At 64.3% G+C, this 57,671-nt stretch carries 38 protein-coding genes (1 of these 38 running past the window's edge); all 38 read left to right on the forward strand.

Annotation, left to right across the window (positions count from 1 at the left end):
* Positions 1 to 2: 2 nt before the first annotated feature.
* On the forward strand, positions 3 to 257 hold the full coding sequence (gene spoIIID, locus GX515_04595; GenBank protein ID HHY32295.1) for a sporulation transcriptional regulator SpoIIID: 255 nt from the start codon (positions 3 to 5) through the stop codon (positions 255 to 257).
* A 142-nt stretch (positions 258 to 399) separates the two neighbouring features.
* Entirely contained in the window at positions 400 to 1,422 is a 1,023-nt protein-coding gene (locus GX515_04600) for a rod shape-determining protein (GenBank protein HHY32296.1), read from the forward strand.
* 616 nt (positions 1,423 to 2,038) lie between these two features.
* Positions 2,039 to 3,766 carry an AMIN domain-containing protein gene (locus GX515_04605; GenBank protein HHY32297.1) on the forward strand — a complete coding sequence of 576 codons (1,728 nt, stop codon included), beginning with the start codon at positions 2,039 to 2,041 and terminating at the stop codon, positions 3,764 to 3,766.
* 171 nt (positions 3,767 to 3,937) lie between these two features.
* On the forward strand, positions 3,938 to 6,061 hold the full coding sequence (locus tag GX515_04610; protein ID HHY32298.1) for a hypothetical protein: 2,124 nt from the start codon (positions 3,938 to 3,940) through the stop codon (positions 6,059 to 6,061).
* 163 nt (positions 6,062 to 6,224) lie between these two features.
* On the forward strand, positions 6,225 to 13,991 hold the full coding sequence (locus tag GX515_04615) for a hypothetical protein (protein HHY32299.1): 7,767 nt from the start codon (positions 6,225 to 6,227) through the stop codon (positions 13,989 to 13,991).
* 129 nt (positions 13,992 to 14,120) lie between these two features.
* Positions 14,121 to 15,899, forward strand: a complete 1,779-nt coding sequence (locus GX515_04620; GenBank protein ID HHY32300.1) for a BamA/TamA family outer membrane protein — start codon at positions 14,121 to 14,123, stop codon at positions 15,897 to 15,899.
* Between the two features lie 209 nt (positions 15,900 to 16,108).
* A complete protein-coding gene (locus tag GX515_04625) occupies positions 16,109 to 16,654 on the forward strand; it encodes an OmpH family outer membrane protein (protein ID HHY32301.1) in 546 nt (181 codons plus the stop codon).
* An 825-nt stretch (positions 16,655 to 17,479) separates the two neighbouring features.
* Positions 17,480 to 18,556 carry a hypothetical protein gene (locus tag GX515_04630; GenBank protein HHY32302.1) on the forward strand — a complete coding sequence of 359 codons (1,077 nt, stop codon included), beginning with the start codon at positions 17,480 to 17,482 and terminating at the stop codon, positions 18,554 to 18,556.
* Between the two features lie 40 nt (positions 18,557 to 18,596).
* A complete protein-coding gene (gene lpxD, locus GX515_04635) occupies positions 18,597 to 19,637 on the forward strand; it encodes a UDP-3-O-(3-hydroxymyristoyl)glucosamine N-acyltransferase (GenBank protein ID HHY32303.1) in 1,041 nt (346 codons plus the stop codon).
* A 146-nt stretch (positions 19,638 to 19,783) separates the two neighbouring features.
* Positions 19,784 to 20,419 (forward strand): YjbH domain-containing protein, encoded by a 636-nt coding sequence (locus tag GX515_04640; protein HHY32304.1) that lies wholly within the window; start codon positions 19,784 to 19,786, stop codon positions 20,417 to 20,419.
* A gap of 165 nt (positions 20,420 to 20,584) precedes the next feature.
* Entirely contained in the window at positions 20,585 to 21,562 is a 978-nt protein-coding gene (locus tag GX515_04645; protein HHY32305.1) for a hypothetical protein, read from the forward strand.
* A gap of 17 nt (positions 21,563 to 21,579) precedes the next feature.
* Positions 21,580 to 22,638: a YjgP/YjgQ family permease gene (locus GX515_04650; protein ID HHY32306.1), complete on the forward strand. Its 1,059-nt coding sequence runs from the start codon at positions 21,580 to 21,582 to the stop codon at positions 22,636 to 22,638.
* A 238-nt stretch (positions 22,639 to 22,876) separates the two neighbouring features.
* Positions 22,877 to 25,060 (forward strand): LPS-assembly protein LptD, encoded by a 2,184-nt coding sequence (locus GX515_04655; protein ID HHY32307.1) that lies wholly within the window; start codon positions 22,877 to 22,879, stop codon positions 25,058 to 25,060.
* A 16-nt stretch (positions 25,061 to 25,076) separates the two neighbouring features.
* On the forward strand, positions 25,077 to 25,820 hold the full coding sequence (locus GX515_04660) for a hypothetical protein (protein HHY32308.1): 744 nt from the start codon (positions 25,077 to 25,079) through the stop codon (positions 25,818 to 25,820).
* A gap of 180 nt (positions 25,821 to 26,000) precedes the next feature.
* Positions 26,001 to 26,678, forward strand: a complete 678-nt coding sequence (locus GX515_04665; GenBank protein ID HHY32309.1) for a hypothetical protein — start codon at positions 26,001 to 26,003, stop codon at positions 26,676 to 26,678.
* A gap of 172 nt (positions 26,679 to 26,850) precedes the next feature.
* Positions 26,851 to 29,511: an ABC transporter permease gene (locus GX515_04670; GenBank protein ID HHY32310.1), complete on the forward strand. Its 2,661-nt coding sequence runs from the start codon at positions 26,851 to 26,853 to the stop codon at positions 29,509 to 29,511.
* A gap of 23 nt (positions 29,512 to 29,534) precedes the next feature.
* Positions 29,535 to 30,266, forward strand: coding sequence for an amino acid ABC transporter ATP-binding protein (locus GX515_04675; GenBank protein HHY32311.1), 732 nt, complete (start codon positions 29,535 to 29,537; stop codon positions 30,264 to 30,266).
* Between the two features lie 69 nt (positions 30,267 to 30,335).
* Positions 30,336 to 31,193 (forward strand): UDP-3-O-[3-hydroxymyristoyl] N-acetylglucosamine deacetylase, encoded by an 858-nt coding sequence (lpxC, locus tag GX515_04680; GenBank protein ID HHY32312.1) that lies wholly within the window; start codon positions 30,336 to 30,338, stop codon positions 31,191 to 31,193.
* Between the two features lie 23 nt (positions 31,194 to 31,216).
* Positions 31,217 to 31,765, forward strand: coding sequence for a 3-hydroxyacyl-ACP dehydratase FabZ (gene fabZ / locus GX515_04685; protein ID HHY32313.1), 549 nt, complete (start codon positions 31,217 to 31,219; stop codon positions 31,763 to 31,765).
* Positions 31,762 to 32,601, forward strand: coding sequence for an acyl-ACP--UDP-N-acetylglucosamine O-acyltransferase (gene lpxA / locus GX515_04690; protein ID HHY32314.1), 840 nt, complete (start codon positions 31,762 to 31,764; stop codon positions 32,599 to 32,601). Before fabZ ends, lpxA begins: the two co-directional genes overlap by 4 nt.
* A gap of 45 nt (positions 32,602 to 32,646) precedes the next feature.
* On the forward strand, positions 32,647 to 33,489 hold the full coding sequence (locus tag GX515_04695; GenBank protein HHY32315.1) for an LpxI family protein: 843 nt from the start codon (positions 32,647 to 32,649) through the stop codon (positions 33,487 to 33,489).
* Positions 33,486 to 34,634 carry a lipid-A-disaccharide synthase gene (gene lpxB / locus GX515_04700; protein HHY32316.1) on the forward strand — a complete coding sequence of 383 codons (1,149 nt, stop codon included), beginning with the start codon at positions 33,486 to 33,488 and terminating at the stop codon, positions 34,632 to 34,634. The genes GX515_04695 and lpxB overlap by 4 nt, the downstream gene beginning before the upstream one ends.
* Entirely contained in the window at positions 34,631 to 36,091 is a 1,461-nt protein-coding gene (locus tag GX515_04705) for a hypothetical protein (protein HHY32317.1), read from the forward strand. Before lpxB ends, GX515_04705 begins: the two co-directional genes overlap by 4 nt.
* Positions 36,088 to 37,851 carry an ABC transporter ATP-binding protein gene (locus GX515_04710; GenBank protein HHY32318.1) on the forward strand — a complete coding sequence of 588 codons (1,764 nt, stop codon included), beginning with the start codon at positions 36,088 to 36,090 and terminating at the stop codon, positions 37,849 to 37,851. Before GX515_04705 ends, GX515_04710 begins: the two co-directional genes overlap by 4 nt.
* Positions 37,852 to 37,906: 55 nt before the next feature.
* Entirely contained in the window at positions 37,907 to 39,043 is a 1,137-nt protein-coding gene (locus tag GX515_04715; GenBank protein ID HHY32319.1) for an NDP-sugar synthase, read from the forward strand.
* On the forward strand, positions 39,037 to 39,741 hold the full coding sequence (locus GX515_04720) for an LPS export ABC transporter periplasmic protein LptC (GenBank protein ID HHY32320.1): 705 nt from the start codon (positions 39,037 to 39,039) through the stop codon (positions 39,739 to 39,741). Before GX515_04715 ends, GX515_04720 begins: the two co-directional genes overlap by 7 nt.
* Positions 39,738 to 40,958 carry a hypothetical protein gene (locus GX515_04725; GenBank protein ID HHY32321.1) on the forward strand — a complete coding sequence of 407 codons (1,221 nt, stop codon included), beginning with the start codon at positions 39,738 to 39,740 and terminating at the stop codon, positions 40,956 to 40,958. Before GX515_04720 ends, GX515_04725 begins: the two co-directional genes overlap by 4 nt.
* Positions 40,945 to 41,742, forward strand: coding sequence for a hypothetical protein (locus GX515_04730; protein ID HHY32322.1), 798 nt, complete (start codon positions 40,945 to 40,947; stop codon positions 41,740 to 41,742). Before GX515_04725 ends, GX515_04730 begins: the two co-directional genes overlap by 14 nt.
* 26 nt (positions 41,743 to 41,768) lie before the next feature.
* The gene (gene lptB / locus GX515_04735) at positions 41,769 to 42,488 is read left to right on the forward strand and encodes an LPS export ABC transporter ATP-binding protein (protein HHY32323.1); all 720 of its coding nucleotides are present in this window, start codon (positions 41,769 to 41,771) and stop codon (positions 42,486 to 42,488) included.
* Complete coding sequence (locus GX515_04740; GenBank protein HHY32324.1) at positions 42,485 to 43,579, forward strand: YjgP/YjgQ family permease; 1,095 nt, start codon at positions 42,485 to 42,487, stop codon at positions 43,577 to 43,579. The genes lptB and GX515_04740 overlap by 4 nt, the downstream gene beginning before the upstream one ends.
* Positions 43,580 to 43,774: 195 nt before the next feature.
* The gene (locus GX515_04745) at positions 43,775 to 45,190 is read left to right on the forward strand and encodes a DUF3084 domain-containing protein (protein ID HHY32325.1); all 1,416 of its coding nucleotides are present in this window, start codon (positions 43,775 to 43,777) and stop codon (positions 45,188 to 45,190) included.
* An 856-nt stretch (positions 45,191 to 46,046) separates the two neighbouring features.
* On the forward strand, positions 46,047 to 48,746 hold the full coding sequence (locus GX515_04750) for a hypothetical protein (GenBank protein ID HHY32326.1): 2,700 nt from the start codon (positions 46,047 to 46,049) through the stop codon (positions 48,744 to 48,746).
* A 651-nt stretch (positions 48,747 to 49,397) separates the two neighbouring features.
* Positions 49,398 to 52,157 (forward strand): hypothetical protein, encoded by a 2,760-nt coding sequence (locus GX515_04755; protein ID HHY32327.1) that lies wholly within the window; start codon positions 49,398 to 49,400, stop codon positions 52,155 to 52,157.
* A gap of 166 nt (positions 52,158 to 52,323) precedes the next feature.
* Positions 52,324 to 52,794, forward strand: coding sequence for a Holliday junction resolvase RuvX (gene ruvX / locus GX515_04760; GenBank protein ID HHY32328.1), 471 nt, complete (start codon positions 52,324 to 52,326; stop codon positions 52,792 to 52,794).
* A 119-nt stretch (positions 52,795 to 52,913) separates the two neighbouring features.
* Positions 52,914 to 54,437 (forward strand): S-layer homology domain-containing protein, encoded by a 1,524-nt coding sequence (locus GX515_04765; GenBank protein HHY32329.1) that lies wholly within the window; start codon positions 52,914 to 52,916, stop codon positions 54,435 to 54,437.
* Positions 54,438 to 54,502: 65 nt separating this feature from the next.
* On the forward strand, positions 54,503 to 55,504 hold the full coding sequence (locus GX515_04770; GenBank protein ID HHY32330.1) for a hypothetical protein: 1,002 nt from the start codon (positions 54,503 to 54,505) through the stop codon (positions 55,502 to 55,504).
* A 335-nt stretch (positions 55,505 to 55,839) separates the two neighbouring features.
* Positions 55,840 to 57,585 carry a DUF3769 domain-containing protein gene (locus GX515_04775; GenBank protein HHY32331.1) on the forward strand — a complete coding sequence of 582 codons (1,746 nt, stop codon included), beginning with the start codon at positions 55,840 to 55,842 and terminating at the stop codon, positions 57,583 to 57,585.
* A 21-nt stretch (positions 57,586 to 57,606) separates the two neighbouring features.
* A protein-coding gene (gene galE / locus GX515_04780; GenBank protein HHY32332.1) for a UDP-glucose 4-epimerase GalE crosses the window boundary here: on the forward strand, positions 57,607 to 57,671 show its beginning. It continues 928 nt past the right edge of the window; only the first 65 of its 993 coding nucleotides appear in the window; the start codon lies at positions 57,607 to 57,609; its stop codon lies beyond the right edge, outside the window.

A 57,671-nucleotide genomic window follows, 5' to 3' on the forward strand; every position in this document is an offset into this window, starting at 1 on the left:
AGATGAGAGAGTACATCCGGCGTCGGGTGCTGGACGTGGCTGGCCACATCATCGAGACCAAGTCCACGGTCAGACAGGCAGCCAAGCTATACAACGTGAGCAAGAGCACGGTCCACAAGGACGTCACAGAGAGGTTGCCGCTCATCAGCAAACAGCTCTCTCGCAAGGTCAAGCGCATTCTCGAACAAAACAAGGCCGAGCGCCACATTCGGGGCGGCGAGGCCACGCGGAAGAAGTATCGTGAAAAGAAAGCGTAGTTTCCAACCCTGGGGAGGAGATCCTTTCGGTCCGTAGAATGTCCCCTCAGGGGTTTTTTCGTGTGAAAGCGATGGATAAGCCCCATGGCGCCGCCGGGGTCGAATTCGTCCCGCGCGGCGCGGGCCGGGGAGGAGTTCAGCCATGTTCGGGCTCTCGGTTGACGTCGGCATAGATCTCGGCACTGCCAACACGAAGGTTTACGTCAAAGGCAAGGGCGTCGTGATACGCGAGCCCTCCGTCGTTGCGCTTGATACCGAGACCCGCAAGGTGCTCGCGGTCGGAGAGGATGCCCGGCGCATGATCGGCAGGACGCCCGGGAACATCACAGCGGTGCGTCCTCTGAAGGACGGCGTGATCGCCGATTACGACATCACCGAGACCATGCTCCGGCATTTCCTAGCGAAAGCGTGCGGAAGGCGCACTTTCATTCGTCCGCGCGTTGTCATATGTGTGCCCTCGGGCGTGACGGGGGTGGAGCGCCGTGCTGTGCTGGAGGCCGCCACCCAGGCCGGAGCCCGTCAGACATACCTTATTGAGGAGCCGATGGCCGCGGCCCTCGGCGCGGGCATCGACATTTCCGAGCCCTCCGGAAACATGGTCGTGGACATCGGCGGCGGCACCACCGACATAGCGGTCATCTCCCTCTCCGGCATCGTCGTGACCGAGTCCCGCCGCGTGGGTGGGGACAAACTCGACGAGGCGATCATCAGGTACATCAAGAAGGTGTACAACCTGATGATCGGCGAGAGGACGGCCGAGGATATCAAGATCCAGATCGGATCTGCGTACCCACAAGGGGACGGTCCATCTTGCGAGATCCGCGGGCGTGACCTGGTCACCGGCCTCCCGAGGACGATCAAGTTCACGTCGGCCGAGACTTTCCAAGCGCTCGCGGAACCGATCGCTGAGATAATCGAGGGCGTCAAAGGAGTGCTCGAACGCACCCCGCCCGAGCTCGCCGCCGACATTGTCGATAAGGGCATCGTGTGCACCGGTGGCGGCTCGCTCCTGTCCGGCCTCACGAACCTTCTCGCCGACGAGACGGGCATCCCCGTGCAGACCGCGGAAGACCCCATGAGCTGCGTGGTTTTGGGGACGGGCAAGATCCTCGATGCCCTTGACCGGTTCCGGGAAAGCGTGGTCGTGGCTACGCGATCTGTTTGAGCCGCGACAACGCCGGTCTCCACGAAAAGGCCCGCGCCACCACGACAAGGCCGGCGCCACAAGAAACCGGCTTTCAGGCTTCAGCCGTGCATCCCGTCTAAGTATGTGGCCAAAAGTTCGCGCTACCTTTCGACGGAGGGGTGCTGCTCAGCGTTGCCGGTGTTGCCCTCCGGGGACGGCGCGCTTGCGGCGCGCCTCGTTCGAATTCGGCGCGGGAGACATCCGAATTCTCCACGCCCCGTCGTGCGAGCACCGGCAACCCTAGCGCCGTCAACAAAGGAGACGAAAACTTATGGCGCCATACTTAGCCGAGCGGCTGCGTGCCCACGCGGGCGAGGCCGGCGACCCTTTGGGCGGGGCACCAGCGCCTGCGGCGGCTGGGCGGCAGCGTTGCCTTCACGTGGCCACCGGCCCCGACGTCCTCCCCTCATCCTCCATTCCTGGAAACCTTCGGCACCGCTTGCCCGGCGCTTTACATGCCCAGCGGGGTCGCCACCACAATTTGGCACGCACGTTTCCTGGTGGCAGGAGAGGATAGAGCCATCCTGTATCGAACACTAATGGAAGGCTTGACCCCGAGACAGAGACACACAGGTGGGGAGGAGGCGAGTTGACTATGATGTGCTTACGTGTGTCGCAGACCGGCGGAAGGGGGCCCGGGCGCGGCGGCACCCCGCGGAGTCGGAGTTCGGCCTGGGAAGTCGCGTACGGCGTGGTCGTGCTTACGTGGGTCTTAGCGGCTATGGCCTTTCTGCCCGGTGCCGCGTTCTCGCAAGCGCTCCCTGCTGCGGGCGGTGCAGGCGCAGCTGGTCAGGGGCTGGCGTCTGGCGAAGACGTCCTGGGCCAAGCGGGACTCCTTGTGGGCGGCGTGCCCTCGCCGCTTCCGATCCCGGCGGTCTTCAAGGGACGATGCGTGTTGCTGCCCGCTACGTTCGTGTCCGAGACGCTCAGGATCCCTATGAGGTACGATCCCGCCTCGCAGCGCCTGACTTTCAGCATACCCTCTGGCAAGCCCGCGGGGGCCGTTGAGATCATCATGCACCAGCGGACGTGGCGCCTGTCCTCCGGCGAGGTCCGGGAGTTTCCGGAGGCGCCGACCGTGACGGCCGGCGTGCCGTTCGTGCCCGCGGACCTTCTTGAGATAACCGGCGAGTACAAGGTAAGCTGGGATCCCCAATCGAAGCTCGTGTACCTACGCGGTCCCGACGACCCGAAGGTGGTCATGACGGGCGTCAGGTTCAGCACTTACCCGGATAAGGTCCGTGTGGTATTCGACTTTACGGGCAAGACGGAATTCCAGGTGACACAGATGAAGAACCCGGCAAGGGTCGTCGTGAGCTTCGAGAGCACATCCGTGTGGGGCGCGATAGACCGCGTCATCGGGGATGTCGCCGTGAACCAGGTAAGATTGGCGCCCCCCGAGCAGGGTAGGGCCAAGGTAGTCCTGGACTTCAACTACGCGCTCCCCGATGTGAACGCTTTCTGGCTTGAGAACCCAGCGAGGTTCGTCGTTGACGTGCCGAAGCTGTACGACACCAGGGCCGCGCTCACCGTCACGCGGGGTGTGCGATATATAGTGGTCAACAAGGGTACCCCGGCGGGGCCGCTCACAGTGGACGTCCTGGAGATCGACATGAAGGACCCGGCGATCTCTGTGCGACCGGTGCTTGCCGGGAAGAACGGAGGCCCTGGCCTCGCGAGGGTTAGCGAGGTCGCAGCAAGGGAGGGGGCCATCGCGGGAGTGAACGGGGTGTTTCACGCGGCGGACGGCACGCCCCTTGGGCTCGTGGTGATCGATGGCCAGCTCAAGGCGCCGCCGCTCATGAATCGCACGGCCCTTGGGATCGCCTCTGATGGTACGCTCCTCATGGACAACGTGTCCATGGACGAGAGGGGCAACCTCGTCCCCGATTGGAGAACGCTCGGGGTCATCCATGCCATCGGCGGAGGCCCGAGGCTCGTGAAGGACGGCAAGGTGCACATCACGTCCGGCGAGGAGAGGTTCAAGCCGGACGTTGCGGTCGGACGTGCGCCCCGGACCGCCGCGGGCATCACCTCTGACGGGAAGCTCCTCCTCGTGGCGGTGACCGGGCGGCAGGCTTACCACAGCATCGGGGTCACGTTGGAGGAGCTCGCGAACTTAATGATCGAGCTCGGGGCGCGAGACGCGATGAATCTGGACGGCGGTGGTTCATCCACCATGGTCGTCCGCGATTACGTCATGAATACACCCTCAGACGGCCAAGAGCGGAGGGTTGCCGACGCCATTCTAGTTTTTTCCAGCCTTCAGCAGATCGAGCCGGTAGGCCCCATGCCGCCGGACGGTAACCCATCCAAAGGATAACCGCAGGCAGGTCATGGGGGTCGCGGGGGTCACGGTCCATCGGGAAGTCAGAGGGTGGGTGCGTGGGGTTAGGGTCCGCGATTCGGGCAGAGCGGCGGGCGAGAGGTCGTGCACATGGTTATACGGTCGGTGCCGGCAGAGAATGCCGGACCGCGAAGGGAGAGCGTTTTGATGGTCCAAAGCGGAACGCACCTGGGCGTGCGCCGGGTGGCGAAGGCACTCACGATCACGGTTGTCCTGTGTTTCGTCATGGTGGCTGTGGGCATGGTCCATGCTCCGGCCAGCGCGTCTCAGAATCAGGAATTCATGCCCCTCTCCGAGCTCAGGCCGGGTATGAAGGGCATCGGAAAGACGGTGCTGGAGGGCACGAGGATAGACACGTTTGACGTGGAGATCCTCGGCATTCTCAAGGGCGAGAGCGCCACCGGCGACCTCGTGCTGGTCCGCGTGGGCGGCAAACCCGTAGAGGCGGCGGGCGGCATAGCTGCAGGCATGAGCGGGAGCCCTGTGTATGTGAACGGCCGCCTCGTGGGGGCCATTGCTTTCGGCTATGAGAGCGCCGACCATTTCGTCGGGCTCGTCACTCCGATCGAGGAAATGCTCAAAGTGTTCGCCTCTGCGAAAAGGCCCGTTCCGAAGGTGGCCTACCTTTCCACACCGGTGCAAGTCGGAGATCGCCTTGCGGAGAAGGTTGTGTTCGCGAGTTCGGTGGACGATGCGGCGCGCGTTCGGCGAGAGGCGTCCGATGGCACGCTCGTTATGGTCCCGGTCGCAACGCCCGTGATGGTTAGCGGCGCGAGCATGCGCGCCTTTGACGAGCTGGCCCGGAAACTGAAGGCGTTCGGCCTTATGCCTGTAAGGTCGGGCGGCGGGGGCTGGGGAGACGGCTTGGGGGCCACTGCAGGCTCAGGTGAGCCGGCCGGGGCCGGGGGCGCGGCGGGCGAGGCGGCCACAGCGGCCACGGCCGCAGGGACGGCGCAAGATGCCCAGGCTGGGGCCGACCTGCAGCCGGGCAGCTGCATCGGCGCCCAGCTCGTGAGGGGCGACGTGTCGGTGACAGCCATCGGCACCGTCACTTATAGACAGGGCAACGAGGTGCTCGCCCTTGGCCATCCGCTCCTCGGCAGAGGAAACGCGAGCTACTTCGCGACCGGCGCTGAGGTCCACCTTGTGGTGATGGGGGACGTAATGCCTTTCAAGGTCGCGAGCCCACTCGGCCTTGCCGGCACCATCGTTCAAGACAGGACCCACGGAATCCTCGTGGACGTGGGCAAGAAGCCGCCGAGCATTCCGGTGACGGTCACCGTGCGGGACCATGATACCGGGGTCACGCAAATGCTCCGCGCGGACATCGTGCGTGACGATGTGCTCTCGACGGACCTCGTAGGGGTATTTGCCCTCTCCTGCCTCGATGCCACGGTGGACAGGATAGGGCCGGGCACGAGCCGGGTGAGCTTCCAGGTGGAGGGCAAGGGCCTTCCCAAGCCGATAGTCAGGGACAACATGTTCTACAGCGGATCGGATGTGTCCGCGGAGTCCATCGGGGAGCTCTGCGAGGCGGTCGCTACGGTCATCGAGAACGAGTTCGCAAACGTTGAGGTCACCGCCGTAAAGGCGGAGTTCGACGTGGAGGAAGCGAGGCGCACCGCAAGGATCCACAGCGCCGAGGCCACAACGAAACTTGTGAAGCCCGGCGAGACGCTCGAGGTTAGGGTGCGGCTCGTGCCCTTCAGGGGGATCGCCGAAACCAAGGTGATCAAGATCGGAATACCCGCTGACACACCTCCCGGAACCCTGTACTTGACGGTACGCGGCGGAGGCGTGCCTCCGGCAGACCAGGAGAGCGGCGACACAGGGCCGGCGCCCAAGCCATCCCAGCCGACCCTCGCCGAGAGCCTTGAGAACCTCGTTAATGAATTCATGTCACGTGAAAAGAACTGCGACATAGTGGTCGAGTTCTATCCCGGCGAGGCGTCCTTCGGTGAGGACGCCGTTCCGGTGGGTGGCCAGGCCGCCACCGGAAAGCCCGCGGGGTACAGCGGGTCCAGCCGGGCGGTCAGCGAGGATCCGCCGCGAGCGGAGGAGAAGACCCAGAGGACGCTGACCGGAGCGGTCGGCGAGAAGGGACCGGGCCTCGTCAAGGCGACGCTTACTACCGGGTACGTGATCGAGGGCGAGACCACGGTTGAGGTGGAAGTGGAAGACACGGAAGCCCAGGGCGAGGGCGACGGTGCGGCGACGCCTCTCGAAGGCTCGGAAGGCTCGGCGGCTCCTGACGGCGGGGGGGCTCCCTGAGTGGAGATGCTCGAGCCGTTTCGGCCCGGCGGGCTTGGCAGGCCCGGAAAATCCCATCCAGGTGAACCATGATTTGCAGGTCCCCGCGCGTTGCGCGGGGACCTACGTTGTAAAGGAATAGCTGGCTTTATGTCGAACTATCTCTTGGCTGGGAGGGCACGCCATGCATCTATCCCCGCGAAATCCTAGGATGTTAGTCGCCGCGAGCGCGCTCGCGCTTGTTGCCGCGGCATTCTTCTTCGTTTATGGTCACCTTCACGCGATCCAGGTCGCGATGCTCACGAAGGCGCATGGCCTGATCGAGTCCGCGCTGCAGGAGGCCCTCGGACGCAGAGTGACCGTAGGCACCATCACCAGTGCTGGCCTGGACTCCGTCGTCCTCGGAGATGTAGCGGTGCCGGCGCAGCCTGGGGAAGGGACCGGCGCCCCGGTGTTCGAAGTGCGCCAGGTCATCGTGGATTACTCCCTCCTGGACGTCGTCTTCCGGCGTGAGCCGCTCGTCAACACCATCACGTCGATAACGCTTGTTGGGCCGGTGCTGCGAGCGGGACTCGCGAGCGACGGGAGCGTCTGGCCAGCCGATCTCCTTGGCTCGTCCAGGCTTTCCGGGGCCGTCGGCGGTGCGCAGGGGTTCTCGGGCTCGGTGTCTATCAGGCAAGGCCGACTGGAGGTCGCGGGGATCCCCGGGATGACTGGGTCTGTCGTGCTGGACAGCGTTGAGGGAGCTCTTTCGTTCGTTCCCAGCGGCCTCGCCTGGCGGGCGAGCGCGCAAGCCGGTCCAAAGGGCGAGCTGCGTCTCAGTGTCACAGGCACTCTTGACGGCGCGCAGGGGGGGCTTGCATGCGACGCCGTGGTGTCCGGCGCGATGCCCCCCGGGCTTCTCGACGCGGCGCGCCGCGTTTTGGACAGTGAGCCGGACATGCTGGCGCGGGTGGGCTTGAGGGTCGATCCGAAGATCCTGGCGTATCTCGATGCCGCGGGGGACGCGGACATCGCCGGCGGAAAGCTAGAGGTGGACGTGCACATACGTCCCGAGGAAGGCGGCGGCCGACTCATCCGCGGAGAGGTGACCCTCGCGGAAGCGCATGTCACGGCGACGCAGCCGGTTCCCGGGGTGACCAACGCCGAAGGACTCGTTAACCTCGCCTCGGAGTTCCAGGCGGATTCCCAGGGGTTCTCGTGCCAGGGGAAGGGCTCCATATCCGTCCAGCGCGCCGAGTGCGACGGAACCACGGTCGGTCTCGGCAGGTTTGACGTGAGCGCGCGGGCCGGGGTGGATTTCTGGCAGAAGGCCGGTGAGGAGCTGTGTTTTGAGGGCAGCGCCGACCTTGATGCCTCTCGTGTCTCGATGGGCGACGCCGTGCGGGCCGCTTTGGCGAAGATCCTTCGTGACGCCGCAGGAGGCCGCGGCAGCTTTGACCCCGGCGCTCACGTTGATGGTCATGCCCAGGATGGCGGTGGTGGTGCTAATGCTGGTGCTGGTGCTGATGCTGATGCTGGTGGTGGTGCTGCCGCCGACGCTGACGCCGGTGCTGACGCCGACGACGCCGTTCTAGACGTAGAAGGCCCGCTAACGGTGTCGCTGGCGTTCGCGGGCAAGGCTTCGAGCGGCGTGGAGGTCAGGGGCAAGGCCGCGATGACCGGAGGCCAGGTAGTCGCGCGCAACGTCGTCCACGAGCTCCAGAGTCTATCGGGCGACGTCGGGTGGGAGATCGAGTTCACCCGCGATGCCAAGGGTGTGCTTCAGTACACGGGCCGGCTCCAGTCGACGAGGGCTTCGGTGAAGACCGGCCCGATCGCCGGGGTGGGCGACTTCACCGGTGACGTGAGCGCAGCCTTGACGTTCTCGGGTGCCGCGCCCTTCGGAGGGGCCACCCCCGCGACGGCCGACGGTTCCGGCAAACAGGGCGGGGTCGACGTTGGAATGATTCCCGCGTACAACGCTGAGGTGACCATCATATCCGGCACCGCAAGGACGGCCTACCCGTCCCTCGGCCTTACGTCGGCGAAAGGCGCAGTTTCGGGCCGCGTAACCCTCAACGGCGCCGGGAACGGACCCGCGGAGTATTCCGGCACGCTGAACTTTACGGGCGCAAGCATCGCGCTCGCCCGTCCACAGGCGGGCCTGAAGTCGTTCGAAACAGGCGCGAGCGGCACCATAGAATTTGGAGGCGTGTATCCGGGGAAGGCCAAGTTCCAGGGCAGCGTGGACCTGGACAAAGGCAACGTCGTAGCGGATACCTCAGGCGCGGGCGTGAAGTCAGCCTCCGGCGAGGCGCGCACCAGGGGCACGATATTCTTTTCAGGGGAGTATCCCGGGAGGATCGAATACCGGGGGACTCTCGACGCCTCACGCGGCCGCGTGGCGGTGCGCGAGGGGCCAGGCGGGCTCGCCCGTTTGGATGCGGCTGCCCAAGGCCACGTTGATTTCGAGGGAGAGTATCCCGGCGAGATGCGGTTTCAGGCCTCGTGTTCGTTTCCGGAGGGAGAGGCTGAGATCGTTAAGGGCCCCGGGGGCATCGAGTCAGCGTCCGGGCGGGCCTTCGGGAATGTTAGCGTGAGCGGGAGCCTGCCGGGGAACGTGAACTACGGCGGGCATGTCGTTTTTAAGGGCGCGTCCGTGCGCCTGGCAAACGCTCCGGGCGGGATAGAGTCGCTTTCCGGCGTGGCGGATGTTGTGGCGGATTTCAGCGGATCATCCGCGGGCGACCTTGCGTACTCAGGGAGCGCCAAGCTTCTCTCTGGTCAACTCGTAGCGGTGAACGTGCCTGGGGGGATCCGGAGTCTCAAAGGGCCGGCGCAGGGAACTCTCACTTTCACGGGGGTGTACCCCGGGCCACCGGAGCTTGAGGGCAGCGTGTCCGTGCAGGACGCTGATTTCGTGGCGGCCGAGGTTCCGGGTGTGGCGAAATCGGTCTCGGGCCGCGTGACAGGGGAAATGGTCTTCCGGGTGAAGGATGGTGACGTACAGGAGTATTCGGGCAAGGCCTCGGCAGGACCTGCGACGTTCGTGTCGGACGGCGTGTACCCCGGGGTCGAGGTTGCCAGGGGCCCGGTCAGGCTGGACGTGGAGTTCTCGGGCGCACGCGGGGGGGCTCTCTGCTACAAGGGCAAGGCCAGCATCTCCGGTGGTGACCTCCGCGCCAAGGGGCTCTTTCCAGGCCTTGCGGAGCTCGAAGGCAAGGTCAACAGCTCCTTCGATTTCGAGAGCACATCAGATGGCGTGAAATACTGGGGCTCCGCGAACATCGCAACTGGCCGGGTGGTCCTGGGGGGCGGCGCCGTGCCGGGGCTCGAACGCATGGATGGGAACGTCGTTGCATCCATGGACTTCCGCGGCGGGGGCGGCGAAGCCACCACTTACAGCGGGAAGGCGCAGATCTCCGGGGGGACTCTCCTGGCAGGCGAGGTGGCGAAGGGAATCGAGCGAATAGAGGGGCCCAGCAGCCTCGCTGTGGCTTTCTCCGGCGGGATCGGGACGAGGCCTACCTACACCGGCACGGTCTCCGTTCGCGACGCGTCCTTCCGTGCGGGTGAGATGATCTCAGGCATGAAGAGCGTCGCGGGAAAGGTATCCGGCAGCATCTCGTTCGGCGTTGCGGCTGACGGAACCATTTCCTACGAAGGTAGCGCTGACCTCAAGCACGTGTCTTTCGCCGCCGGGGCCGTGTACCCTGGCATCAGAGAGCTTGGCGGGAACGGCGAGGCGCATCTCACGTTTTCCAACAAGGGCGGCTCGGGCTTGAAGGGCACCGCGGACATAGTAGTCAACGGCGGTGTGCTGGCCCACGACGCCATCGGCGGACGCGTCGAGGATATCGCCGCCGAGATCAGCGCAAGAGAGGACCTCGTGGAGATCAAGGGCATGACCGGCCGGCTCGGCACATCGTGGGTGGAAGCCTCCGGGTGGCTCAGGCCGGGCAAACGGGCGGAGGTGAGCCTCGCGCTCAAGAGCAAGGATCTGGCCCTCGCCGAGCTCGGCAAGCTGACGTTTGGAGGAACCGGGGACGGCGGCGGGCTTGCCATTCTCGCGGGACACGCAGCGGTTGACGTGATGCTGAGGGGCTACTATCCCGCTCTCCAATGGACCGGGCAAATAGCGCTGAAAGGCGCGAGCATAAGACATCCGGCGGTGGGCGGGCCTGTCGAGGGCATATCCGGCCTCATAGCTTTCTCAGGCAACAAAATGAGCAGCGAATCGTTGAAGATGACCATCGCCGGCATCCCGGTGACCGTGCGCGGGGACGTCACCAACTTGGTCGACCCCCGGTTCGACCTCACGGTGTCCCTTGCCGATGCTGACATCCGGAAGCTGGGGGCTTTCCTTGCGCCTGGCGCCGCAATGCCGGACGTTGCGGGCAGGGGGTCCATCACCGCGAGGCTCACCGGGACCGCGCGGGAGCTTTTTGCCGAAGGCAGCGTGGGCCTCGCGGCTCTGACCGTCTCGGTGGGGGGGAAGACTGTTGCCGCGTCAAATGTTTCAGGGCGGTTCCGGTACGGCGAGGGTGCGCTTGCGCTAAGGGACGTCACAGCCGACGTCGCGGGCGGGAAGATAGCCCTTCAGGGCGCCGTGGTGTTGGCTGGCAGCGCGCTGGGCGCGTCGTCCCAGTCGTCTCAGTCATCGCAGTCGCGCCAGCCAAGCCAACCAGTCCGGCTGAGCCGGCCAGGCCAGCGGGCCGACCCGGGCCAACCGGCGGGCACCGCCACGACCGCCACGGCCAGCGCAAGCGGTGGCTCGAGCCATGAGAATGTCGAGGGTGCCGTGCGCAGCGGGGCCGGGAGCCTCCCCGCGGTTCAGCTGACGGCGGAACTCAAAGGAGTCTCAGCTCGGAACCTTGCGTCGCTTCTCCTGCCCTCGTCCGTCGTCCTCTCTGGCACGGTCGACGGAGACCTCGTGGTCACGGGGGGCGGGCCGGACGGCGTGGAATACGGCGTGGCGGGGTCGTGCCGGGTGGCCGACGGGCGCGTCGCGATGACGACTCGGCAGGATGCGGCGTTCAGCTTTAAGAGCCTTGAAACGAGCTTCCACGCCGCGGGCGGGCAGGTCGGCTTCGACCACCTTGCGGTAAGGGGCTCGGACGGCGACGTCGATGCCAAGGGGACGATATCGCAGGCTGGGGAGGTCAACGTCTCCGCGACGGTGAAAGGTGCCAGCCTCGCGAAGCTGGCGAGGCTCGCGGGTTACAGTGGCGTGAGCGGCACCGCCGGGTTCGCCGGCGTGATCTCGGGTCGCGGGGGGAACGTCACGATCGACGGGCTTGCCGATGTGGAAAGAGGCTCCGCGGCCGGTATAGAGTTCGATTCGCTTACTGGGCGGGTGAGGCTCTCGCGAACCGAGGTCAGCCTCGATGCCGTGAGCGTCCGAAAGGGAAAGGCCTCGTGCCTCATATCGGGGAAGGTGGGCCTGGGCTCCGCCAGCGGAAGCACGCTCGATCTCGCGCTTGACATCGCCGGGGTGCCGTGTGAGGATGTTCTCCCCCTTGTCGGAGTAGCGGGCGGTTTGCCCCTGACGGGCGTGCTCTCGGGCGAGGTGACCGTGAAGGGCACACCTGCGAACCCGAGCGTCCGTGGCTCTTGTGAACTCTCCCGCGCGGTGTTCTCGGGGGTTAAGTTCGACGCTGTCGCCGCGGATTTCTCCTTCGCCGGGGGTGTGCTTCGGTTCGAGAGGCTCGACGGCAAAGTCGGGCCGGCACGCATTGCCGCTGCCGGAACGGTGAACAAAGACGGCGCCGTGGATCTCTCAGTCAATGTCGAAGGGGTGGACGTTGCGAGGCTCCCGTTCGCCGTCCCGGACAACCTCGTGAGCGCCGGCGTGGCCACGTTTCATGGCAACATCACGGGCCCCTTGAAGGCCCCGCGCGTGGAGGGCACGGTGTCTGCAACCAACTTGGTGTTCAAAGGGGTCCTCTTCCCGCACGTCACGGGCGTTGTGAACTGGGACGGGGAAAGCCTCGCGTTTGAGCGGCTCACGCTGGGCGACGCGAGTCGAAACGCAACGGTTAAGGGGACGGTTATGCTGTCGGAGCGTGCGCTCGGGGACATAGCCCGTGCAGGCCTCGACCTCGAGATAGCTGCGAGCGGCCTCAGGCTGAGGACGGTTCTCGACCTCGTTCAGCCGGGTTACGGTGCGGACATTGACGGGAAGGTCACGGGGCGGGTCGTCGTGCGTGGAAGCGTGGCGAGCCCAGCTGTGGAAATGGATCTTGAGGCATCGGAGGTCAATATCGCCGGGATGGCATTCTCCGGTGCCGTGCTGGAAGCCAGCGCGAAAGAGGATGGGATCGAGATCCGGCTCTTGCGATTGCGCCAAGAGGGCGGGGGCTACCTCGAGGTCAGCGGCACGGGCACGCGGGGCGGTCCGATCTCGTTCATGGCGTCCGCGCAAGGCTTCGACGCGAGTGTTCTTCCGTCGCTCCTCGGAGTCAAGTACGCAATGAGCGGCACGCTGGATCTCGCGGCCAGAATCGAGGGAACCTCGTCGGACCCGTCAGCCAACGTTGCGATGCAGCTTGCGAACGGCGCTGTAGAAAAGGTCAAGTTCGACGCGGTTACCGCGAATATGTTGTTCGAAGACGGCGTCATAACGATCGAGGAGGCCGAGATCGTTCAGGGCGGTCACAAGGCGAGCATAACGGGAACGGTGCCCCTTTCAGGCCGCGAGCTGGCAGCTTTAGGGATAACGCCGCCGAAGGCCGAGAGGGGCCTCGACCTTGCTGTCACGATGAAGGAAGCCAGCCTCGTGCTGCTTACGATGGTCTCAGACCAGATTGAGTGGGCAGAAGGCACGGCGGACGTGGACCTTCACGTGACGGGCAGCCTGGACGCCCCGCAGCTGCACGGGTATGTTACGTTGAGCGACGGCACGGTGAAGCTCGCGCCTCTGGAAGACGCGCTCAAGAACGTGGCGGCCAAGGTCACGTTCAACGGTACCGAGGCGTCCGTCGAGGAACTCGCGTGCCGGCTCGGCGACGGCACGGTGAACGCTTCCGGGAGCGTGCACTTCGAGGCGGGCGGCGGTCCCAAGCTCGACTTGAGGATCGCCGGCAAACGCGCGAAGGTGAACACAGGGCTGCTCCGCGCTTTGGTGGACGCGAGTCTCGCTGTGTATGGTCCCGTCAAGCGGCCGCTCATCAGCGGCGATATCAAGTTGGCCAAGGCGGAGGTTGCCCCATCGGGCTTTGCGGGTGCGTCCGTCCCGTTTGACGCGGATTTGGCCGTCACCGTTGCTACCGAGGGGGACCTCAGGATCCGGACGAAGACCATGGACATTCCGGCGTCCGGCACGATCAACGTAGGCGGCACCCTTAAGCAACCTGCGCTGGCAGGGAGGGTGGAAGCCCACCGCGGGTGGTTCGCGTACTTCGGGAATGAGTTCACGATTAGGGAGGCGCTGGCGGAATTCCGGGAAGACGCCGGGATCTTTCCATACCTCGACGTCCAGGCGGAGACTCACGCGGGGTCCACAGACATAACCGTCGTGTTGAGGGGGACGCCTCCCAACGATCTCAGTCTGGACTTCACGTCTAGCCCGCCGAAGAGCCGCGATGAGATCCTTGCGCTGCTGAACTACCCTGGAGCTCTCGCCAGGATCCTCGAAGGCGATGTAGAGGGCGCTATGAAAGAGGAGATCGCCCGCATCTTCGATCAAGAATTGCGGTTGCAGCTGGTGAGCGGCATAGAGAGAGCGTTCGAGGACGCGCTTTCGCTGGACGAATTCCGGCTGCAAAGAGGCACGTCCAACGAGTTAACGCTGAGGATCGGGAAGTACGTGGTTGACGACCTGTATGTGAGCTACGAGAGAGGGTTCGGGCCGCAGTCCTCGGGGGTGTTGAGATTCGACTATATGTATGGACCCGGCATCGTGCTGACGGGGAAGTTCGACGACCGCGGCATCTACACCGTCGGCCTCGAGGCTCGTTTGAGGTTCTAGCCACCGCAGCGTCTCTGGAATACCCTGTCCGCGCGGGCAATAATTGCATGGCTGAATGGGAAGGATTTACGTTGGGCGGGTCGAAATACACAACGTTTTCGCGTGCGGCAACGAAGAGGAGGGACAGACGTGAACTGGTTTTCCAGACCCCGGGCCACAAGACGTAAGGTCGCATTCACAGCACTCACCGCGCTGGCGGTCGTGATGGGCTTGGGCCTTCTGTCCGCCTGCGCGTTCGCGCAAGTTCCAACGGGCGAGAAGGTCGTCGCGGTCGAGATCGATGGTCTGAAGACCATCCCGCAGGAGACCGTGATGGAAGTCGTGAAGGTGAAGGTGGGCGACACGCTGACGGAGGACGCTGTTAGGGCCGACATGCAGGCCATCAGCGATCTCGGACTGTTCTTCAACGTGTCGGCGAGGTTTCATCCCGATCTCGGCGGGATAAGGCTTGTATACGAGGTTGTCGAGAACCCCAAGGTGAAGAGCATCGCCTTTAAAGGCAATGAGGCTGTCAGCACGGACAAGCTCGACCTCCTCATGAGCATAAAGCCAGGCGAGATCCTGAACGTTAAGAAGCTCAACGGCGACCTTGAGCGCATTCTGAAGTATTACTACAATGAGGGTTACTCCGCGAGGATAAGCGACGTCAATGTCTCGGAGCAAGGCGACGTCACGATCGTCCTGGAGGAGCTCCGCATAAGCGACGTGCGGGTCGAAGGGAACACCAAGACCAAGGAGTACGTGATCAGAAGGCAGATCACGGTGAAACCCGGCGAACTCCTCAACGTGAACAAGCTCCGGGACGACCAGCGGAGGCTCGTCAACCTCGGGATCTTCGAGAGCGTCGACATCAAGCTGGACCCGGACGAAGCCAAGACCGGCTACATAGTCACGTATGTCGTGAAGGAGGCCAAGACTGGCAGCGCCGCGTTCGGCGCGGGATGGAGCTCGGCCGAGGGGTTCATCGGGTACATCGAGGTGGCCGAGGACAATTTCCTCGGCCGACAGCAGCGTGTGAACATAAACTGGCAGTTCGGCGGCGGGCAAAACTCATATGAGCTTGGGTTCTACGATCCCTGGCTCGACAACCAGAGGACATCCCTGGGCCTGAGCCTCTATAGCCGCACGTCCAGGGTGGATAGGAACTGGGACAGCGAAAGCTATCAGTTGATAGGCGAAAGTGACACCCCAGACAAGGTCAGGTACAGCGAACAGCGCAAGGGTGGCAGCGTGTCGGTAGGGCGGCCACTGAACGCTAATACGCGGGCATCGCTGTCGCTGAGGATAGACGCGGCCAAGCTCGTCCCGCTTCCAGCGGAAGGGGAAGAACAGCCGGTATGGGCGTGGGCACCGGGCAAGGACCCTAGTGGCGAGACGAGGAGCCTGACCCTTTCGGTGGTCAATGATACCCGTGACTACTACATGAATCCAACGAGCGGTAGCCTCAAGCAAGTCTCTGTGGAGATGGCCGGTGGAATCCTTGGCGGCGACTACACGTTCGGCAAGTATCAGGCTGCGGGCAGCGTGTATCGTGAAGTGTTCCGTAATCAAGTGCTCGCCCTGCACGTCGCCACCGGGTTGTCCACAGGGACGCTCCCGCCGCAGGAGCAGTATCGTATTGGCGGCGCGGAGTCGCTCCGCGGGTACGATTACGGCGAGTTCTACGGGGACAAGATGGTCCTCGCGAACGCGGAGTACAGGTTCCAGATCATCAAGGGCCTGCAGGGCGTGGTCTTCGTGGACACCGGTGGGACATGGCTCAAGGGCGAGTCCATGGACCTCGCCGACCTCTCGACCGGTGCGGGTGCAGGCGTGCGCATCGACACCCCCATCGGGATGCTCCGGATAGACTACGGCGTCGGCAAGAGAGGCGGTCAGGTCTATTTCAGCTTCGGACAGATGTTCTAGGAACGAAGTCAAATCCAGATTCTTTCTAACCACGCCAGCGCGCGAGCGAAACGGCGCACATTCGCGGACGGCAGGCGAGAAGATCACCCTAAGAGGTCCTTGCGGGTGAGAGGACGGCATTGCTATAATGGGCATGTCCCACGCGGGTGGCCTTTCTCCGGCAGGGCCACCGCGCCGGGACGGTACGGCTTCTGAAAGGATGGATGCAGATGCTTAAAAGCTCAACGAAGTTACTGGGTTTATTGGTGATTGCGGTGGCTGCAGTCGCCGTCATTGTGAGCTTGAACGGGTCCTCGGTGTTGCGTGCCGCGGGCGAATCGTCCGTCGTCGGTTTCGTGTACTCCCCGAAGATAATCGCGGCGGTGGAAGGTTCAGCCGACTATGGAAAGGCCAGGAAGACTTACGAAGACTTCGCCCAGCAGCTCCAAAAGGACTACGACGCCCAGTCTGCGAAGATGGATGACGCGACCAAGCAGGCTAAGCTAGCGGAGCTTGAACAGAAGCTCGCCGCGAAGCAGGTGGAGCTCAACAAGCCCTTCCAGGACAAGATACAGAAGGCTATAGAAGAGGTCGCCAAGAGTGAGGGCGTGTCGATCGTCCTCAGCCAGCGGGTGGAGTTCGAGGCTTTCGTGCCGGTTCGCGGGAAGGACGACAAGATAGTAGGCTCCCAGCCTGCTCCTGTGTCCCTGCCGATCGTCGTGACCGGCGGCAAAGACCTGACAGATCTCGTGATAAAGAAGCTTGGTCTCAAGTAACAGCCAGCAGCCGCCAACAGCCAACAGCCGCCGCAGGCCGACTCGGGCCGCGGAGGCAAGATGGTGACGAGACCAGAGACGCTGAGACGTTGTACTCGGAGTTCGGTGGCAGGCCGCACATGGCGGCCTGCCACCGGCGATGGTGGTTTCATGAAGCGGATGACCCTCGGCACAATTGCTCTGATCGGGGCGCTCGCTGTGGTGACCGTCAAGTTGCCGTCAGTGCTCCTTGGGCTGGCGGGAGCTCAAACGGGGGCGGGCGGTCACGGCGGTGGGGCAGCCAGGGGGGCTCCGCTTGTTTCATCTGAAAGCCTCGAGGCGCTCTCGCCCTTCGTGATAACGAGGGGGGCTCCCTCCCTTAGCAACCCTGCGACCTTGTCTTGCCCCGCCCTCACTACCAAAACGACTGAACATCAAGAGCCGGGAACGGACGCTGGTGAGCGCGGCGTGACCCTTGGCATGCCTCAAGACCGCTCTCTGTCGGGGGTTTCAGAATCAGGAATCAGCGTGTCCGTGAAAGAGCCCACGCAAGGGGCACCACCGCCGGTGGCGATTCCGGGTGGTCCGGCGGCACCGGCTGTCACAGATACACAGGGGCCGCCTGCCTCAGTACCTGTTGTGGTCTCCGATCTTGCCACCACGGGGGGGAATTCCGGGCCCTCTCCACTTTCGCTTGGCGGTTTGGTCGGAGACGGCTCATCACTAACAACAATTGAAGGCCGGGCGGCGCAGCCGGTGCCGACCGCTCCGGCGCCGACGGCCGGCGACGGTGACGGACGCAGTAGCGGCGAGGCACCCTTGGGGTTCGTCGTGCTTGAGGAGGCGGTGAAACGGCATCCGCTCTGGGCAGAGCTTGTTGCGGTCGAGCAGGAGATGGATTCGTGCAAGGAGGAGTGGCAGCGGGAGGTAGACGCCTCCGGCCTCACCCAGAGCGACATCGACGAGTGCTACGCGGCCGCAGAAAGGCTGCTCGCGGCGACGACGTCCCGAGGGGATGACGCGGGGCCCGGCGGGGCCGGCGGGGAGTATGCTGGGAGCATCGTGAAGAGGCTCGAAGAAACCGAGGCGCGTCTGCGGGATGAGACGGCACAGAGGATAGAGGCGCACACGGCCGAGGTCAAGGCAAAGCTCGAGGACGACCTCTACGCCGAGAGGGCAAGGCTCAACCAGGAGTTCGACGAGTTCAAGGACAAGACTCTGAAGGAGTATTACGTGTCGCTCCTCAACGCGGAGTTGAAATTGAAGCTCCTCACCCTGCCCGATGACGAGCGCAAGGCGCTTCAGGAGAAGCTCGCGAAGCTAACGGTGGAGATGCAGATGAAGCTCGATGCCAAGGCCGCCGAGCAGGACGGAGCCTTCCAGGCCTACGCCGCGAAGAGACGCGCCGAGGCCGACGCTGAGATCGCGGCGTTCCAAAGGGCGGAGGACGCGAGCTTGTCCGAACGGCTTGCCAGTGAGCGCGCGAAGCTTGAGGAGAGCCTCGCCGACCTTCTCAGTGGAATGGACTCATCGCTTGGCCAGGAGACCCAGCAGTGGCGCGAGGAGGCCATCAGGCGCGCCAAGATCGAGGTCACGGCGAGGCGAGATGCACTAGCGAGGGAGTTTGCGGCTAAAGAGGCCACGTTCACAGAGAAATACCGGCAGCTTCAGGCACGGCGCGATGCCCTGTACAAGAAAATCTGCGACGACATCCGTGCGGCCGCCCGCAAGCTCGAGTTCGACACCGGCATGAAGGTGAACGTACTGGAGGGTGCAACGACACCGCCCCCGGCCGATGGCTCCGGCAACGATGATGGCTCCGGCAACCATGCAGGCGTGGGCGTCGGCGGGGGCGCCGTTACGAGCCCGCATGGGGCCATGGATGTCACCGAAAAGGTGCTCCAGATAATCCGAAACCGCTAGGCGCCGTGTCCGATGTCCTGCGGCGGGAGAGTTGATGCCCATGGAGACGCACAAGGAATGGACTCTCGGGGAGTTGGCCGCGATGGTTGGGGGGGAGCTTGAGGGCGACCCCCTGCTTCGCATAACTGGGGTGGCGCCGATCGACGAGGCCGGGCCTGGCGACGTAACGTTTGCCGAGGATGATAAGAAGGCTTCCGCCGCTGCGGGTGGCGGAGCATCGGCCGTAGTGGTGCGCCGCGGGACGCGCCCCTTCGCCAAACCACGGATCGTCGTGGACGATCCAAGGCTTGCGTTTGCGAGGATCCTCGCGGCATTTGAGCCGGAACGCGGGGTTCCGGCCGAAGGCATCGACCCGCGTAGCGTCGTCCATCCGTCCGCCACGGTGCTCCGCGGGGCGCGAGTCGGGCCGAACGTGACTGTGGAAGCCGGAGCGGTCATCGGCGAAGGCGTTGTGCTGTACCCGGGTGTGTACATCGGGCGCGAGGCGAAAGTGGGCGCAGGCACCATCATTTACCCCAACGTGGTGGTGAGAGAGCGCGTTGTCATCGGAAGGAACGTGATCATCCACCCGGGCGCGGTCATAGGCGCCGACGGCTTTGGTTACGTGGAGTCAGGCGGGGTGCGTCGCAAGATCCCCCAGATAGGCACGGTCATCATCGAGGATGACGTGGAGATCGGCGCCAACGCGTGTGTCGACCGGGCCACGATGGGCGCCACGGTTATCGGCAAGGGCACAAAAGTGGACAACCTGGTCCAGATCGGCCACAACGTGAAAGTGGGCGAGCACTGCGTGATCGTCGCCCTAACAGGCATTGGTGGGTCAAGCGAGATCGGCGCCTCGTGTACCCTGGCGGGGGCGGTCGGCATCAAGGACCACGTGAAAGTCGGCCCGGGCAGCGTGGTCGCGGCGCACACTCTAGTGTGCGCCAATATCCCTCCGGGAGCGTTCGTCTCGGGCAGCCCCGCGCGACCGCACCGCGAGCAGCTCGCCATTGAGGCGGCCGCGCGGAAGCTGCCTGAGTTTCTCGAGCGTGTGCGCTCACTGGAGGCGGAGATCGGCGAGATCAAGCGGAGCCGCTGACCGCCGGGCTGACGGCAGGGCTGTGACCCGACGAAGCGCATGGCTGGGTGAATTTGGCATCCGGAGATCGTGTTTCTAAAGTAGGAAACCCAGGCCCGCAAGGAGAATAATCCTCCAGACCACGCAGAAGGGAGGGTTATTCGAACGTGAGAAAAACCGGTATTGCCGTGACAGTCGCGCTCTTGCTCGTTGCTGCGGCCGCCGCGGGTCCTCGAAGCTATGCCTCGACCACGTACACCGGAGAAACCGGGCTGCTTCTGGTGCCTTCGGCCGACACGCTCGGTGCGAACACCCTTAGCATCGGCTACGGTCATCTGAGACTGGTGAACATCGTGTCTGTCGGGGCTGGGCTTACGCCGAACCTCGAGGTAGGCATCGGCTCCAGGGGGTTCAGCGACGGAGCTTCCGTATATCCCCTCTTGAAGCTCAGGCTGACGGGGGAGTCGCGCGACATGCCCGCGGTCGCGGTAGGTCTTGAGGACAACGCTCTATACGTGGCCGCGAGCAAGCGGCTCTCCGCACGGGGTGCCCGCGTCCATGTGGGGGTTGGCTCCGGGAGGTTCAACGGGCTGTTCGCCGGGGTCGACCTCGTGCTGAACCCGGTGACTATCTCGGGTGGGGGCTCGGCAGGGTTCCCTGTGACCACCCTCATAGGCGAGTATGTCGGCGGCGACTTCAATGTGGGCGCCAGGTTCGACGTTGCGAACGGTCTTGCGCTCGACGTCGGGCTCCTTGACATGAACACGCTTTCGGCCGGCGTGTCGTTCAAGTTGAAGTTCTGAAAGACGCTGTGCAGGCGCACACGGGGCCGCAACCGCCACGCGAAAGGGCGGTTGCGGCCTGCTTTATGATGGTGCAACTTCTGGCAACCGAGGGTGTGAGGTTCCAGTTTCCCTTCAGGAGGTATTCCACCAAACAAGGAGAAAATAGCATGGGGGGTGGGGCTTGTGGCGGGACCTGGCACTCGCGCGCGCAGCCGCGTTCGAACGGCAAATCTGGTTGCCATGCCGACTTTGGCTGCCGTGCTGACTTTGCTCGTCGCTGTGGCGAGTCTCTTTCTTTCCTCAGGCCGCGCGAGCGCTTGCGTCGGTGCGCGTCCTCTGGCCATGGGCGGCGCGTTCATCGCTGTCGCGGATGATGCGTCCGCCGTGTACTGGAATCCCGCGGGCCTGGCCGGGCTTGGCCGGCGCGAGCTAGGCCTCACGGTTACCTTGAACAACAGGGACATCTTTAACTACGATGAGTTTCTGGCGTACGCCGGCCCGGGCCCAACCCCCGGATCCGGGGTTGGGCTTGGCATCGTCTCCGAACATGTCGGTTCGCCTGGGGGAGGTGGGGCGTACCGCGGGTCCACGTGGCTCGTGTGCTCGGCGGCATATCCGGTGTCGCGGGAGCTGGCGCTTGGAGCGAACCTGCGGTACGAGACCCACGCCCGTCGCGTCTCCAGCCGAGACCTCGTGGGGGGATACCGCTGGGGTCTAGATCTCGCGCTCCTTTACCGGCCGGGTCCGGAGCTGTCTCTGGGCATACTTTTGCAGGACTCAGGCCTCTCGCCCATCAGGTGGGGCGACGGCCACGAGGAGGTCGTGCCGGTGAACATCCGCCCCGGCGTTGCGTTTCGGCCGAACCCTGCCACCGTGCTCGCCATCGACCTCTACGACCTCGGCGCGCTCGTGTCGGGGGGCGCGAGCAGGGAGGGAGGCAGTTTCGCGGTCCGTGCGGGCCTGGAGCGCAGGGTGACCAAGACGCTCACGGCAAGGCTCGGTTATTACGGGATCAGCCCCTGGGTCGGTGCCATCACTTGGGGGGCTGGGTGGCAGCGTGGCTCGTGGAAGGTGGACTACGTCTATCTCGGCGTCGGGACCGTCCCCGGGCATCCGGGGCTTGGAGGGACGCACCAGATAGGGGTGACGCTGAAGTTCTGAGGGTCATCGACCGCTACTTGGCCAAAGAGTTTTGCGGCCCGTTCACCGGGTGTGTCGCAGGGTTCGTTCTCATTGCGCTTGCAGGGCAACTCTTTTGGCTCGCCGAGCTTATCATAGTCAAGAAGATAGCCGCTTCTGCGGTTGCGAGGATGCTCTTTTACAAGCTTCCCGACGCGGTGGTGCAGTCGCTTCCCGTAGCCACGCTCTTCGGCGCCCTCCTGGCCATAGCACGTCTTTCTAAGGACAGCGAGCTTTCGGCGCTGCGAGCGAGCGGCGCCAGGGTTCCCAGGCTCATTCTCCCCCTTCTCGTCATGGCCCTCCTGGTGAGTGCCCTAACCTTCTGGCTCAACGAGCGGGTCGTCCCATGGGCGAACCACGAATACGAGAACATGGTGAGAAAGCTCGTCCTTCAGGAGGCCCTCCCATCGGTTGAGGAAAACGTGTTCTTTCGGGCAACCGGGGATAGGTTTTTCTACGTGCGAGAGGTGGACCCGAACGCCCACGTTCTCCGCGATGTCATGGTGTATGAGGTGAGGCCAGATAAACCCCCAAGGATTATCACCGCGCGCCAGGGGATGGCTACGGGCATGATTTGGGCTCTCGAGGACGGCGTGGTCCACGACCTCGACGCTGATGGGTACGTCGCTTACGAGGCGAAGTTCAAATCGATGACCATGGAGCTGGATGAGGATTTCGACGCGTTCTTCGGCGAGCAGAAAACCCCTGCGGAGATGAGCCGCAAGGAGCTCGGCGAGCACATCGCCCTCTTCCGGCGGAGCGGGATCAAGGTGAACGCCCTCATGGTGGATTACGATCTCAAGCTCGCCCTGCCCCTCGCCGCCCTCGTGCTCGTCCTCACGGGCGCTCCTCTCGGTGTGGCGGGCCCGAGGTCGGGGAGACTTTTCGGCGCCGCCGTGAGCGGGTGCTTGGCCTTCTTTTACTACGTGTTGTCGTCTGTTCTGCGCTCGCTCGGCTGCAATGAGGTTCTCCCGCCGCTTGTTGCGGCGTGGGCACCCAATATCCTGTACGCGGCGGCGGGAGTATTTCTCATGATACGAAGTGAGAGGGTGCGGTGAACCCGTGGTGGCGAGGACTAGGAAACGGCTGAGGCTGGCAGCTTTCGCGGCGTGTCCGGCGCTCGCGATCGGACCCCGCGGACCCCGGGTGGCGAGGCCGGATGCAGGAGCGTGCGGCGGGTCGTGCGCGTCACCTCACCGCAGGTTTGGTTGCCGCGGGTCCGGCGGCCGGGCTCGCACGGGCGTTCCACCGGTTCCCCCCGTCGCCCTCTCTCTTTCTCTGCTCGCCCCCTTGGCCATGCTTCTCATCCTTGCCCTCCCGACGCTTGCGCTTGCAGCGGGGCCGGCCGGGTCGGCCGCCTCTTCGCCGGAGCCCGCGCGTCTCTCGGGTGACAAGTTGACCGTGGACCTTGAGGCGAGAGTCGCACGCGCCGAGGGCAACGTGGTGCTTACCTACAAGGACCTCCGGATCACGTGCGACGTTCTTGAGGTGAACACCTCCTCTGGGGAGCTCGTGGCCACCGGACATGTGGAGCTTCACGACGGCGACGATGTGGTCACCGGCGACCTGCTCCATTACGACCTCAGCGAAAGGCGCGGCAGCATCACCGATGGGCGAGCGGCCGTCACCGGAGAGGGTGTCGAAGGCAAGATATACGTGACGGGACAGACGTTCACCTCTGAACCCGGCAAGATCACCGTGACCGGCGGCTCGTTCACCACATGCGATCTTGAGGAGCCCCACTATCACGTGGAGGCGGGGGAGATAGAGGTATACGTGGACGACAAAATCGTCCTCAGGAACGTGTCTTACTGGGAGGGGAGGCTCCGGCTCTTCTACTGGCCGTACCTGGTGTTGCCCATCCGGGAGGAGAACGCGTTCGAGCTCCCGAAGATCGGCTACGGGCCGACTGAGGGATGGTTCGTGAAAACAACGTACAACTACTACCGTAGTCCTTCCTTCCGAGGCTCGCTGTACCTCGATTATCTCAGCAGGCTGGGCGTGGGCGCGGGGGTAAAGCACATGTACAAAGCCGGGGCCCTGGGCAGCGGGTTCGTGTACGTGTACGGCGTTGTCAGTCCCCTTACGGCGCTCGCTAGTTCGAAGTTCGAGGTCTCTCACGACGCAGAGCTCGGCGGTGGTGTAGCGGCCCATCTTGGCCTCCGATACAGCGAGGCGGCGACAGCGGATGGTGCCACTTCCGATAAGGAACTAAAGGGGATTGCACAGCTCTCTCAAAAGGACGAGCAGGGTTCCGCGAGCGTCACCGTGGAGAGGACCGTGGACCGGGGCAGTGCGCCGAGCGACGAGACCCGGGTCTCGGCGACCCTGAGCCGCAGGACGGCTGGGGGGCTGTCTCTTTCCGGGAGCGCCGTATACCTAGACTACAGCGTGCCCGGAGGCGACACCGGCTCAGCTGGTTCGTCCGAGAGGTTCCTCAACTACAAGTTGGACGTCTCCAAGGACACCCCCGTCGGCTCGCTGCGGTCCGTCTGGGAGCAATACGTAAAGCCCCGGGAACGCCAGGAGCAGGAGGAAGAGGGAGAGGTGGAGCCGCTGCCGTACGACGCGATAGGCCGCGCGCCCGAGGTCACGTTCCAGAGCAAGCCGTTCCAGATCGGAAGCATTCCATTGGATCTGCAGGTGACGGCGGCGTATGGCCGGTACTCCGAGAGGCCGTCCGGATGGACCTACCCGGGCACGGTGAAGGCCGCCAGGACGGAGCTTGGGCTCGTTGCTCCGCCGAGGTCTTACACTCTCCTGCCGGGTGTGCGGGGGACGGTTTCCGGCGGGCTCGTGTTCGACAGCTATACCAGTGGACAGGACCGCTACGTGGCCTCTGCAAACCTGACGCTGGAGACAGGGGCGTTCGCGAACGCCCTGCGCCTGAAGGGTGGCTACGAATACTGCGGGGTCTTTGGCGATACGCCCTTCGCCTTTGACGAGAAGACCCGCGAGGGGCTTGTGAGCGGCAGCCTCGCGTTCTCACGCGGTCCTTTGACCTTTTCCCTCGAAGGGGGATATGACCTTTATACAGAGCAGTACAAGGACTTCATAGGGTGGCTGCGGATATCGCAGCCGCAGCGCGGCGCGTGGTCTGTCGAGGCGCAGGCGACCTACGATCCCGACGCGGCGGCTATGAAGGAAGCTGTAGGTAAGATAGAGATCTCGCCGTCGGAACGGGGAGCCTTTAAGCTCGGCGCGAGGTATAGCTTTCCCAAGCAGGCCCTGGACAGGGTCGAGAGCGACGTCGAGCTGAATGTCGGGAATGCCTGGAAGGTGCAGTGGACGGTGGTGTACGGAGGCCCGTCGAAAGGCGTGCTCAAGGGCAACGTCGGTGTGACGCGCGATCTGCATTGCCGGGAGCTCAGGATCTCGTACAGCTATACTGACAACCAGGTGTGGCTGGAGTACCGGATCAAAACGTTCCCGTACGAAGGCATACGGTTCGGCCTCGGCGACCAAGGCGTGCTGTTCTGAGGCCCGGGGACCGCGGATGCGGGAGCGCCGACATCCTTATTGCGGGGAGGTGGGCGATACGTCCAGGGCTCTCAAGGCCGCTCTCATCTGCCTCGGCGTGGTCTGCTTGGCGAGCCTGGCGGCCATAGTGCTCAGGCCGGCGCCTCCGTCTCCGCCTTCTCCTCCGCCGTCCGCGGCCTCGTCCGACCTTCCCGGCGGCGGTCAGGGGTCCGACGCGGACGGCTCTCATCAAGGTTCCGGCTCGGGCTCTGCTCAGGGCAACGCGGGCGACGAGACCCAGCCGCCCGACCGTGCGCGCCTTCTGCACGGTCCCGGCATCGCTCTCGAACAAGGCCGCTTCGTCGGGAGGTCTGGCGGCGAGAAGCGTTGGGAGTTCGACGCCGACCAGGTGCTGGTGAGGGAAGGGGAGACCCGCGTGGTGGTGGAGAACATCCGAGACGGCGCGTTGTACGACCGAGGTCAGCCGTGGCTACGGTTTTCCGCGGCCCGCGGCGAGGCGGACACCGCTACGAATAACCTAAACCTAGTGCTGGAGGATGTCCGGTTCTCGTCGAAGGACGGTGACGTGCTCACAGCCCGTAAGCTCACGTGGTCCGAGAAAAGCGGGAAGGTGCTCATCGAAGGCGACATCCGGGTCCAGCGAGGCGAGGGCTCGGTGTTGCTGTGCGAAAGGGCGGAGTATCGTCCCGGGGACAACGTCCTGGAAACGATCGGCAGGACCACGGTGGAGATAGAGCTTTCGGGCGAAGACGCGCACTGAGGGGTGGGTGCGTGACAGCCCTAGGCTCCTCCTCCTCAGGGTTGCCGGTGTTGCCCTCCGGGGACGGCGCGCTTGCGGCGCGCCTCGTTCGAATTCGGCGCTTAAGACAGCCAAATTCTCCACGCCCCGTCGTGCAAGCACCGGCAACCCTACCACCATCGAGAAAGGAGACGAAGACTTATGGCGCCATACTTAGGCGACAAGGCGAAGCTCGTTTTCGCGACTGTCCTCGTCGGTGTGGCGGCGATATGCCTTCTGACGCAGGGCGTGTGGGCCGCCAAGGAGAAGGTGGTGGTGACCGCGGACAAGAGGGTCACCATCGATTTTGATGCTGACGTGACGGTCTTCGAGGGGAACGTGAAGATCGCGTACTCCGATGTGGTGATCTCGGCGGACCGGGCCGAGATCAAGGGGAGGAACACCGCCACCATAACCGGCAACGTCAAGCTCGTGCAGCAGGACATCACTCTCGAAGGCAAAGTGCTCACCGCGTACATCAGCGAGAAACGCGTGGTCGTCGAGGACGGCGTTACTCTGACCAAGAAAGAGGCGGCTCCCGGCGGCAAGGAGGACGTCGTGGTGACGTGCGGGCGGATGGAGCTTGACACGAACACGCGGGGATTTGTGGCCTCCGGAAACGTGGAGATGAAGCGGGGCGACACTCTCGCCCGGGGCGAGCGGGCGACCTACACCGAGAAAGACAAGCTCGCCATACTCGAGGGCAACGTGTTTGCAAAGGGTAAGAACGGAGAGACCGTGAACTGCGCAAGGCTGCTCTTCCGCACCGACCGGGACTACATAGAGGCACTGGACAAGGTCACTTTGGAATTCGAGGTTGAGGAAAAACAGAATCCCTGACAAGCCGCGCCGCCGGCAGCGCCACCTTTTCTGGCAAGGTCGCCCATAGCAGGCAGAACTTCGGCCCGTCCGCGTTCTAGCTGCTGTGTTATAATCGGGTAAGGCCGCTCGGGCTTCGTTCGGACCCGGGGGCCGGGCGGTCACGTGAGAGGCGAACGTGGGAGGCGGGCCCATGCTTGCGATGATAAGGGAGGGCTTCGGGAGGGATATCCTCGTCGCCCTTGTCGTCACGGTGCTCCTTGGCACCGCCTTATCCAGTGGCGTTGCCCGTGCCGTCGATACATACCTTGGTAGACAGGTCACCGGCGTTCTGGGAGACCTCGGCGAATACGATCTCATCCTGCATGTCAGGCAAGACGCCCACGACGCTGCAAGCGCCGAGATATCAAAGGTGCTCTCTTCGTCGTACAAGGGCGCCCGCGTCAAAGAAGGCCCCACAGTGATCGGTCGCGCCAACTTCTTCATTTCCCTTCCTGACAAGCTGCGTACCCGCGCGGGAATCGAGGGGCTCGCCCGCGCGCTCGGTGACGTGCCGGGAGCGAGCGGCGTGACCTTCATCATCGAGCCGCGGCTCAGCGTGTCCGGCATAGAGCCGGGGGCCTTTTCGTTTCTCATCGGCCAGGTGGAAAAGGTGCCGGGTGTGAGGTTCTGCTTTCGAGACGGGGGCAGCATAGCAGTGGTGCTCAACTCCGTGGCTGACGTCAGGCGAGTCTCCGACGCAGTTCAGCGCCTCCTGGATCGCTACCAAATCGTAGAAGTGAGGTTGCCCATCGGTCAGGAGGTTGAAGATTCCGCGGCCGCAGGACAAGCCTTCGCCCAAGACCTCAAAGCTCAGGCCGGGGCCGGTGCGACGCTTGCGCGTGACATCACGCGTCGCAGCGGGGGATCGGACCTTCAGGATCTCACGGCCACCCTGACAGAAATGAAGAGATTCCTCGAGTACTACGCGGCGAGGGTCACTATGACGCTCGCTTCCAAGGCGCCTCTCCACCCGGGTGACCTCGTTTTCCTCGAGGCGCCGCCCGCAGGGGCGCCCGGCGAGAGCGCTGCCTCCTCGTCTGCCGCAGGCGCGGACAAAGGCTCAGGCGAGCATGTGGGCGTGGTCGTCCAGGTCAAGGAGATCTCGGGCGGCACATCGGGCAGCACGGCGACGGGGATCGTGGTGGAGGGGGACACGAACACGCTGGGCTTCAAGCCGGTCCAGGAGCTGCCGGCACACGCGTCCGCGGCTGGCCCCACCACCATCGTGGATCGAGGGGACGCGTACCGCACACCGGCTCTTGCCGCGTACGTCGCGGACGCGACGGGACAGCCCCAGGCGCGCATCGGCACGGCTTACGTGACGAGCGAGAGCAAGAGGCTGGCATACATGGTGGACGAGAGCGTCCGGCTCCTTCACGAGCTGGAAACGTTCCGCGAGGATGCCTACCAGGCCTCGCTTTCAGCCCTCGACATACTAGGCATGTACGATAACACCGTCGGGCGACTCGTGAGTGTGCAGAGAGCCCTGGAAAAGGCCGAGGACGCCCTTGGCGCGTCCGGCGGTGGCACGCTGGGGTGGCAAGAGGCAGCCGCGGTCGAGAAAGCTATCAGCGACGCCATCGGCGCCGTGGACTCTCTAGAGTCGGCTCTGGGCAAGATTGGCTCGTTCGAGTCTCGGGCGAAGCAGGTTGTGTCCATGCTCTCGTCCGCGGGCGAGCTTCTCACGGAGGGCACCGGAACGGGCGATGGCGAGCTGCCGCCAACCGTGCGCGACAGGGTGGCCACGCTTCAGGCAGCTCTCGACCTCGCGGGCGTGAAGGCCGTCGAGAGGGCCAAGGTCATTGATGATCTCGTGCGCCGGGCGAACCCTGCCGCGCAGGAGCTTGCGAAGTGGAAGACCGCGCTTGCGGGCATCGCGGGCCGGGTGTCGGGCATACGAGCTCTCCTCGCGACCGGGCATGCCGGAACGGTCGTTTCCGACATGCTCGACGCCACGAACGCCGTCCTCGCGCAGCTCCAAGACATGGATGTAACAGGAATGCAGGAACAGATCCGTGAGGTCTCAAAGGACCTCGGGGCGGTGCGATCCATAGACACTGATGCCATAATCCGGGAGCTGGAATACATAAAGGAATCCTTGCCAAATCTAAAGGATGACGAGGTAGGACGGTCCATTCGCTTGATCGACCAGTACATAAGCGGCGAGGTCATACCCGGCGATAGCCTCCAGCTCTTGGTCGATCGCGGCGTGAGCCTGGAGGCGGCCCGGAATGCGGCGATCAAGAGATTCGGGCCCGGTGTGCGCGTGTACGTGAGTCCCGTCGGCGTGATCGAGCCCGGGGTGAGGAGTGAGGTGTACAGGGTCCTCCGAGAGGCGAGGTCCACTGTGGCGGCCCTTGTATCGATACTGTTCGTCCTTCTAGTCCTCATCCTGGATCACGCGGGCGTCGTGAGTGCCATCAGGGAGTTGCGGCGGGAGAGGGCGCAGCGTCCGAGCCGCCGGACGGCGGGGCGCGCCCGGGAAGCCTTGGCCCGCTTGTTTGATGCGGGCGCGGCCTACGCGACGCTCACGGGCGCGGCCATCCTCGTGCCGGTGTTCGTGGCGTCGGGTGCGCAGGTGCCGTATTTGAAGCTGTGGCATGTGGCGCTCATAGGCGGGGCGCTTGGGTACCTCGTATCCATTGAGAGCGGAAAGATCAGCCCCGCTCCCAGCGATGAGATCACCGCGGGCATCGCGATGGGCCTGACCTACACCCAGGTTATGCGCGAGATAGTGGTGCCGTCGTCGCGCCCGGGCATACTGACCCTGCTGAATCGCAGGAAGGTCATGCTTAAGGGGATGAGGAGATGAAGGCCCCCGCGGCGAGCGCGGCCATCCTGACCGTGGAAGGCCTTGTCAAGCAGTACGGAAAAACCCGCGCCCTCGCGGGCGTAAACCTTCGGGTCGCGCCAGGCGAGACGGTGGTGGTCACAGGCCCGAGCGGGTGCGGCAAGTCCACCCTCCTCCGGTGCATCGTGAGGCTCACCGAGCCGGACGCGGGGCGCATCACGTTCGAATCGCAGGATGTCGTGTCGCTGCCATACCGCGAGCTTCTGAAAGTCCGCCGGAAGATCGGTTTCGTGTTCCAGCGTTTCAACCTCATCGCGAGACTCTCCGCGCTCGACAACGTGGCGCTGCCGCTGGTTGGAGCGGGCGTAGCGGCAGACGAAGCCCGCGAGAGGGCCCGCCGGGCGCTCGAGCGCGTGGGGCTCTCCAGCGGCGTCGCGCTGCGAAGGCCAGCGGAGCTGTCGGGAGGGGAGGCCCAGCGCGTCGGGATAGCAAGGGCCCTTGCGACCGAGCCCGTCCTCATGCTGTGGGACGAGCCGACTGCGTCGCTTGACCCGATTCTCGTCGGAGAGGTGCTGGACGTCATGGAGGACCTGGCTAAAGCCGGAGACACCGCCATGGTCATCGTCACTCACGAGATGAGGTTCGCGCTTCGCGCGGCGGACCGGTTGGTATTGCTCGAGCACGGCGCGGTCGCGGAGGAAGGACGGCCTGAGGAGGTCTTCGCGGATCCGCGGTCAGAGATCGGCAGGAGGTACCGAAGGCTGCTTCAGCTCTGAATGTGACAAGAGGGAATCCGGCGCCGGTGTAGAACTATGGTGTTAACTTGCGAGGAGAGGTGACGCGGTTTGGCCGCGCGGCTGCTTGAACGCGAGACCACGGTGGCCAGGGCGGTGTCGTACCGCGGGCGAGGTCTTCACACAGGCAGGCCGTCCCGGGTGACGATCCGTCCCGCCCCGGCCGGCACCGGCATCGTTTTCGCCCGCTGCGACCTGCCGCGGCGTCACATGATCCCCGCACGCATAGATTTCGTCGGGACATCGCGCCGTGCCACTGGGCTTTCCTGCGACGGCGTGGGCGTGCTTACAGTGGAGCACATCCTCGCCGCGGTCCTCTGGGTGGGAGTGGACAACGCCCTTATAGAAGTGGAGGGGGAAGAGGTCCCGCTCGGGGACGGGAGCTCGCGCACGTTCGTGGAGCTCGTCGAGGAGGCGGGTATCGTCGAACTTGAGCGTGAGCGGAGGGCGCTGCGGGTCCGCACACCCGTGTGGGTAACCCGGGATGAGGCGTGCGCCATCGCGCTGCCGGTCGAGGACGACGTCCTCCGCGTGAGCTTCACGTTCGTCGCTGCAAAGCCGGGGATGCGGTCGGAGCACGTGCACTTCAATGAGGTGACTCCCGAGGTGTTCAAGCGCGACATCGCTCCCGCCCGCACCGTCGGGTTCCAGTGGGAGGTCGCGGCCCTCCGGGAAAAGGGGTTGGCGCTTGGAGTCGGCCAGGACGAGGCGGTCATAGTCGGCGAGAACGGGTACGTAGGCCATTCGAGGTTCCCGGATGAGGCCGCCCGCCACAAGGCCCTTGACCTTCTGGGCGACATTGCGCTCCTCGGCAGGGTTTCGGGGCATTTCATCGGGATCGGCTCTGGGCACGCGCTCAACCACGAGCTCGCAAGGGCGCTTTCCCGGGCGGCCGAGCGCGCGATGTGAGGGACAGGGGGCGCAAGCAGGTTATGATCGATTCAGTCGGGATTCAGGCGGTCCTGCCGCACAGATACCCATTCTTGCTGGTGGACCGCATCATCGAATTGGAGCAAGGCAAGCGCGCCGTAGGTGTCAAGAACGTGACCATCGGCGAGCCGTTCTTCCAGGGCCACTTCCCCGGGAACCCCGTGATGCCGGGAGTGCTCATCCTCGAGGCCATGGCACAGGTCGTAGCGTTCGCCGCGCTCGGTGTGGAAGGTGCGCGGGGCAAGACTCCCTATCTAGTGGCGGTGGACAAGGCCAAGTTCCGCCGGCCCGTCGTGCCCGGGGACCAGCTCCGGCTCGAGACCGAACTAGTGAGGGTGAGGCGCGATTCCGGCAGGGCTGCCTGCGCCGCTTTCGTCGATGGCAAGCTTGTCGCTGACGCTGAGATGACTTTCGCCCTCGTGGACGCCGCTGGCAGTGCCGTTGGCGGAGGGACTAATGGCGCCGGGAGCACCACGGGGAGCGCAAGCGGGACATGCGAAGGGGCCGAGACAAGCGAGGGGACACGCGAGCAAGAGGGGGCATCTCAATGAAAACCGCCCGTACACCCGGTTTCCGTGTTAGGAAGATCCATGAGACAGCCATCATCCATCCAACGGCCAAGATCGGGCAGGACGTGGTGATAGGGCCGTACTGCGTGATAGGTGAGGACGTGACCATAGGTGACGGGTGCAAGCTCGCGAGCCACGTGGTCATAGACGGGCCGACCACCATAGGGAAGAACTGCACGTTCTCGTCAGGGGCAAGGATCGGCGTGGAGCCGCAGGATTTCAAATACAACGGCGAGAGGACGACCCTTGTCATTGGCGACAACAACATCTTCCGCGAGTTCGTCACCGTGAGCCGCGGCACGGTCTCCGGCCACGGGGAGACGCGGATAGGTGACAACAACATGGTGATGTCCTACGGCCACATCGCCCACGATTGCCGCATCGGCAACCACACGATCATCACCGGGGGTGCAGCGCTCGCTGGCCATTGCACGCTCGAGGATCATGCCATCGTCGGTGGCATGGCCGGGGTGCACCAGTTCGTGAAGATCGGCAGGATGGCCATGATCGGCGGTATGGCCAAGGTGACCAAGGACGTGCCTCCATACATGCTGGTCGACGGGAACCCGGCCCGCGTGATCGGCGTGAACATCGTCGGCATGCGGAGGAATGGCACGCCGCCTGAGGTGCGTGACGCCGTGAGGCGTGCCTACAAGATCCTCTACGAGTCCGGCCTGAACCTTTCGCAGGCGATCGGCAGGATCGAGCAGGAGCTCGGCGGGAGCGAGGAGATCGCCCACCTCGTTCAATTCCTGAAGACCTCCGCACGGGGCGTTATCGCAGGCCACCCTCATGAATCCCACGCGACGCAAGGCTGAACGGGCCGATCCGGCACACCATCGCAAGAAGGGGTGGCAAGACAGGTGACCGCCGCAGGACAGCCCAGGCTCGGGCTCATCGCAGGCGAGGGGGAGCTCGCTGCGTCCGTCGCAAAGAGAGCTTCAGCCTTGGGTAAGGAAATCATCGTGGTATCCTTGACGGATACGCTCGATCCCTCCGTGAAGGACGTGGCCTCGAAGATCTACCACGTGGATCTCCGCGATGCGGCCTCCATCGCGACGATCCTTGCCAGGGAAGGCGTGACCGAGGCGGTCATGATAGGCAAAGTATGGAGGGCGGACGGGTTCCGCCGGCGCCGGGTGGCGCAAGCGGTCGAAGCGGTCACGGTTGGTCGGCGTTGCCGCACCGACGTCCAGATCCTTTTGGGGTTCGCGGAGAACCTGAGACAAGCGGGGATCGCCCTTGTGAGCCAGCTGCGCTACCTGGACGACGCGCTTGTGCAGGAGGGCGTCATGGGGCGCCGCATTCCGACCCCGGCGGAGTGGGGGGACGTCGAGTTTGGGGCCCTCGTGGCGAGGGCGGCGACGGAGGCCGGGATCGGCCAGGCTGTGGCGGTGAGAGACCGCGCTGTGGTGGCGGTGGAGGCGGCCGAAGGCACCGACGCCATGATACGGCGGGCGGGCAGGCTCGCTTCGGGGTGCGTCGTGGTGAAGGTGTCTTGGCCCGGCCAGGACGAGAGATTCGACCTCCCTGTGGTCGGGCCCGGCACGATCGAGGCCATGAAGAAGGCGCGCGCAAAGGTGCTCGCGTGCGAGGCCGGCAGGACCATAATGGTGAGGAAACGCGACGTCGTGGCCTCGGCGGATGAGGCCGGGATCGCCGTGGTTGGGGTGTCGCGGACAGGGATGAGAGGCGGAGCCGCTTGAAGGTAATGATCGTGGCCGGGGAGGCGTCCGGTGACTTGTACGGAGGCCACCTGGCCTCAAAGTTGAAGCTTTTGCGCCCCGACATCGATATGTTCGGTCTGGGCGGGAGGTTGATGCAGGCTGCCGGTGTGCGCCTGCTTTTCAACCCTACCGGGCTTTCGGCCGTTGGCCTTCTGGAAGCCGTGCGGAGTGCCGCTGCGCTGCGAGGTGTGCTCGGCGAGGCACGGCGTGCGCTCGCGGCGGAGAGGCCGTCGTGCGTGGTTTTCATCGACTTCCCCGAGTTCAACATGAGGCTCGCCGGGACCGCGGCCAGCCTCGGCATCAAGTCGGTGTACCTCTTTGCCCCGACGGCGTGGGCATGGCGGCGCGGTCGCGCCAACCGCGTGGCGAGGACAGTGACGAAGGTAGCATCGGTATTCCCGCTGGAGGCGCAGGTATACCGGGAGGCGGGTGCGCACGTGGAGTTCATAGGGCATCCGCTCCTCGATCTCGTGAGGCCCGCCACCGCCGCGGACCGGGCGGCCGCCAGGGCGGAGCTCGGCCTGGGATCGGCGCTCGGGTCTCGCGCGCCGGTGGTGGGCCTTCTCCCAGGGAGTCGCGCACAGGAGATAAGGCTCCTTCTCCCGCCGATCCTCGAGGCTGCGGCGAGGATCGCGGGCGCCAAACCCGGCGTTGCTTTCGTGCTGCCGCTCGCCGAGACCGTGCCCGAGCGCGCGGTGCGCGAGGCTGTTGAGGCGTCGGGCCTTCCCATCCAGATTGTGCGGGGGCGGGCGCACGAGTGCATGGCGGCTGCGGATGCGATCGTGGTCGCGTCGGGCACGGCCACCCTTGAGGCGACGATAGTTGGGACGCCAATGGTGGTGGTATACCGGGTATCGCGGTCCACCGCGCTTATCGGGAGGCTCGTCTTGAGGACGCCCTACATTTCCTGGCCCAACATCCTTGCGGGGCGACGCGCCGTCCCCGAGCTACTGCAAGACGAGGCGAACGGCGAAGCCATCGCCCACGAGGTCTTGAGGCTTCTTGACGATGCGTCGTGCGCGGGTGCGATGGTGGGTGAGCTTGCGAGGGCCCGCGCGGCGTTGGGGTCCCCGGGAGCGCTGGAACGCGCCGCGAGGTTGGTGGTGGAGGTGAGCGTCGGATGATGGCGCCTGGCGACGATCCCACGGACGCGGCCGGGTTCGCGGCCGGACGGCGCGCGGTGGTGGTCATCGTGGCCAACAGCCCTGGCGAGGTGTCGGGCTGGGCGACCCCCGTGGTGAGGAGCTTGCGCGCCTTGGAGGGGAAAGTCGCGCCGGCTTTCGACGGGCTCAGTTTGGTTGTTGTTCTGCCGCCGTGTCCCTTTGCGAGCGGGCGCGAGGCCGAGGTCGCGGGCGCCACGGCGGGAGTGGATGCTGTGGTGAGGCCGTCCGAGTACGTGAAGTACGCGCTTCTCGGCGTGGTTCCGAAAGGGCTGCGTCCCTTTCTGGGCAACCCCGGCATCGTTGTGCACCTGGGGGGTGACCCCATGCACTCCGCGATCCTTGCGAAGAGGCTGGCATACCCTGCCGTGCTCTATACCGACCGCACGGCGGGGTTCGTCGGGAGCTTCGCCCGCTTTATGGTGGAGGACGCGCGCGTCGAAAGCAAGCTTCAGCGGAAGGGCGTGCCTGCCGAGAAGATCGCGGTGGTCGGAAACCTCATGATAGACGCGGTCAGGGCAGGGGCCGCTCGGCAAGAGACAAGGGCCGCCCTCGCGGTGGAGGCTCACGCTCCGCTCGTGTGCCTGCTGCCCGGGAGCCGCAGGGTCCAGATATCCCGCATTATGCCGTTCTTCCTGAGGGTCGCAGAGATTGTAAAGAGGTTCCAGGATGACGCGGAGTTCATCGCGGTGTTGTCGCCGTATGTAACCCCCAGCATGGTCGGGGCGGCGCTGTCTGCCATCAGGGAGAGCCGGCCGAACCCGGACCCCGGGCAGGCGGGCGGCTCGGCCGGTCTGGCGGCCAGCGTGAAACCGGTGCCGCACAGCGGAACACCTGGGAGGCTCGAGGCTGCCGGCGGAAGGCTTGTGCCGGTCGGCGGGGCGTCGGAACCTGACTCTGAGATCGGGGCGCGACGCACATATGCCGTCCGCACGGACGAGGGGGTGACCGTCAGGCTGGTGGAAGACGGACGATATGACGCCATGGCCGCGTCCGACGTGGCTGTTACGTTGCCGGGCACCGTAACGGCCGAGCTTGCGTTTTTAGGAGTGCCGACCGTGGTGGCAGTCCCGATGAACCTGCCGGAAGAGGTGCCGCTTCCGGGGCTTGCAGGGGTTTTCGGGAGCATTCCCGGGGCAGGACGTTACCTGAAACGCGTGGTCGTGCCGCGCGCCCTTGAACGCATCGAGTTCGCCGCGATTCCCAATAAGCGCCAAAGACGGATGATCACCCCCGAGGTCCGCGGGGTCATCGGCGCTCAGGACGTGGCCATCCAGGTTTTGGAGCTATTGCAGGACGGGAAGGCGCGCGGTAGAATTGCTGTGGAATTGAGGCAGGCCATGGGCCAGCCCGGCGCATCAAATCGGGTGGCCGAGACTGTGCTCGAGACGTTGGTTTCGACTGGAGGTAGGCGCCGTTGACGGACGGCAGGAAAGGCCCCCTTGGAAGGCTCATAAGGACGATGTTGCCTTACGCCCACATCTTCGCGGGCGGGCTCGTTTGCACTGTCCTCGCGGGCCTTTCCAACCTTGTGATATACTGGGTGGTCAAGGAGCTGATAGATAGGGTTCTCTCAGGGCCCGACGTCGCCGCGCGTGCCTCCATGCTGAATCTCATAGTCCTCGGCATCCTGGTGCTGTTCTTTGTGAGGGGGATCGTTCTGTACGGCCAGGTCTACCTCATGGCGTTCGTCGGGCACAGGGTGGTCGCGGATCTCCGGGAGAGGATATACGGCCATCTCCAGCGCATGTCATTAGGGTTCCACGAAAGCCAGCGCCGCGGCGAGATGATATCGCGCGTCATGAACGACGTGGCCATTGTCCAGACGAGCGTGTCGTCGGGCATGGCCGAGCTCCTGTCGCAGGTGGTTGTGCTGGCGGGAACGGTGGGTTTCATGTTCTACCTCGATTGGAGGCTTTCAATCGTCACTCTTGCCATAATGCCGCTCGTCGCCGCGGTTGTCGGGAAGGCCGGCAACAGGCTCCGGCGCATAACCGGTCTCATCCAGAGCACCATCGCCGACGTCACCTCGGTGCTCCAGGAAACGCTCGCGGGCATCAGGATAGTCAAGGCGTTCACCATGGAGGCCCACGAGATGGAACGGTTCCGCCGCGAGAACGAGGGGAATTTCGCGGCCTCGCTCAAGGGGGCGCGGGTGAATGCAGCGGTCGGGCCCGTGGTGGAGTTCCTTGCGGTGATAGGGCTGGCTGTGGTGCTGTGGTACGGCGGGCGGCAGGTCATATCCGGCCGCCTCACCTTAGGAGAATTCATGGCGTTCCTCGGAGCGGTCGGGACGGCACCGACTCCCATAGGGCGCGTCTCTTCCGCTTACGGTTCTTTCCAACAAGCCCTTGGCGCCGCGGACCGCATCTTCAGCTTGCTCGATGAGGAGCCTGAGTTGGAGGACGCGCCGGGCGCGGTCGGGCTGCCCGCTGGTCTTTCAGGCCGCGTGGATTTCGAGGACGTGTACTTCGCTTACCGGCCGGACGAACCTGTTTTGCACGGCATCAACCTTACGGTCATGCCGGGCGAAGTAGTGGCCCTGGTTGGGCCGAGCGGCGCAGGCAAGACCACGCTCATCAACCTCATCCCGAGGTTCTACGATCCCTCGTCAGGGACCGTGCGCATCGACGGCCACGATCTGCGGCGAGTGAAGCTGTCGTCGCTCCGGCGGGTCATCGGCCTTGTGCCTCAAGAGACCGTCTTGTTCAGCGTGAGCGTGGCAGAGAACATCGCGTATGGCAAGCCGGGCGCGACCATGAAGGAGATCGTGGAGGCTGCGAAGCTTGCGAACGCACACGAATTCGTGATGCGGCTGCCCGACCGGTACGATACTCTCATAGGAGAGAGGGGTGCGACGCTCTCGGGCGGGGAACGCCAGAGAATCGCGATTGCCAGGGCGATTCTGCGGGACCCGCGGATCCTCATTCTGGACGAGGCCACATCGTCTTTGGATCCCGAGTCGGAGGTGCAGGTACAGGAGGCTCTCGCCCGGCTGCTCCGGAACAGGACGACCTTCATAATAGCACACCGGCTCTCGACAGTCCGCATGGCCGATAGGATCCTCGTGCTCGACGGCGGGAGGATCGTCGAGTCGGGCACCCACGACGAGCTCATGGCGCTTAACGGGGTCTACACGCGGCTTGCGTCGGCGAGGTTCGGCGAGGACCAGGTTGTCTAGGTGTGGCGCCACGAGTGCGAGTGAGGGAATCCAAGAGTCGGAGGTGCGTGGGGCGATGAAAGCCATGGTTATGGCGGCCGGTGTGGGCTCGCGCCTCGAGCCCTTGACGGTGAATGTCCCGAAGCCCATGGTGCCCGTGGCGACCCGGCCGGCCATGGAGCACATCCTCGCCCTCCTGAAGCGGCACGGCGTGACCGATGTCGTCGCGAACCTCTGGTATCTTCCGGAAGCCATCGAGTCCTACTTTGGTGACGGCACAGCGTTCGGGGTCACGCTCCGCTACTCACGCGAGCAAGAGCTCCGCGGCACGGCTGGCGGCGTCCTAGCAGCGAAGGACCTCCTTTGTCCGCCGGGCCGCGCCGAGGACGGCGGCACGTTTGTCCTCATCGCTGGCGACGCTCTTACGTCCGCCGATCTCTCGAGGCTCGTGGAGTTTCACCGCAAGAGGGGCGCGCTCGCAACCATAGGGCTCAAGCCGGTGGCCGATCCTTCGCGGTTCGGCGTCGTGGTGACGGACGACGAGGGGATGGTGCTGGCGTTCCAGGAGAAACCGCGCCCTGAGGAAGCCAAGAGCAACCTCGCCAACACGATGATCTACGTTTTCGAGCCGGAGATCTTCGACTACATTCCTCCGGAAGGCGCGCCCGATTTCGGCAGGGACATATTCCCCCGGTTGGTAAGGGAAGGCGCGCCCTTCTACGGTCTTCCAATCGATGAGTACTGGTGCGACATCGGGACGCTTGGTCAGTACCGCCTTGCCCACCGGGATGTGCTCGCGGGGCTCACTGGCATCGACATCCCGGGGACGGAAGTCTCGCGCGGCGTATGGGTGGGCGAGGGCGCTGAGATACACGCGGCCGCCGAGATCGAGGCGCCGGTGCTCATCGGGCGCGGCGCTAGGCTGAGCGGCGGGGTGAAGGTCGGCCCGTATAGCGTGATCGGCGACAACTGCGTTATTGAAGAAGGGGCGAGCGTTTTCCAGAGTGTCGTCTGGAACAACACTCGCGTGGGACGCGATGCCAGGTTGAAAGACTGTGTCGTTGGGAGCGAGTGCTACCTCAAGCCCGGGGCGTCCTTGGGGGAGGGCGTGGTGCTGAGCGACGAGTGCATCGTGGAAGAGGGCGGCGTCGTCAAGAGGAACGTCAAGATCTGGCCGCGGAAGACCGTGAAGAAGAGGGTGGCCGTGTGGTGATCGGGGCGGCTGGGCACCTTCGTCCCCGGCGCGGGCCCGGCAGGGAGGGCGGCGGCAAGCCTGCGCCTGCCCTCGTGATGTTGATTCTTGCGGTGTTAGCCACCGCCATAGCGGCCACGGTGTGCGTCCGGCTCTACGTCAAGCCTGTTCCCGCAAACGAGGGAAGTGTGTCGCAGGAGTCCCCGGGCGATTCCGCGCCCGCCCAGCAGGCGACGGCGGGCGATGCCCAAGCCGGGGCCCAGGCCCGTGGTTCTCTCCCAGGGGCAAGCATGGTCTTGGAGGGCACGAGGATAGTCGTTCCGAGCCCGTCCGGCGCACCCGAGTGGGAGTTCTCCGCCGGCACGATAGAGATAGCGGAAGAACGCAGGATGGCGAGGCTAGCCGACGTAGAAGGCGCGCGGTACGTGGATGGTGCCGCCGAGACGCGCGTGCGGGCACGGGCCCTCACTGTGGACCTTGCCTCGGGAAGGCTCGAGTTCGAAGGGGTCATCGAGGTCTCGTCCAAGAGCGGGGCGGTCTTCTCGGCCCGGAGGGCCACTTGGGAGCCGGGGGCGTCGAGATTTGCTGCATCCGGTGAAGTCACGTTCTCGGACGGGCGCTCAACCATGACCGGCGATGCCCTTGAGGCAGACGCCGCGCTCAAGGAGGCCGTCATGAAAGGAAGCGTTAGATTCAGCACCGTGGTGAGCCGGGGATGACAACTGTGCTCGTGCTGAGCAACGGACACGGTGAGGACGTCATAGGGGCCATGATCGCTCAGGAGGTGCGGGCTCTTCGCCCGTCCCTGAATGTGGTGGGCTTCCCCCTCGTCGGCCTCGGCAAGCCCTACCGCGACGCCCGCATCAAGATAGTGGGGGTCCAGAAATCCATGCCGAGCGGCGGGTTTGCAAAGCACGGGGTGGGCCTCTTCCTCCGGGACATACGAGCAGGGCTGGTCGGCCTCACCGCAAGTCAGATCCGGCACCTGCGAGCGTGCGCGTCCCAGGTGAGCCTCGTCGTCAGCGTGGGAGATGCGTACCCGCTCCTCCTGGCCGGCCTTTTCGTGAGGCGGCCCATACTCTGCCTTTCCACAGCGAAGTCAGAGTACATCCACGGGCACTACGGCGTCGAGACGTGGCTCATGCGCAAGCTGGCCGGGCTGGTCCTCGCTCGCGACGAGAAGACCGCTCTGGCCCTCGCTGCGGCGGGGGTCAAGGCCGGGTTCGCCGGGAACGTGATGATGGATGGCTTCTCCATCACCGGCGAGAACTTCGGGCTTACGCTGGAGAGGAAGGTCGTGGGCATACTGCCGGGGTCGCGTCAAGAGGCGTATCGCAACATGGTCGCTGTCCTGGAGGTCGTCCGGCGTCTCGCGGCCGCCACGGATAACGGCCTTGACTTCGTTGCGGGCCTTGCCCCCAGCCTGAACGGGAGGCTTATGGCCCAGACCTTGGAGAAGGCCGGTTGGCGCTGTGTCCGGGGCGATGCCGCCGACTTCGAATCGGGCATCATCGCGCGAGTCTATCCCGAAGGACTCAACGAGCCTTGCGTCATTTTGACCCAGGGACGGTTCGGCGACGTGCTCAACGTGAGCAACATCGTCATAGGTCTCTCGGGCACCGGCAACGAGCAGGCCGCCGGCCTCGGGCGCCCGGTTGTGGCGTTCCCCACGGACGGTCCGCAGTTCAACGTGAGATTTGCCAGGGCACAGAAGCGGCTCCTCGGTGACGCGCTGGTGCTTGTGGAGGAAGGTGGTGCCGATGCCGTGGCGCGCGAGGTCCTGGCCATACTGGCGGATTCCGCCCGCATCGCGAAGATGCGCAGGGCCGGGCACGAAAGGATGGGCGAGCAGGGCGCAGCCACGCGGACGGCGAAGATAATCGTGAACTACCTGGATACTGGGCGCTGGGAGGGCTGTAACCTTGAGGAAGAGTGATGCTCGCGCCGACGCTCGCACCGATGTTCGCGCCGGCTTGAGTGCGCGACATGCCAGAAAGAGGTTTGCGGGCGGCATCGCCGCTGCGGTCGCGGCGGCTGTGTGCGTGGTGCTGTTCGGGTGGGTGGCCGTGGTCGCTGCAGGTTTCATGTTCCGGAGCGGGTCGTCGGTGGCCTTGGCTCAGGCCCAGGCTCAAGCACAGGCGCAGGCACAGGCCTCCGCCCAGGCCCAGGCGTCTTCGAAAACCGGTGCGGCCGGCGCCAATGGCACTGACGGCGAGTCCCTCGAGATGACGGCTGAAGAGGTGCGGTATCAAGGCAAGGATCGGGTCACCGTGGCCGAGGGCAAGGTCGTCGTCGCATACAAATCCTTCAGGATCACGGGAGACTACGCCGAGTATGACGACCGGGTGCCCTGCGTGCGGGTGAAGGGCAAGGACAAAGCCAAGTTCGAGGACACCAAGGAGAAAACCGTGCTTAGCGCGGTCGAGCTAGTGTTTTATCCCAACGAGGAGAAGGTGGACGCATCCGGCGGCGTGACCGTGAGCTACCAGGACGGCCGCGTGCAGGCCTCCGGCGATCGCGTCTCCTACCTCGGAAGGGAGAAGAAAGGCATCGTGACGGGGAACGCCCGGGTTGAAATGGGCCGCAAGGTGTTCACGGCAGCCTCCATTACCGTGCTTTTCGCGGACGAAACCGTCGTCGCCACGGGCGGCACGCGTACTGTCATCCCCGGTGAAGAAATAACGTCCCCCAATGCCTCGAGCTCAAGTGCGGCGCGCTAAATGGGGGTGCATTTGGAGGGTGTGGAGTGTCCATTATCTGCCAGGACCTCGTGAAATCCTATGGCCGGCGCAAGGTGGTTCAAGGCGTAAGCCTCGAAGTCAAGCAGGGGGAAGTGGTGGGGCTTCTCGGGCCTAACGGTGCGGGCAAGACCACCACGTTCTATATGATCGTGGGCTTGGAGGCCGTGCGTGAGGGCGCCATCACCTTGGCCGGCCGCGACATAACGCGGCTTCCAATGCACCAGAGGGCGAGGCTGGGCCTGGGTTATCTCGCGCAGGAGCCGTCCATTTTCAGGAAGCTCACGGTCGAGGAGAACATCCTTGCCGTGCTTGAACTCATGCGGCTTGCGCCAGCGGCGCGGCGCACCCTTCTCGAGGAACTCCTCGACCAACTCGCCATCGGGCACCTTCGCAGGCAAATGGGGTACACGCTCTCCGGCGGCGAGCGGCGGCGCGTCGAGATAGCGCGGGTCCTCGCCGCATCGCCCAAGTTCATCCTGCTCGACGAGCCCTTCACGGGTGTTGATCCCATTGCGGTTGCGGACATTCAAGAGATCATCGCGAGATTCCGGCAGCAGGGGCTCGGAGTGCTCATCACCGACCACAACGTCCGCGACACCTTGTCCATTGTGGACCGTGCTTACATCATGCACCAGGGCAAGATCTTGGTGTCCGGGGATGCAGCAACAATCGCGGATGATCCTGTGGCGCGCAAATTCTACCTTGGGGAGCGGTTTACGCTTTGATCGCGCTAAGGCCGAAGATGCTCGAGCGATACATATACAGGGAGCTCCTCGGTCCCTTTTTCTTCTCGGTTGCGGCCTTCACCCTCATAATGGTGGCGGGGGATCTCCTTTTCGAGCTCGCGCGGCTGCTCGTGGACGGCGAGGTAGGTGTGGGGACAGCCCTGCTCGTCTTCGCGCTAGGCCTGCCCAGGGTCATGGTCCTCGTCCTGCCGATGTCCACTCTCTTGGGGACGCTCCTTTGCTACAGCCGCCTCTCCGCCGGGAGCGAGGTCGTGGCGATGCGGGCCGCGGGCATGAGCCTCCAGCGGCTGATGGCCCCGGCGGTCGTGTTGGGCGTGGCCGTGAGCCTTGTCACGGTGGGTCTGAACGAAACGGTGGTCCCTGCGGCGAACCGCAGGTCCGAGGAGATCATGTGGGAGATCGGGCGGCGCGGGAACCCGTTCCTTCAGAGCAACGCCGTCATAAAGGAGTTCGAGAACGGGGCCCTCGCGAGGCTCATATATGCGGATTCGTACGATGCCCGGGAGAACACGTTCAAGAATGTCACCGTCCAGGAGTTCGAGAACGGCAAGCTTGCCCGGATCACCGAGGCGGCGCGCGCCAAGTGGGAGGATGCCGGGTGGTGGTTCGAGAACGGGGTGGTGTATACTGTCTTGGACGGAGACAGGGTCGCCTCGGTGAGGTTCGCCCGGCAGGAGGCCCAGATCGCGCACAGGCCGTCCGAGGTCGCGAGGGGCTCGCTTACGCCCGAGGAGATGTCAGCGAAAGAACTTGGCGAGTACATCCGTGACCTCTCGGCACAGGGGGTTGGTGTCGCGCGCCTCCTGGTGCAGCTGTACCTGAAGTTTGCCATTCCCTTTGCCAGCTTGGTCTTCGGGCTCGTGGGGGCGCCGCTCGGGGTGAGGACGCACAGGGCTTCGACGTCGCTGGGCTTCGGGATGAGCATACTCATCATCTTTGTCTACTATGTTATAATGAGCTTGAGTTGCGCTGTGGCGGAGCGCGGCAGCGTGCCGCCGCTGCTTGGAGCGTGGTTCTCGAACATGGTCTTCGGGGCGTGCGGTGCCTTGATGATCGCGCGCAAGTCCTGAGACGCCTGCGGTGGATCCCCTGACATTCCTGGCCCTTTCGGGCCTCTCCGGGCCGTTCCGGGGCTTTCCCGGCTGCCTCGGGGCAGCTGGGACGGATCGGATGAGGTGTGCCACAGGCCCACTCCGAGCCCCAGCCTCAGCCTGCTGGCTTAGTGTCCTTCCGCGCAGGCGGCACGGGCGTTTAGGAGGTACGAAGTGTACGGTCTTACGTTAGTACTTATGCTAGTCGTCGTCGGCGGGGTCATCGCCTTCGTAGGCGACCGCATCGGCATGAAGGTCGGCCGCAGGAGGCTCAGCATCTTCGGCCTACGGCCGAAGCACACCTCGATGATCGTCACGGTGATAACCGGGATGGTCGTATCCACCACGTCCATTTTGGTCATGAGCGTCGTCTCCAAAGACGTGCGGACCGCACTTTTCAACATGCATGAGATCCAGGCCGCGCTCGCCACGACCAGGCAGGAGCTTGCGTCGGCGGTGACGCGGCTTTCCACTCAACAACAGGAGCTTGCGGCGAGAGAGAAGAGGGTGGGCGAGCTTCAGGCACAGATCGAGACTCTTACCAGCGAGATCGACCAGCTTTCAGCGGCGGCGAAGACCAAGGCCAAGGAGTACGAGATGCTCACGGCGAGGAATGAAACGCTCGCTGCCGAGCTCGAGCAGGTGAAAAAGGAGCGAGTCAAGGCCGAGAACGACCTGGCCCAGGTGCAGAGCGAGCTTGCGGAGATGCAGAAGCAGTATCAGAACATGAAGGCCCAGCTGGGCGAGACCAAAACGAGCTATGCCCAGGCCCAGGGTCAGCTGGACGAGGCCAACAAACGCATCGTGGCGCTCCAGAACACCGAGAGGGACCTCAAGCAGACCATATCTCAGCTCGACGCGGAAAAACAGAAGCTCGAAGACGAGAGCCGCGCTCTCGAGACACGCATACGCGATCTCACCCAGGGGGCGAACGTGCTGTACTCGTATCTGCAGGGCATGTCGCAGTATCTTGAGGGGCTCCAACTCTCGGACATCACGTACAGGGCGGACGAGATCATTCTCGCGACGGTGATCGAGGGCTCGAGGCCTATCGAGGACATACGCCGCGACGTGGCCGCCTTCCTGCAAAAGGCCGACAGCCTGGCGCTGGCGAGACACGCGAAGATCGAGGGAAGCGAGAACGAGGCCATCATCTTCTTCACGGATAACCTCGAGAACACCGCGCAGAGGATCGCCGCGGCCAAGGGGCCGGTGGTCGTGCGCCTGGTTTCAGCAACCAACGCCTTTGTCGGCCAGCCTGTCTATGCTTACCTGCAGTTCTTTGAGAACAAGCTCATCTTCAAGCAGGGCCAGGTCGTAGCCGAACGAGAGATAGACGGGTCGGCTGGCGCCAACGCTGTTCAGGACGAGCTCATGACCCTCCTAATGGCCGCGAACGACGAGGCCACGAAACGAGGCATGGTGACCGACGCCGAGGGGAGGGTCGGCGAGGCTCCTCTCTCAGAGTTCAACGCCGCCGCTTCCAAGATCCTCGAAGCCGGGCGCAAGGTGCGCGTTCTGGCTGTCGCGGCGCAGGACACCTGGAACACCAAGCCCCCGCTCAAGGTCGCGTTCCAGGTGGTGCAATAGGCGGCACAGACCCGGCAGATCCAGGCAGACCCACAGGGATGGCAGTCCAAGAGGTGACCCGGGTCGTCCGGAGACCGGGGCCACTCCCGGGGCGGGCTATCCCGGTGCCATTTGTACGCCTGATGCAGGGCTCCGCTCATGCAGGTGGATGCAGCTGGACCCGCCACGCCATGCCATGCCTACCGCCGTGCCTACTGTTCCCACGTCCACCCTACCGATGCCGATATGCGTTCTCTCCTCGCCGGCGCGTGCCAGGCCAGCGGGCACCGGACTCATGTCATTCATGTCGCTGGTTCTTCCCTGGTTCTTCCGCCCGGCCCATCCAACCCCTCCATACCCCAAGGATGCCTTTCCTTCCACCAACCCACATCGCGAGCCATAGCTCTCGCGGGCAGGATTATGTAAACCAGTGGAGAAATGCATCTGCAGTAGTTCGAGGGTAGCCCTATGGCTCAGGTGACCCGATGGCTCAAGTCCAGTGACTCGGGGGTAACCGGGTAACTCAAGTGGCTGGATGGCCCAAACCGCAGTAGTTCGGCGTAGAAGATGCCAGAGCCTGGGTAGCGACCCGAGGGCTTGAGTTCGTAACGATTCGACGCGTAACGATTCGAGCGGCGCACCGTCACCAACGTACCATCATTCGCAGCAATGGTTACAGTCTTTTGCCCCGCCGGCAATCCGGGCGAGAAGGAGGTGCCCCCTACGAAAGCCCAGCATCGGGCGGTGGCAAAAGGGCCCGTGGTCCGAAACACGTGCGGCCTGACCGATGAGAGGAAACAAGGAGACTCTCGTTGTGGAAGCCGCCTTGTGTTGCGGGAAGGGCCTTCTTCACGCAAATTCAAGGGGGTATTGGATGATGAAGAGATACATGGCAGCGATCATCGCAGTCGTCGTAGCATTAGCTCTGGCGCTGCCCGTCATGGCCAATCCCTTCGCCGACGTCCCGGAGAACCACTGGGCATACGAGGCTGTGAAACAGCTTGCAGCTGCTGGCCTCGTGCAAGGCTTTCCGGACGGCACGTTCAAGGGTTCCGAGGGAATGACCAGGTACCAAATGGCCATGGTGGTCGCTCGTCTTCTGTCAGATCTGGACGCGCAGATCAGGGACGCCATCCAGCAGGCGAAGGACGAAGCGACAATTCAGGAGGCGCAGCAGCAAGAGGCGATCAACAAGGCCATAGATGAGGCCAAGATGCAGGCTGTGGACATGTCCAAGGCCGCAGCCCAGGAGATAGCGCAGGCTGCCGCCGAGGAGGCGGCGAAGGCCGCCGCGGAGCAAGCGGCACAGGGCGCGGCTGAGCAGGCGCGCAAAGCCGCGGAGGAAGCCATACAGGCGCACGCGGCCGCGCAGGCCAAGGCGAACGCCGAGGCCCAGGCCCAGGCGGGAGCCCAGGCCCAACCCGAGCAGGCCCAGCCTGCACAGCCCGCACAGCCGGCAGAGGCGGCCGCACAGCAGGCCCAGCCGGGGCAGAGTCAGTCCCAGCCGGTGGTAGTCGAGAAACCCATCATCGAGAAGATCATTGAGCAGCATATCGTCGAGAAGGAAGGCTCGGTGGACCAGGCGACCCTCGACGCGCGAGTGGCTGAGACCATCGCAGTGATCGAGGCTCTCAAGACCGAGTTCAACCAGGAGCTGAGCGCGCTCGGCGTGCGCGTGACGGCCCTCGAGGACCAGCTTGCGCTGGTGAACTCGAAGATTGAGGATGTTAACCAGGTGACCGCGCAGCTATCCTCGAAGCTGGCGAAGACCGCTTCAGACCTCGAAGCGCATATCGCCGGCCACGAAAAAGTCCGCATCTCCGGCGACAGCGCGGTCAGGTTCAACGATGTGGACATCTCGGGCAGCGGAACGCCGTGGCTCGATCCCTTCAATCCGGAGAACAACGATGCGGCTGAGAACGCGTCCAGCACTGACTACGTGTTTGCTCCGACGAGCGAGTTCAGCCACGAGCTGAACTTGAAACTCACGGCGAACGTGGCGGACGGCGTCGTAGCTGAGGCCGGCCTTGCCGCCATGACGAACATCTTCGGCGGCGGTTGGGACAACAACGCGTTCCAGCTCAAAGACAACGGTCTCTACCTCGACATCGTAACCCCGGGCATCCTGCGCCACGTGCACGTTGGCAACGTGGCGGAGCCTGCCGGGACGTTCAGCGACCTCACTCTGCAGGGCCACCTGCTTCGCGATGACGATGGCGTCCCGATTTACGAAGGGGCGCTGGCTGAAATGGCTTACGGCCGTTTGAACGCCACCGGTCTTGTGTGGAGGCTGCAGGCTCCGGTCACTGACGCGGGCAGCGCCGCTTACGCCAGGTACGCGGCGGCGGTCGACGCGAAGCTGTCGCTCACCGACAACCTCATCATCGGAGCGACCTACGTGACCGCATTCGACGATGAGAAATCGATCGCGAACGGTCCTGCGACCGTGGACAGGGACAGTGTTGCCGCAGTGAACGCCAAAGCCAACCTCGCGCTCGGGTGGAGCGCGTCAGCCGAATTCGCGCGGCACATCGACGGGAGCGGAGCCCAGCACACCGCTGCTGACATGAGTCTCGACGGCCGCCTCGGTCCGGTTCAGCTCGGCGCGGCCTACACGAGGGTCGAGGCCGGGTACCAGCCCGAGTTCGTCGAAGTACCGTACGACTCCACCGAGGACCGCGGAATAGACAACAACGTGAAGACAGTGTCCGTCCAAGCCAGCCTGCCGCTCGCCGTGGTCGGCGGCCAGCTCACGCTGACCGGCGGATACGAGAAGACCGGGAACGCGAACTGGGTGCCTGAACCCGGCGACGACGGCAAGGACGTGGTGGCCACGCAGTCGGCCGGTGTGAAGTTCGAAAGGAACCTCTTGGGTGCCGACGTGGCGGCAGGGGTCGACGTAGCTCTCGCGCATCGGGATAGCGCGAAGCCTAACCCGATCGTCAACTCGCTGGAGATAGCGAGGTCCATCTCGGCGACCTACGCTCCGCTGTCGGCTGAATACTCCGTCACCGACGTGCGGGACTTCGACGCAAAGACGCCTGTGTCCAAGGAGACGGTCCTGGACCTCGGGTTTGCGCACAACCTGACGCCTGCCATCGCGCTCCGCGGCGGGTATAAGTCCTACAACATGGACGTTCAGGACGCCAGGAGCACGGCGGTCCCTGAGGCGTACACCGTCAAGACGGCTGGCGTGGACCTCGGTTTCGACGTCACGACCGTGACGAAGCTCACCGGTTCGTGGGAGTACAAGCGCGTGGATTACAGCGACGCGACCCCGTGGACCGAGGACAGCACGGAGATTGAGGGCGTCAAGACCACGGCAAAGGCCGGGATCGAGAGCCAGGTGACGCCGAATACCAAGCTCACGGGCGAGGTCAGCATGGCCTCCGGTTCTGTGAAGGATCCCGGTGTGGACGGGCGGATGCTTGCCGGCGAGATCGGGCTTGCTCACCACATCGCGGAGAACACCGATCTCGAGCTGGGCTACAAGGCCGTGTCGTACACCGCCAACGACGATCCCGCCAATAGCTACAGGTCCAACGTCGCCACCGCGTCGCTCGTCGTGAAGTTCTAAGGGTAAGGGCGACGCCTAGCGGCGCAGGCAGCACGAAACGCATGAAGCGCAGGCGCGCGAAGCGCAAGCGGACGTCCGCACGGGCCGTGCGCGGGTGCGCCGGGAGCGCCGCGGGTGGTTCACTGGTGAAGAGGCCGCAGGCCGGGGATAACCCCGGCCTGCGGCTCTTTTCTTCTCTTCTATCTGCTGTGTTCTGGCGCCGCGTCTCGGCTGGCCCCGGGGGAATCCCCCGGGGCATTTTCATATACTCTAGCGGACGGCTGATATGCGAGCCCGGCGGAGGCGGGCGGGGCGGGTGGGTGTCAGGTCCATCCTCTTGAAGGAAAAACAGGACCGCGCGGCGAATGATGCCATGAAATGCCTGCAAGGCGGCCGAGAAACTTCTGGCCAATTGAAGGAATTCGTGGCATAATGGAGAATAGATCAAGCCGAGGTTAGTGCTGGCGTTTGCGCCATGTTTATCCCATACGGCAGTGGGCGAAAGGAGGTGAAAACCTGAGGTTTCCCACGAAGGCCGGTGAGGGATAAAGCGAAAGGGGCGTGGGCCGGGCGCCGCGAGCTGTAGGGGATGAGGGAACGAGGCAACTCATCGCCGACCGCGCGGGGCGAGGCTCATGGCCCTGAAGACGACTAAAACCAAGGGGGTATATCATGATGAAGAGGTATATGCCCATCGCGCTGGTGGCGATACTCGTGCTGGCGCTGGCAGTTCCTGTGGCAGCCGGTCCTTTCGCCGACGTGCCTGAGAACCACTGGGCATACGAGGCCGTGAAGCAGCTCGCCGCCTACGGGCTTGTCGAGGGCTTCCCCGACGGCACGTTCAAGGGCGCGGAGCCGATGACCAGGTACCAGATGGCGATGGTCATCGCGAGGCTCCTGGTGTCTCTCGATGGGCAGATAAAGGCCGCTATGGAGGCCGCAAGGGCGGGGGTCACTCCTGCGCCGGCGCCTGCAGCGCCTGCCCAGCCGAGCGTCATCGAGAAGGAGACCGTGACCGTCGAGAAGCCAGTGATCGAGAAGGTCATCGAGCAGACCGTGGTTGAGAAGCTGAAGACCGAAGAGCTTGACGCGCTTACCGCGAGGGTGGCCGGGGTGGAAGACCGGGTCACCAAGGTTGAGGGCGCGGTCGACGCGGTCTCCGGCAAGGTTGATGAGGTCGACAAGAAGACCGACGACATCAACGCCAAGCTGGTCGAGCTCGACGGGGCTCTTGCTCTCCTCGAGGGCGACTTCAACGTGAAGGCTCTCGAGCTCCAGACAGAGGCCGCTAACGGCGACGCCGACCTCGCGGAGAAGATCGCAGCCGTCAAGGCAGAGCTCGAGCAGAAGATCGCCGCCGGCGACAACGAGCTCAACGCGAAGATCGAGGCCAAGGCGAAGGAGCTCATCGCCCTCATTGATGCTCTGAAGACCGAGTTCAATCCCGAACTCACCACCCTCGGCGTGCGCGTGGTGGCTCTCGAGGAGCAGCTCGCTCTCGCGAACAGCCGGATCGATGACATCGAGCAGAAGCTCGGCGCGCTCGACGAGAAGACCGCGGCCATCGGCACCAAGCTCGACGAGCACATCGCGGGCCACGAGAAGGTCACGATAAGCGGGTCGAGCGAGGTCGTGCTCAAGGACGTCGATATCTACGCCGCCAACAGCGCATTCAACCCGGAGGACGCGTTCGTGAACCCGAATGACATCTTCCAGGACGATACTAAGGACAACCACGTGGCAGACGGCTCTTATGAGCCTACCACGACCTTCGAGCACAAGCTGGATCTGACTCTGACGGCGCGGCCTGCTGATGGCGTGGCCGTGAACGCTACTGTGGGCACGGTGAAGAAGGTCTACGGCGCCGCCGACGACACCGACTTCGCGCTCAGCGATCTCTCGCTGGATGTCACGACGCCTGGCGTCCTGGCGCACTTGTACGCGGGCGGCATCCTCCTGCCAGAGAACACCTTCACCCCATTCACGATGGTGAATGCTCTGCTTGAGGATTCCGATGGCAACCCGCTCTATGAAGGCGTCATCGCGCAGGCCTCCTTCGGGAAGGTCTCCGGGACGACGCTGTTCCTGAAACTGCCAGCCCGGGACTTGACACCAGAGGATGAGGCGGACGATAGCTTCTCGCCATACGCCTACTACGTGTGCGCGGGTGAGGGCAAAGTTGCCTTGACCGACAACCTGAAGCTCAGCGCCGCGTACGTGTCGCAGTTCGAAGATCCTCAGTCCTCGGTGATCGACCAGGGCACCAGCTTCGTTCCCGCACCGGCCAAGGACACGGTCGTTGCGGTCGCCGGTAGCTTCGGTCTCGCACCAGGCTGGAGCGTGTCGGGCGAGTTCGCGAAGTACACGAAGTACGCCGGTGACGTTCAGGACGCAACCGGCACAGCCGCGAAGCTCGATGTCGCCGGTAAACTCGGCGCGCTTGAGCTGACCGGAAACCTTACCAGGATAGAGGATACGTTCTACCCGCCGTTTGTCGACATCGATACGACTGACGACGGAATAGGCAACAACTTCAAGACCGTCAGCATCAACGGCAAGCTGCCTATTGGGAACCTGACTCTCACGGGCGGCTATGAGATCACTGGTGATGCTGACCAGACGGCGGACTGGAACGAGTCCAAGACCAACACGACGACCGCGGGTGCAGAGTACAAGATGACGTGGGGCGCTCTGACCGTGACGCCGAGTCTGGGCCTGGAGAACGACCTGTATGCCCTGAGCACCGGCGTTTACAACAACGGAGACAATGTGTTTAAGCTGACGGGTGGTGTCAAGGCTGAGCTCGGGCCGGCGACCGCTGAGTACAAGATCACTGGGTCTACGTGGAAGACCAGCGGCGGAGCCCCCGAACCGTACTATGTGGAGAACGTGTTTGACCTGGGCCTTGACTATGCGCTGACGCAGAACCTGAAGCTGGCCGCTAGCTATAACTGGACTGCGATCGATGACAAGGTCGACACTGATGCCGACAACAGCGACTATGGTATTCTCGATACGAAGACGAACACGCTCACGCTTGGCGCAAGCGCGGAGTTCCCCGTGTTCGGGAACACCACAGTCACCGGCAGCTACGACTACGAGCTGAAGACCGATGTCCTGAACAACTACAAGCCATACAGCAAGAACATCCTGAAGGCCGGGGTGACCACGCAGCTCACGCCCAAGGCGAGCGTCGGTGCGAACGTCGGGTACTACAAGCTCGACAGGTGGACGGACGCGGCTACTGAGTACAAGTACGCACCGCTAACCAACATCCTGGCGGACGTGACGTACACCTACAACATCGCGACCAATACCACCTTGACGCTCGGCTACAAGGTCGTGAAGTCCGACAGAGAGCAGTTCGCAGGCGATACCGAGTACGACTACACAGCGCGTGTGATCACGGGCTCGCTGAAGGTCACCTTCTAGCCGGGTCTGACGACGCATAACAGGACACAACACGACCCCGGGGGAGCTTCCTCCCCCGGGGTTTTGCCGTTCTTCGGCGGATCTTGTGGCCGGGCTATTCCCACAGGCGCCCAAACCTGGTAAGATCTCAAGGTGCAAGGGTGGCGTGAGCATGCGAGGTGCTGAGATGGACCGGGAACGCGCGCACGACGGAGAAGAGAGGCACGCTCCATTCCCGCCGGGAGCGGTCATAGCTGTCGACCCTGGGCGCGACAAGTGCGGCATAGCTGTGGTCAGAGCCGACGGAACAGTGATCGCGAAGGCGATAGTGGCGAGGCAAGAGGCGGTCGACCGGGTGATGGAGCTCGCCCGCGCGCACGCGGTGAGTGTCGTCGTCCTCGGCGATCGCACTGGGTCCGGGGCTCTCGCGCGTGAGATCCAGGAGCTTGGCGGCAGGGCCGCGGGCGGTGCCGTCCGCGTGGTGTTCGTGGACGAGCACGAGAGCAGCATGGAGGGGCGGAGGCGCTACCTCGAGGACCATCCCCTGCGGGGCCTGGGGAGGCTTGTCCCCGTGTCTCTGCGGACGCCGGGCGAGCCCTTCGACGACTACGTCGCCGTTGTCCTTGCTGAAAGGTTTTTCCATTCAGTCGAAAAGTAGGACCTTGGGGAGGGATTCCCCTGGGGGTCATAGAATACTTATTAGGGCAGGTTGGGAAAGGCGGGAGCCCGCCGAGCAGCCGTTCCCGTTGAACGGGTCCGGCGAGGGGCGGGCCTGGAGTGGGCGGCGCTGCTAAGGTGTGGTGGCCTGCTGTGTGCGAAATGAAAGCGTATCAAGAAAAGACGACGAAGCCCCGTCGGCGGCGCGCGGGCATCGGGCGGCTAGCTTTGCGGGCAGCAAACTCTGGGCGCAGCCAGTGGGTTCTCGCGGGCGCCCTGACGCTCGCGCTCTTGGTAGCGCTGGCTGGCCCGGTCGCGCGCGTGAGCGCATCCACTAACCCCTTTGCGGACGTCCCGAAAGGGCATTGGTCCTACGAAGCGCTTGCCCAGTTCGCCCGGCTCGGTCTTGTTGAAGGTTACTCTGCCGACGCGTTCGCGGGCGGCCGCGTCATGACCCGGTACGAAATGGCCTGGGCTGTCGCGCGCCTTGGCGAGCGCGTGAAGGCAGGAGCAGCGCTGACGCCCGACCAACGCAAGCTGCTTTCGCAACTTCAAGAGGAGTTCGCGGGCGAGCTCGCACTAGTCTCCGGAATCGGCAACCTCGGCTCACCCGGGGCTTCACCGGGCGCGCCCAGCGCAGAGGTCGCAGCGGGCAAGGGTGGCGACGCGGCAGCGACAGGCGCCGGCGGGGTGTCTCAAGGCGCGGTGTTAACCATATCTCAAGGCGGCGGGGGTACTGCGTCCGCCGGGGGAAGCGTCCCGGGCGCATCATCCGCAGGAGCCTCCCAGTCGGATGAGGTCCTCGGCGTGATTCCAGGGGTGCCGCAGCTTCCTGGGTCGTTTGAGGCGTGGTCCTCGTTGAAACTACGCCCAGATCCAGGAGCGATAGCCGCGCTCTCGGCGCTTCCGGGGAATGCCGGGCGCGAGGCTTTCTCGGGCGGCAGGAGGCTCTCGGAGCTTCTTGGGAGCAGCGGAGCGAGCGCGCCCACGGCTTCCGGACTTGTCTCACCCGCCGAGCCGGGTTCGGTGACTCAGAAGGGTGCGGGCCAGGAGGCGGCCGTGACCATTCCGCTTGAGGACGGCACGAAGGCCGAGCTGTCATTGGGCGGCCCTCCGGCCCCCGGCGGCATAGCGCCTAGCGAGGGAGACGACGTCGTCGCGCGGCTCGACCTCAAGTACGCCCTGAGCCAGCTCGCCATATTCCGGGCTAGCTACGAGCTGGTTAAAGGGAACGAGGACGCGGCCGACGACAGCGAGAGCAAGGCAAGGGCGACGACGCTCCTCGGGATCGACTATAAGTTCGCCCTCTCTGATTCGGCGTACATCAAGGCGGGGTACACGTACTCGCGGATAACGGACCTCGTGCCGAAGGGAATAGAGTGGAGCGGATCGTCCTCCCAGGACGCGACCGGTGAGTCCGGCTCGAAGGCTGCCGGGGTCTTCGGCGATTATACGTTGCCAGGCCTGTCGCTGGACGCCCGCAAGACCACCACCAGTTTCGGTGTGGGCTACACGTTCGGGGGCACCGCCTCCATCGTGCTCGGTTACAGGCTCATAGATTTCCAAAGCATAGACCCTGAGACCATGGTGCCGGGGTCTCACCGCACTAATGTCGCCACGGCGGAGCTAACCATCAGGTTCTAGGCCATAGATGGTTGGGTGGTTGGTAGGCGGGGTCGGCTGCGGGATAAGGAAGGAGGCCAGCAGGGATGTTCATACGTGGCAAAAGAGGTATCGCGAAAGCAGGCGTCGCCATAACCATTTCGGCACTAATCGTGGCAACCTCGCTCGTCCCGGCTCTTGCCCAGGAACAGCCGACGCTTCTGAAGAGCCTTGCGGCGATCGAGACCACGCTATACGGTAAGGAGCTCAGCGGGGCCATCGTTGATCGCGTTGCCCAGCTCGAGAGGGAGCTCCTCGGAAAGCCCCAGGACGGGTCGGTGATGGACCGGATCTCCAGGCTGCGGCTGGTCGCGGGAGGCGGGCCGGGCGTCGGGCCCTCGGTGGGGTACAAGCTTGGCGCAGTTGAATGGTTCGTGCAAAGACGCGTGACGTCGGAACCGGCCGCCACCAAGCTGGAACGACTTGAAACCATGATCTTGGGCGCGCCGAGTCAGGGCTCCATCGTGACGCGCGCTGATAACCTTGCGGCGCTGTGCTTGCCTGAGGGCACGCTCAAGGCGAAGGACACCACCCTCCCCAAGGGGCAGCCTGTCAGGATCAAGCTCATCGGGAAACTGGACTCGAGCGTCACTCAGAAAGGGCAGAAGGTCGACATCGAGGTAGCGCGCGACGTGGTGGTCGGCAACGAGCTCGTGATCCCGAAGGGCACGCGTGGCTACGGGGTGGTGACAGAGGTCACGCCAGCCGGGCGGCTCGGCCGAGACGGCAAGATCACCCTGGAACTGAAAGATGTCCGGACCCTCGACGGGACGGCGGTGCCGCTCGCCTTTGACGAAGGCACTCAGCAGTTGAACGAGTCGATGCAGCTCGCCATCGGCGCAGGCTTGGCAGGGTTTATAGTGTTCGGGCCCGTCGGAGCCCTCGGCGCCTTCTTCGTTCAGGGCAAAGATGTCAACATCCCAGACGGCACCGAGTTGTACGTGGCTGTCGGCGCTGATACCAAGGTCCTGGGCATGACGCTCCCAGTCGACACTGTTGTGGAGCTTACGAAGGAAACCCCGGCTGTCCAGATAAAGCCGAGCAAGTAGGATGTGCGGGCACGGACCGGCGGTCGAACGTTTATCAGCTCGTGCCCGTTTCAATCTCAAATCTGAGCAAGGCCCCCGAGACCGTTCGAGGGGCCTTTTTCTGAAATAGAATGGGAATTGCGACCAGGAACATGGTAAGCGTATACACGACCCGCGTTACGGCCCGTGTTACCCGTATTTTCGCGCGCGGCGGACTAATAGGCGGATTGCTCCGAGTTCGCATTGCTTTTCAGCGCCTAGGTTCTGTCCAAGGGTGCCGCCCTCGCCCCTGCGGGACGGCGTGCCTGCGCCGTGCCTTCCTCGGATCTGGCGTCCGAGACAGCTGGGCTCCAGGCGTGCCGTCGTGCAGGCACGGGCAAGCCGAGCGCCGCCAAGAAGAGAGACGGGGGATTACGCCACGGTACTCGGGGCGGTCTGGGGCCGCCTTCGCGGCGGTCCTCCTGGCCGCCGTCATGCTCGTGCTCGTGCCGGCCTGGTCCGAGGAGGCGCGCGCGTCGGGCCGGGCGGACGACGTCCCGGTTGCCGCGGTCGACTCCGGTGCCAGCGAAGAACCGGTGGTGATCGAGGCTGACTCAACGGAGTATCACTACGGCGCTGAGGGGACCATCATCGAGGCCCGTGGCAATGTGCATGCAAGCCAGGGCGACCTCATCGTGTCCTGCGACTATGTTCGGGTGGACGTCGGGGCCGGGGCGCTCTTGGCGCGCGGCAACGTCGTAATCCGACGGGGCTCTTCCGTGACGCGCTGCAGCTTGTTCTCATACGATATGAAGGCCGCCGCTGGGCGGGTGCTCGACCCGGACGGCTCCGTTCCAGGAGTCAACGTGCGGGGGAAGGAGATGGACGTGGCTCCCGACAGGCTCACGCTGTCCGACGCGTACGCAACCGGGTGCGACCTGGAAGACCCGTGCTACCGGGTGACGACGAAACGGCTTGTGATATATCCTGACCAACGCGTTGTGGCCGAGTGGCCGGTCTTGTGGCTGGAGCACGTGCCAGTGCTGGTTCTGCCGAGGCTTACCATCCCGCTCCGCGGGGAGAGGGTCGGGTGGGTCGAGGGAGAAGGCTACCCAGTCCCGAGGTTGGGATACGACGCCGAGAACGGGTTTGTGGCAGGCGTTTCATACCTGGACCGCTCGCGAGAGGACCTCACCATACGGTACGACGCGGCTTACGTGACGCGGCCGGGAGGCCTTCAATTGGAGGCGCGCGCTGACGCCAGCTTGTGGCCGGGCGCGGGCGCGAGCGTTACAGCGGGACTGCGCTCGTGGGAAGGGCCGTACGGGTCTTTTCGTTGCTCGCTGGACCTGACCGGGCCGACGGCTCAAGCGGATGAATCGGCCATCTCCGTGGCGGCTGACGCTAGCTACCGTTCCGGCACGGCCTACGACGCCGGGCTGCAGGGCGGGGTCACGGCCGCCGCAAAGCTAGGGCCGCTTGCGCTCAATGCTGTTGCCCGAAAGGACCTTCCGAGCACGGGGGCGGTTTATGCCTTGCCCGCCGTGGACGCCACGCTCAGCCCCTTCGGAGGTCCCGCCATGCGCGTGACGCTCAGCGGAGGCATCGGGCGGTTCGAGGAACCCGCAGGCGGGATTGAGTCCACCCGTTCGTACGCGGCGGTATCCGTGTCCTCGGGTCCTCTCAAGCTCGTCTCCGGTGCCGGCGTCAGCCTCACGGCAGGTTTGGGCGCATCTATAAGGCGTGCGTGGTACGGCACTGGCGACGGCCTCGCGTCGCTCACTGCTACGGCGAGACTCGACGGGAGCTTCGGCCGCCTCGAGGCGTTCGGGGCGGAGAGCCCACGGGTCGTTGCCGGGCTCGAATACACGCGCCGGGCGGTGTCGGGCGCAAGCCCGTTCGCTTTCGACGCGGTCTCCGCGCTCAACCAGGTGACGGCGGACGTGACCGTCCGGGTCAACGAGTCGTGGAGCCTCGGGACCCGCGCAACGTACGACATCGATGGGAACGCCGTCAATAACGTCGACCTCTCGCTGACGAACCACCATCATTGTTATGATATCAGCGCGACCTGGGACGGGGCGCTTGCGCGGTTCGGGCTAGAGATCCAGTTCAAAAGGTAAGCGAGGAAGGAGCTATTGCCCGTGAACGTGCTAGTGGTGGGAGGAGCCGGATACATCGGAAGCCACGTGGTCCGCGAGCTTGTCCG

The sequence above is a fragment of the Bacillota bacterium genome (assembly GCA_012842395.1).
Taxonomy (GTDB): Bacteria; Bacillota; SHA-98; order UBA4971; family UBA4971; genus UBA6256.

Bases quoted from the DNA above. Each gene is read 5' to 3' on its own strand.
- GX515_04755 (HHY32327.1), top strand. From the start codon at position 49,398: ATGATGAAGAGGTATATGCCCATCGCGCTGGTGGCGATACTCGTGCTG.
- fabZ (HHY32313.1), top strand. From the start codon at position 31,217: ATGATCGATTCAGTCGGGATTCAGGCGGTCCTGCCGCACAGATACCCA.
- GX515_04625 (HHY32301.1), top strand. From the start codon at position 16,109: ATGCTTAAAAGCTCAACGAAGTTACTGGGTTTATTGGTGATTGCGGTG.
- GX515_04705 (HHY32317.1), top strand. From the start codon at position 34,631: ATGATGGCGCCTGGCGACGATCCCACGGACGCGGCCGGGTTCGCGGCC.
- GX515_04655 (HHY32307.1), top strand. From the start codon at position 22,877: ATGCTTCTCATCCTTGCCCTCCCGACGCTTGCGCTTGCAGCGGGGCCG.
- GX515_04715 (HHY32319.1), top strand. From the start codon at position 37,907: ATGAAAGCCATGGTTATGGCGGCCGGTGTGGGCTCGCGCCTCGAGCCC.
- spoIIID (HHY32295.1), top strand. From the start codon at position 3: ATGAGAGAGTACATCCGGCGTCGGGTGCTGGACGTGGCTGGCCACATC.
- GX515_04770 (HHY32330.1), top strand. From the start codon at position 54,503: ATGTTCATACGTGGCAAAAGAGGTATCGCGAAAGCAGGCGTCGCCATA.
- GX515_04670 (HHY32310.1), top strand. From the start codon at position 26,851: ATGCTTGCGATGATAAGGGAGGGCTTCGGGAGGGATATCCTCGTCGCC.
- GX515_04610 (HHY32298.1), top strand. From the start codon at position 3,938: ATGGTCCAAAGCGGAACGCACCTGGGCGTGCGCCGGGTGGCGAAGGCA.
- GX515_04725 (HHY32321.1), top strand. From the start codon at position 39,738: ATGACAACTGTGCTCGTGCTGAGCAACGGACACGGTGAGGACGTCATA.
- lpxA (HHY32314.1), top strand. From the start codon at position 31,762: ATGAAAACCGCCCGTACACCCGGTTTCCGTGTTAGGAAGATCCATGAG.
- GX515_04665 (HHY32309.1), top strand. From the start codon at position 26,001: ATGGCGCCATACTTAGGCGACAAGGCGAAGCTCGTTTTCGCGACTGTC.
- GX515_04600 (HHY32296.1), top strand. From the start codon at position 400: ATGTTCGGGCTCTCGGTTGACGTCGGCATAGATCTCGGCACTGCCAAC.
- ruvX (HHY32328.1), top strand. From the start codon at position 52,324: ATGGACCGGGAACGCGCGCACGACGGAGAAGAGAGGCACGCTCCATTC.
- lpxD (HHY32303.1), top strand. From the start codon at position 18,597: ATGGAGACGCACAAGGAATGGACTCTCGGGGAGTTGGCCGCGATGGTT.
- GX515_04660 (HHY32308.1), top strand. From the start codon at position 25,077: ATGCGGGAGCGCCGACATCCTTATTGCGGGGAGGTGGGCGATACGTCC.
- GX515_04750 (HHY32326.1), top strand. From the start codon at position 46,047: ATGAAGAGATACATGGCAGCGATCATCGCAGTCGTCGTAGCATTAGCT.
- GX515_04615 (HHY32299.1), top strand. From the start codon at position 6,225: ATGCATCTATCCCCGCGAAATCCTAGGATGTTAGTCGCCGCGAGCGCG.
- GX515_04605 (HHY32297.1), top strand. From the start codon at position 2,039: ATGATGTGCTTACGTGTGTCGCAGACCGGCGGAAGGGGGCCCGGGCGC.